This window comes from Cupriavidus sp. WKF15 (assembly GCF_029278605.1).
GTDB lineage: Bacteria > Pseudomonadota > Gammaproteobacteria > Burkholderiales > Burkholderiaceae > Cupriavidus.
The window spans coordinates 1188140-1244270 of sequence record NZ_CP119573.1; the positions used below are offsets into that span (position 1 = coordinate 1188140).

Annotated in this window: 55 protein-coding genes and 3 pseudogenes (1 of these 58 only partly in view); 22 read left to right on the top strand and 36 right to left on the bottom strand. The window is 59.4% G+C overall.

Annotated elements, in window-relative coordinates; genetic code table 11:
• Positions 1–78: 78 nt before the first annotated feature.
• Positions 79–612, bottom strand: a complete 534-nt coding sequence (locus tag CupriaWKF_RS22765; RefSeq protein ID WP_276103001.1) for a hypothetical protein — start codon at positions 610–612, stop codon at positions 79–81.
• Positions 613–860: 248 nt separating this feature from the next.
• Here CupriaWKF_RS22765 and CupriaWKF_RS22770 point away from each other — a divergent pair, with 248 nt between their 5' ends.
• From CupriaWKF_RS22770 to CupriaWKF_RS22800, 7 genes and pseudogenes are all read left to right on the top strand, one after another.
• Positions 861–1130, top strand: a complete 270-nt coding sequence (locus CupriaWKF_RS22770) for a hypothetical protein (protein WP_276103002.1) — start codon at positions 861–863, stop codon at positions 1128–1130.
• A gap of 942 nt (positions 1131–2072) precedes the next feature.
• Positions 2073–3203: a DUF4346 domain-containing protein gene (locus tag CupriaWKF_RS22775; protein WP_276103003.1), complete on the top strand. Its 1131-nt coding sequence runs from the start codon at positions 2073–2075 to the stop codon at positions 3201–3203.
• Between the two features lie 240 nt (positions 3204–3443).
• The gene (locus tag CupriaWKF_RS22780; RefSeq protein WP_276103004.1) at positions 3444–3992 is read left to right on the top strand and encodes a cation diffusion facilitator family transporter; all 549 of its coding nucleotides are present in this window, start codon (positions 3444–3446) and stop codon (positions 3990–3992) included.
• A 45-nt stretch (positions 3993–4037) separates the two neighbouring features.
• Positions 4038–4447 (top strand): annotated as a pseudogene (locus tag CupriaWKF_RS22785) (efflux RND transporter permease subunit); the annotation flags it as partial.
• 2306 nt (positions 4448–6753) lie between these two features.
• Positions 6754–7200 carry a hypothetical protein gene (locus tag CupriaWKF_RS22790; RefSeq protein WP_276103005.1) on the top strand — a complete coding sequence of 149 codons (447 nt, stop codon included), beginning with the start codon at positions 6754–6756 and terminating at the stop codon, positions 7198–7200.
• A gap of 585 nt (positions 7201–7785) precedes the next feature.
• Positions 7786–8652: a CHAD domain-containing protein gene (locus CupriaWKF_RS22795; RefSeq protein WP_276103006.1), complete on the top strand. Its 867-nt coding sequence runs from the start codon at positions 7786–7788 to the stop codon at positions 8650–8652.
• A 131-nt stretch (positions 8653–8783) separates the two neighbouring features.
• A complete protein-coding gene (locus tag CupriaWKF_RS22800; protein WP_276103007.1) occupies positions 8784–8978 on the top strand; it encodes a DUF3562 domain-containing protein in 195 nt (64 codons plus the stop codon).
• 34 nt (positions 8979–9012) lie between these two features.
• On the opposite strand, the gene CupriaWKF_RS22805 is transcribed toward CupriaWKF_RS22800, so the two are convergent.
• Positions 9013–10140 carry a diguanylate cyclase gene (locus CupriaWKF_RS22805; protein ID WP_346348626.1) on the bottom strand — a complete coding sequence of 376 codons (1128 nt, stop codon included), beginning with the start codon at positions 10138–10140 and terminating at the stop codon, positions 9013–9015.
• Between the two features lie 19 nt (positions 10141–10159).
• Here CupriaWKF_RS22805 and CupriaWKF_RS22810 point away from each other — a divergent pair, with 19 nt between their 5' ends.
• From CupriaWKF_RS22810 to CupriaWKF_RS22820, 3 genes are all read left to right on the top strand, one after another.
• Complete coding sequence (locus CupriaWKF_RS22810) at positions 10160–10537, top strand: transposase (RefSeq protein ID WP_276103008.1); 378 nt, start codon at positions 10160–10162, stop codon at positions 10535–10537.
• Positions 10534–10869, top strand: coding sequence for an IS66 family insertion sequence element accessory protein TnpB (gene tnpB, locus CupriaWKF_RS22815; protein WP_276103009.1), 336 nt, complete (start codon positions 10534–10536; stop codon positions 10867–10869). Before CupriaWKF_RS22810 ends, tnpB begins: the two co-directional genes overlap by 4 nt.
• An 82-nt stretch (positions 10870–10951) precedes the next feature.
• Entirely contained in the window at positions 10952–12508 is a 1557-nt protein-coding gene (locus tag CupriaWKF_RS22820; RefSeq protein ID WP_276103010.1) for an IS66 family transposase, read from the top strand.
• A gap of 27 nt (positions 12509–12535) precedes the next feature.
• Here CupriaWKF_RS22820 and CupriaWKF_RS22825 read toward each other — a convergent pair whose 3' ends face one another.
• The 7 genes and pseudogenes from CupriaWKF_RS22825 to CupriaWKF_RS22855 all read right to left on the bottom strand — a co-directional run bounded on the left by CupriaWKF_RS22825 (position 12536) and on the right by CupriaWKF_RS22855 (position 21994).
• Entirely contained in the window at positions 12536–13282 is a 747-nt protein-coding gene (locus tag CupriaWKF_RS22825) for an EAL domain-containing protein (protein WP_276103011.1), read from the bottom strand.
• A gap of 106 nt (positions 13283–13388) precedes the next feature.
• Complete coding sequence (locus CupriaWKF_RS22830; protein WP_276103012.1) at positions 13389–14999, bottom strand: methyl-accepting chemotaxis protein; 1611 nt, start codon at positions 14997–14999, stop codon at positions 13389–13391.
• Positions 15000–15340: 341 nt separating this feature from the next.
• A complete protein-coding gene (locus tag CupriaWKF_RS22835) occupies positions 15341–17017 on the bottom strand; it encodes an NRAMP family divalent metal transporter (RefSeq protein ID WP_276103171.1) in 1677 nt (558 codons plus the stop codon).
• Between the two features lie 833 nt (positions 17018–17850).
• Complete coding sequence (locus tag CupriaWKF_RS22840) at positions 17851–18078, bottom strand: hypothetical protein (RefSeq protein WP_276103013.1); 228 nt, start codon at positions 18076–18078, stop codon at positions 17851–17853.
• Positions 18079–18489: 411 nt separating this feature from the next.
• Positions 18490–18899, bottom strand: a pseudogene (locus tag CupriaWKF_RS22845) (radical SAM protein); the annotation flags it as partial.
• Between the two features lie 76 nt (positions 18900–18975).
• Positions 18976–21453, bottom strand: a complete 2478-nt coding sequence (locus CupriaWKF_RS22850; protein WP_276103014.1) for an arsenate reductase (azurin) large subunit — start codon at positions 21451–21453, stop codon at positions 18976–18978.
• Positions 21454–21469: 16 nt separating this feature from the next.
• Entirely contained in the window at positions 21470–21994 is a 525-nt protein-coding gene (locus CupriaWKF_RS22855; protein ID WP_276103015.1) for an arsenate reductase (azurin) small subunit, read from the bottom strand.
• Between the two features lie 227 nt (positions 21995–22221).
• On the opposite strand from CupriaWKF_RS22855, the gene CupriaWKF_RS22860 reads away from it, so the two are divergent.
• From CupriaWKF_RS22860 to CupriaWKF_RS22875, 4 genes are read left to right on the top strand one after another with little or no spacing between them, the layout of a single operon-like run.
• The gene (locus tag CupriaWKF_RS22860; RefSeq protein WP_276103016.1) at positions 22222–23046 is read left to right on the top strand and encodes a PhnD/SsuA/transferrin family substrate-binding protein; all 825 of its coding nucleotides are present in this window, start codon (positions 22222–22224) and stop codon (positions 23044–23046) included.
• 10 nt (positions 23047–23056) lie between these two features.
• The gene (locus tag CupriaWKF_RS22865; RefSeq protein ID WP_276103017.1) at positions 23057–24514 is read left to right on the top strand and encodes a HAMP domain-containing sensor histidine kinase; all 1458 of its coding nucleotides are present in this window, start codon (positions 23057–23059) and stop codon (positions 24512–24514) included.
• Between the two features lie 15 nt (positions 24515–24529).
• Entirely contained in the window at positions 24530–25867 is a 1338-nt protein-coding gene (locus tag CupriaWKF_RS22870) for a sigma-54 dependent transcriptional regulator (protein ID WP_276103018.1), read from the top strand.
• A 38-nt stretch (positions 25868–25905) separates the two neighbouring features.
• Positions 25906–26214, top strand: coding sequence for an acylphosphatase (locus tag CupriaWKF_RS22875; protein ID WP_276103019.1), 309 nt, complete (start codon positions 25906–25908; stop codon positions 26212–26214).
• A 6-nt stretch (positions 26215–26220) separates the two neighbouring features.
• On the opposite strand, the gene CupriaWKF_RS22880 is transcribed toward CupriaWKF_RS22875, so the two are convergent.
• The 6 genes from CupriaWKF_RS22880 to CupriaWKF_RS22905 form a co-directional block, all read right to left on the bottom strand.
• Positions 26221–26925, bottom strand: a complete 705-nt coding sequence (locus CupriaWKF_RS22880) for an MIP/aquaporin family protein (RefSeq protein WP_276103020.1) — start codon at positions 26923–26925, stop codon at positions 26221–26223.
• On the bottom strand, positions 26922–27425 hold the full coding sequence (locus CupriaWKF_RS22885) for an arsenate reductase ArsC (RefSeq protein WP_276103021.1): 504 nt from the start codon (positions 27423–27425) through the stop codon (positions 26922–26924). Before CupriaWKF_RS22885 ends, CupriaWKF_RS22880 begins: the two co-directional genes overlap by 4 nt.
• A gap of 34 nt (positions 27426–27459) precedes the next feature.
• Positions 27460–27978: an arsenate reductase ArsC gene (locus CupriaWKF_RS22890; RefSeq protein ID WP_276103022.1), complete on the bottom strand. Its 519-nt coding sequence runs from the start codon at positions 27976–27978 to the stop codon at positions 27460–27462.
• Complete coding sequence (locus CupriaWKF_RS22895; RefSeq protein ID WP_276103172.1) at positions 27975–28427, bottom strand: ArsI/CadI family heavy metal resistance metalloenzyme; 453 nt, start codon at positions 28425–28427, stop codon at positions 27975–27977. The genes CupriaWKF_RS22890 and CupriaWKF_RS22895 overlap by 4 nt, the downstream gene beginning before the upstream one ends.
• On the bottom strand, positions 28427–28762 hold the full coding sequence (locus tag CupriaWKF_RS22900; protein WP_276103023.1) for a metalloregulator ArsR/SmtB family transcription factor: 336 nt from the start codon (positions 28760–28762) through the stop codon (positions 28427–28429). The genes CupriaWKF_RS22895 and CupriaWKF_RS22900 overlap by 1 nt, the downstream gene beginning before the upstream one ends.
• Before the next feature lie 425 nt (positions 28763–29187).
• Positions 29188–29562, bottom strand: a complete 375-nt coding sequence (locus tag CupriaWKF_RS22905; RefSeq protein ID WP_276103024.1) for a PHA-granule associated protein 4 — start codon at positions 29560–29562, stop codon at positions 29188–29190.
• A 1021-nt stretch (positions 29563–30583) separates the two neighbouring features.
• On the opposite strand from CupriaWKF_RS22905, the gene CupriaWKF_RS22915 reads away from it, so the two are divergent.
• Together CupriaWKF_RS22915 and phbB are read left to right on the top strand one after the other, a co-directional pair.
• Positions 30584–31153: a phasin family protein gene (locus CupriaWKF_RS22915; protein ID WP_276103025.1), complete on the top strand. Its 570-nt coding sequence runs from the start codon at positions 30584–30586 to the stop codon at positions 31151–31153.
• Between the two features lie 131 nt (positions 31154–31284).
• A complete protein-coding gene (gene phbB / locus CupriaWKF_RS22920) occupies positions 31285–32028 on the top strand; it encodes an acetoacetyl-CoA reductase (RefSeq protein WP_276101047.1) in 744 nt (247 codons plus the stop codon).
• A gap of 562 nt (positions 32029–32590) precedes the next feature.
• On the opposite strand, the gene CupriaWKF_RS22925 is transcribed toward phbB, so the two are convergent.
• The 8 genes from CupriaWKF_RS22925 to CupriaWKF_RS22960 form a co-directional block, all read right to left on the bottom strand.
• Positions 32591–33082 (bottom strand): hypothetical protein, encoded by a 492-nt coding sequence (locus CupriaWKF_RS22925; RefSeq protein WP_276103026.1) that lies wholly within the window; start codon positions 33080–33082, stop codon positions 32591–32593.
• A 739-nt stretch (positions 33083–33821) separates the two neighbouring features.
• Positions 33822–34889, bottom strand: coding sequence for a hypothetical protein (locus CupriaWKF_RS22930; protein ID WP_276103027.1), 1068 nt, complete (start codon positions 34887–34889; stop codon positions 33822–33824).
• Positions 34890–35110: 221 nt separating this feature from the next.
• Entirely contained in the window at positions 35111–35923 is an 813-nt protein-coding gene (locus CupriaWKF_RS22935) for a hypothetical protein (RefSeq protein WP_276103028.1), read from the bottom strand.
• Between the two features lie 989 nt (positions 35924–36912).
• Positions 36913–37158 carry an AbrB/MazE/SpoVT family DNA-binding domain-containing protein gene (locus tag CupriaWKF_RS22940; protein ID WP_276103029.1) on the bottom strand — a complete coding sequence of 82 codons (246 nt, stop codon included), beginning with the start codon at positions 37156–37158 and terminating at the stop codon, positions 36913–36915.
• A 1059-nt stretch (positions 37159–38217) separates the two neighbouring features.
• Positions 38218–38577, bottom strand: a complete 360-nt coding sequence (locus CupriaWKF_RS22945) for a hypothetical protein (RefSeq protein WP_276103030.1) — start codon at positions 38575–38577, stop codon at positions 38218–38220.
• 250 nt (positions 38578–38827) lie between these two features.
• Positions 38828–39145 carry a hypothetical protein gene (locus tag CupriaWKF_RS22950; RefSeq protein ID WP_276103031.1) on the bottom strand — a complete coding sequence of 106 codons (318 nt, stop codon included), beginning with the start codon at positions 39143–39145 and terminating at the stop codon, positions 38828–38830.
• Between the two features lie 492 nt (positions 39146–39637).
• Positions 39638–40183, bottom strand: coding sequence for an HAD domain-containing protein (locus CupriaWKF_RS22955; RefSeq protein ID WP_276103032.1), 546 nt, complete (start codon positions 40181–40183; stop codon positions 39638–39640).
• Positions 40176–40664 (bottom strand): hypothetical protein, encoded by a 489-nt coding sequence (locus CupriaWKF_RS22960; RefSeq protein WP_276103033.1) that lies wholly within the window; start codon positions 40662–40664, stop codon positions 40176–40178. Before CupriaWKF_RS22960 ends, CupriaWKF_RS22955 begins: the two co-directional genes overlap by 8 nt.
• A gap of 288 nt (positions 40665–40952) precedes the next feature.
• Between CupriaWKF_RS22960 and CupriaWKF_RS22965 the strand changes: the two genes are divergently transcribed.
• The 3 genes and pseudogenes from CupriaWKF_RS22965 (at position 40953) to CupriaWKF_RS22975 (ending at position 43154) form a co-directional block, all read left to right on the top strand.
• Positions 40953–41204 carry a helix-turn-helix transcriptional regulator gene (locus tag CupriaWKF_RS22965; RefSeq protein WP_276103035.1) on the top strand — a complete coding sequence of 84 codons (252 nt, stop codon included), beginning with the start codon at positions 40953–40955 and terminating at the stop codon, positions 41202–41204.
• Positions 41205–41654: 450 nt separating this feature from the next.
• A pseudogene (locus CupriaWKF_RS22970) lies at positions 41655–42641 on the top strand (RtcB family protein); the annotation flags it as partial.
• A gap of 117 nt (positions 42642–42758) precedes the next feature.
• Positions 42759–43154, top strand: coding sequence for a hypothetical protein (locus CupriaWKF_RS22975; protein ID WP_276103036.1), 396 nt, complete (start codon positions 42759–42761; stop codon positions 43152–43154).
• 57 nt (positions 43155–43211) lie between these two features.
• Here the strand turns inward: CupriaWKF_RS22975 and fliR are convergent, their stop codons facing one another.
• From fliR to fliL, 7 genes are all read right to left on the bottom strand, one after another.
• Entirely contained in the window at positions 43212–43997 is a 786-nt protein-coding gene (gene fliR, locus CupriaWKF_RS22980) for a flagellar biosynthetic protein FliR (protein WP_276103037.1), read from the bottom strand.
• Between the two features lie 54 nt (positions 43998–44051).
• On the bottom strand, positions 44052–44321 hold the full coding sequence (fliQ, locus tag CupriaWKF_RS22985; RefSeq protein ID WP_276103039.1) for a flagellar biosynthesis protein FliQ: 270 nt from the start codon (positions 44319–44321) through the stop codon (positions 44052–44054).
• A 22-nt stretch (positions 44322–44343) separates the two neighbouring features.
• Complete coding sequence (fliP, locus tag CupriaWKF_RS22990) at positions 44344–45141, bottom strand: flagellar type III secretion system pore protein FliP (protein WP_276103040.1); 798 nt, start codon at positions 45139–45141, stop codon at positions 44344–44346.
• Positions 45138–45587 carry a flagellar biosynthetic protein FliO gene (gene fliO, locus CupriaWKF_RS22995; RefSeq protein ID WP_276103041.1) on the bottom strand — a complete coding sequence of 150 codons (450 nt, stop codon included), beginning with the start codon at positions 45585–45587 and terminating at the stop codon, positions 45138–45140. The genes fliP and fliO overlap by 4 nt, the downstream gene beginning before the upstream one ends.
• Entirely contained in the window at positions 45584–46012 is a 429-nt protein-coding gene (gene fliN, locus CupriaWKF_RS23000) for a flagellar motor switch protein FliN (protein ID WP_276103042.1), read from the bottom strand. Before fliN ends, fliO begins: the two co-directional genes overlap by 4 nt.
• Entirely contained in the window at positions 46005–47018 is a 1014-nt protein-coding gene (gene fliM, locus CupriaWKF_RS23005) for a flagellar motor switch protein FliM (protein ID WP_276103043.1), read from the bottom strand. The genes fliN and fliM overlap by 8 nt, the downstream gene beginning before the upstream one ends.
• A gap of 155 nt (positions 47019–47173) precedes the next feature.
• Positions 47174–47668, bottom strand: a complete 495-nt coding sequence (gene fliL / locus CupriaWKF_RS23010; protein WP_276103044.1) for a flagellar basal body-associated protein FliL — start codon at positions 47666–47668, stop codon at positions 47174–47176.
• Positions 47669–48119: 451 nt separating this feature from the next.
• Between fliL and acnB the strand changes: the two genes are divergently transcribed.
• On the top strand, positions 48120–50711 hold the full coding sequence (gene acnB / locus CupriaWKF_RS23015) for a bifunctional aconitate hydratase 2/2-methylisocitrate dehydratase (protein ID WP_276103045.1): 2592 nt from the start codon (positions 48120–48122) through the stop codon (positions 50709–50711).
• Positions 50712–51290: 579 nt separating this feature from the next.
• On the opposite strand, the gene CupriaWKF_RS23020 is transcribed toward acnB, so the two are convergent.
• On the bottom strand, positions 51291–52085 hold the full coding sequence (locus CupriaWKF_RS23020) for an SDR family oxidoreductase (RefSeq protein WP_276103046.1): 795 nt from the start codon (positions 52083–52085) through the stop codon (positions 51291–51293).
• Positions 52086–52429: 344 nt separating this feature from the next.
• Between CupriaWKF_RS23020 and CupriaWKF_RS23025 the strand changes: the two genes are divergently transcribed.
• Positions 52430–52651: a hypothetical protein gene (locus CupriaWKF_RS23025; protein WP_042875902.1), complete on the top strand. Its 222-nt coding sequence runs from the start codon at positions 52430–52432 to the stop codon at positions 52649–52651.
• A 144-nt stretch (positions 52652–52795) separates the two neighbouring features.
• Here the strand turns inward: CupriaWKF_RS23025 and CupriaWKF_RS23030 are convergent, their stop codons facing one another.
• From CupriaWKF_RS23030 to CupriaWKF_RS23040, 3 genes are all read right to left on the bottom strand, one after another.
• On the bottom strand, positions 52796–54001 hold the full coding sequence (locus CupriaWKF_RS23030) for a hypothetical protein (protein WP_276103047.1): 1206 nt from the start codon (positions 53999–54001) through the stop codon (positions 52796–52798).
• Between the two features lie 217 nt (positions 54002–54218).
• Positions 54219–54461, bottom strand: a complete 243-nt coding sequence (locus CupriaWKF_RS23035; protein ID WP_276103048.1) for a hypothetical protein — start codon at positions 54459–54461, stop codon at positions 54219–54221.
• Positions 54462–54582: 121 nt separating this feature from the next.
• The gene (locus CupriaWKF_RS23040) at positions 54583–54714 is read right to left on the bottom strand and encodes a hypothetical protein (RefSeq protein ID WP_276103365.1); all 132 of its coding nucleotides are present in this window, start codon (positions 54712–54714) and stop codon (positions 54583–54585) included.
• Between CupriaWKF_RS23040 and CupriaWKF_RS23045 the strand changes: the two genes are divergently transcribed.
• Positions 54713–55867 (top strand): MBL fold metallo-hydrolase, encoded by a 1155-nt coding sequence (locus CupriaWKF_RS23045; RefSeq protein ID WP_276103174.1) that lies wholly within the window; start codon positions 54713–54715, stop codon positions 55865–55867. The two genes, CupriaWKF_RS23040 and CupriaWKF_RS23045, sit on opposite strands and share 2 nt — an antisense overlap.
• Here CupriaWKF_RS23045 and CupriaWKF_RS23050 read toward each other — a convergent pair.
• Both CupriaWKF_RS23050 and CupriaWKF_RS23055 read right to left on the bottom strand, forming a co-directional pair.
• Positions 55806–56006, bottom strand: coding sequence for a DUF2905 domain-containing protein (locus CupriaWKF_RS23050; RefSeq protein ID WP_276103175.1), 201 nt, complete (start codon positions 56004–56006; stop codon positions 55806–55808). The two genes, CupriaWKF_RS23045 and CupriaWKF_RS23050, sit on opposite strands and share 62 nt — an antisense overlap.
• Before the next feature lie 115 nt (positions 56007–56121).
• On the bottom strand, positions 56122–56131 hold the 3' portion of the coding sequence (locus CupriaWKF_RS23055) for a DUF1772 domain-containing protein (protein ID WP_276103049.1). The gene runs 440 nt beyond the window's last position; only the last 10 of its 450 coding nucleotides appear in the window; its start codon lies beyond the right edge, outside the window — the gene reads right to left on this strand; its stop codon occupies positions 56122–56124.

Below are 56131 nucleotides of genomic sequence, written 5' to 3' on the forward strand. Positions count from 1 at the left end.
CAACCTGAGCGGATGCGTTTCTTGCGCGTTCGGCCACAGAGGTTGGGCCAGTTGGCGGGGGTACGCGCTGGGCGCCGCTTACGCTGTATCGTGCCTTCGTCCGTGTGGCATCTTTTCACTCACAAGCTGCTCCATCTCACCTTGCAGCGAATCGTGCGCACGAGCTGCAAGCCATGCGGCGAGCCCGTACTTCGCGAGCTTTCCGCTGAAGATGGCAGCGAAGACCGCAAGCCGTGAAAACTTTGCCAGCGCAACAACGACGAGCGCAGGCGTTTGCGGAAGGGGGGAGGCGGCGATGGCCAGTAGCGCGACCAGACCGTAGTCCTCTGCAAGTCGTGCAATCCTGGCCCACTTTGCAGAGCGTGTGAGTTCAGGGAAATACTCGAGTAACTGCACCCAGCCGAGATGGTGGAATGCAACATAGAGGACGAGCGCAGCCGTGCCGCTCCCCACAGCGGCACAGAGCGCTATAGTTCTCCATCGCCGCGCGTTAAGCAGCACGGAAGCGGACAAGAGCGGCACCACAGGTACGGACATGCTCAAGGTGGCAAGAAATGCCAGTCCACCGACCAGGACGGGGTAGGCCCTTCGGTCCGCTCGCTTGCTCAACATGTCGAGGACACCGGGGAAGACTAGGCGACTGAGCCTTTTTGGCTGCGCAGTACACGCAGGAAGCCCGCCCCCATTACCGTGGGGCGATGGGCTGGGCTGATGGTGTCTGGCTTCTGCATCCATGGAAGACAGCTGAGCTGGCAATCAGTGCGCAATGGCGCTCACTTCGGAAGGAATGTTCCAAAGGCTGAAATGGGGGTTCCGGCAGAGGGTACCATAGAAGGAGAAGATGTCGTCTAGCAGCCGTGGTGCCGCTGATGCTGGTACACATATCGCGCGGGGTCTTGTTTAAAGACGGCGCGCGAAGCCTGAGATTCGAAGAAGTATGTCCGACCTTCAAAGTTCGCCGTGATGGCATGAGCGACCTCAACCTTCCTTCCTGTGACGGGGTCGCGGGCGGTGGAGCTGTACTCCTGCGTTGTATGGCGTTGCGCGCGCTCTTGACTGTTTCGGCGACTCATGAATTGCTGCCACGCTATCAGGGCGACGACGGCCAGCCCGCAAAGCAGGAGCCATGAGAGATTCTGTGAGAGCCAGTTCATCGTAAGGCCTCCTCGTCAATGTTTGTCTTGGGGTTCGCATTCGCCCGCATTCGCATAGCGCGCCAACTGTCATCAAAGGCGAAGACTGCCCCACATCACATTGACCAGACAGGAGAGTAGATGTAGTCCAACCAGTGTGGTGAGCGGAGTCCGCCGAAGCCGGTAAGGCGAATGCATGCCAGGGGCGAGTCCCACGGCGTCGGCGGCCTGATGACCAGAGAGCCAAATCTTCAGAAATGCCGAGTTGGCCACCGCACTCAACGGAATGCTGCCCTCGCTGTAGCGGCAAAGACGGGAGCATGGGCCCCGCCCCTCTGGAGGGAGCGGGGGCGATAGGCGGCCTGCAAGGCACAACTTGCACTTTCCAGTATGGGCATCCAAGGCCATTGGCTCTTGATGCCAATCAAGGAAGCGACGTGGTCTCTGCAACGTAGGCTGCCCCCGTAAGTCCCGTAGGGCGACTCCCGCACCGAATCCGCGCTGAACGGACCGCGTGGCGAACTCGAGTCTGGGCTAACTGCAGGATGATTTCGCTCGTAAGGACAGTTGCCCGACATCAACGCTTGCCCCCATTTTTTGCCTAGATTCCAAGCAAGCCAGAAAGGGGCCGGCTGGTTGCGCGAGCCGGCCTCTCCTCGACAGTTGTGCACGGTCCTGTTTCAGGACAATCCTGAACTCGTTCAGCATATAAGGAGAGAAACGATGAAGAGGAAAATCCTAATGCTGGTACTTTCAGCACAGCCGCTTACTACCATTCCCGCGCTTCGCTGCAGACGAAATCTGCTAGCAAGAGCGCTCAAACTGCGCACGAGCTTGTCAACGTCGCCTCGTTCGACAAGCCCACGCTCAACAGGTGCCAGGTGTGGCGCTACCCAAGAATCGGAGCAGGGCTGTCTTTTTACCGATTGACACGCCAAGATGGACGTAATCAAAGTCGTTGAGAGTCAGCTGGAGGCCGCGATTGCCGCCAAGAAGTGCCATGCGTGCGGTTGCTTGGCGTCGACACTTAAGGCGATGGGCGGTGCCACGGAGGTTCTTCCCGAGCTTGGACCGATGCTGGCTGCAGCAGAGCGCGTCCTTCTTACGCAGAAGTACGAGTGCCTGGGGTGCCAAGTGTGCTTCCCAGCAATCGCAGCGAACGCGCTCGCCGAAGCATATCCGGAAATCCTCTCTCAAGCCGCACTTTGTCCCACCGAAGCGCCCGAGGAGCGCCACGGCTGGCCACCTCTCCCTGGGGACTACACCGTGCTGCGCTATGGAGCCTCCGTCGCTGTTTGCACCCTCAACAGTGATGCCCTGGCGAAGGAACTCGCCGACCAAGCTCCGGATGGCTTGGCCATTGTCGGCACAATGCATACGGAGAACTTGGGGGTCGAGCGCGTCATTCGAAATGTGCTCGCCAATCCGAACATCCGCTGGTTGATTTTGTGTGGGGAGGACACGAGGCAGCTTGTTGGGCACCTTCCCGGCCAGTCGATGGAATCCCTGTGCACCAACGGAACAGACGACAGCCAGCGCATCATTGGCGCCAAGGGGAAGCGCCCCTACTTGAAAAACGTTTCCCGAGAGCACATAGAGGCTTTCAACCGACAGGTTGGACTTGTCTCAATGATTGGCACCGAAGATGTCGGCCTTATCAGTCAGGCAATTGTTGACCGGCACAGGCAAGGGGTGCCGCCGTTCGGGGAGCATGTTGCTGATATTGCCGTCGAAACCGTCGTCTCTCGGGAGCCTCAGTTTTACAAGTCAGACCCTGCTGGCTTTCTCGTGGTCTATCCAGACCACCGAGCAAAGAAGTTGGTGGCGGAGCATTACACCAATGCTGGTCAGCTTGACGTCGTCGTCGAAGGGGCAACGCCAACTGCTGTCTACTCGGAAATTGTGAAGCGTGGACTGGTGAGCCAGCTCGACCACGCTGCCTACCTGGGTCGCGAACTTGCAAACGCCGCGCACAGCCTCCTGACTGGCCAACAGTACGTTCAGGACCGGGCGCCCGGCAAGCCCATGCCCCTTTCCGATGCTGCATTCTCGATACGAGGGAAGCCCTAACTTTCGACGGCCGGACAACGGTTACTCGGCGTTAATGCGAAGCCCTCACAAGTCCATGGCCAAATGGTCATCGCAGCCACATCGAGTTCTTGATGGGTCCCCGCCAGCGTGCGAGTGAGCGAGTGAACGCGCCAAGGAATTCTGGCGTTACGATTAGACCTTGCATCACGGGCACGGAGGGGGAAAATGGGGTGCGATTGCGGTCACTCACCGGCACGGACAGACGAAGAGCGGAAGACCGTGCGCATCGCGCTGGCACTGAATCTTGCGATGTTCGTCATTGGCACGACTGCGGGCCTTTGGGCCCAATCGAGTGGGCTGCTGGCTGACGCGCTTGACATGCTATCCGACGCAGCGGCCTACGCGATGGCACTGATAGCGGTAGCGCGAGGGCCGGCTTTCAAGCACCGCTCCGCACGATTGAGCGGTATCCTGCTGTTCGTGCTCGGCCTCGGCATTTTTGTCGACGTAGCAAGGCGGGCACTAGGAGGTACGGAACCGGTCGGCGGCGTCATGATGGTGTTCGCGTTGCTGTCGTTGGCAGTCAACGCTACTGTACTACGCATGCTCGCGCGCTTCCGAACTGGGGAGGTCCATCTTCGCGCCACCTACCTTTTCACTCGAGCCGACGTTGTTGCGAACCTCGGCGTTTTTGTGTCCGGCGCAATTGTTGCGATAACGGGGCTTCGCTGGGCCGACCTCGTTACAGGTTTTCTCATCGGAGCCTATGTTGTGCGCGAGGCGACGGAGATTTTGCGGGACTCCCGAAAAAGAGGAAGTCCTGCCTGAATAGCGGACCCACATGCTCAGGCGGCGCCCGCTCATTCCATCTCGGTGGTCGGCGGCTTGCCAGTCTTTGCGACTGGTGGTCTTCTGTCGTTGGGCTCGATGGTCGGATTCATCTCTCACTACAAGCAACTGGTTCATGTGGAGGGACATTCCCGGGGGCTGGAGACGGCAACGCTAGGCGCAGAGGAGCGATTGGCGCCAATCCTGAGACGGCGATGGTCACTGGCCTCGGCTTGTTACCGTTAGCCCTTCAAAGTGGGGAACCCGGAAATGAAGTGGAGGGACCGATGGCCGTAGTCATTCTCGGCGGCCTTGTCACCTCAACGGTGCTGAACCTTCTTGTGCTGCCGACGCTAGCGCTTCGCTTCGGGCAATTCGACCGCTCCCGCTGCATTTTTGACCGGCGACTCTTATCGAATAGCAGTTGCTATTTCGGACACAGTGAGCATGATTGAATTGCGCAGCGTGATGCCGAACAGGGTAACGAGCAGCGGGCCACGCCGGCTGCGTAGGGCAATATAAACCAACAGGCAGATGACGACCCGCTTATCGGCGAGGCGGTATGCCAGATGTCCGCGACGCCTGCTATGCCGTCGATTGGGTCACCGATGGGGAACAAGCCGGTCTCGCGGCCTCGACCGAACAGTATTCGGCGGTGCTCCCGGACCTGGGCCTCCCTGGGCAGGACGGCTTGGCGGTGTTGCGGCATCTGCGGCAACGTGCCAACTCGGTAAGGCCGTCGCAACGAAGCTCGAGTGTACGAGCTTTGCGGAGAGCGCAGGTTAGCTGAAAGGCCAGCTTGGCTTCTCCGCAATTGTCACGTTCGGGGAAGTGCAATGAAACCGTCTCGGTGAAGGCTGGACCGAAGGGAACCGCGAAGCGGCCGAATCGTAGGCGGCGCTGACCAGTGCGACAAGTCGCCCGAGGGGCGTCACTATACACCAGAGCAAAGTGGTCAGAAGTAGGCGCCGGCGTTCGACTGCCGGTTGCAAGCGAACTTGCAAATCCTCTGCCTTCCAAGGAGAGCAAATAGAGTTTGAGCTGGAAGCCAGATGGCGAAGCAGTGCCCCAACGGTTTAGTCATAGGCGGACCCGGCCAACTCTCTTCCATTCCAATCGTTCAAAAAGAAGGCCGTCACAGTGACGTCATTTGGATGCCGACATAATCGCTCATCAGGCAACTCTGCAGTTTCGAATGATATGCACGTAACGATTCGCACATTCACTATCCCAGGAAAGCGTAGCCGAGAGCCTCTGCACCAGGCGGCGGTGTACGCCACGATAGGACAGGACGTCGCTCCCCTAATGAGAAGTGATTGGAGTCAGGGAGAGTCCGAGGTATTTAAAGCAGCGCTGAATTGGGCTTTAAGGAATTCTTATATCGTATCGAATCATAGTTCGGACTCATTCTATGAAATCGCTGCCGGCGGCTAGTTGAGCGGCTGCCATGGCACCGCTGCTCCGCAGGGCGGCCCGCGTTCCTTATCCGTGGACAGCGCGAAGGTTTTGTCGTTTTTGTTGCGGCCGGGGGTGTGAGCAGTCGTTTGGGGCAGCTGCGAAGGCCACTTGAGTGCCAGAGAGAGCCTCTTCCCGAGTAGCATCCAGGAGGTTGGAGGAGTGAGTTTGAGTTGCAGACTCGGCATCGGCATTTCGAAGCCGGGCGATTGCGCGCTTCGCTGCGAACAACGGCAGGTAAGTATGAACGCGGGCATCCGCACTTAGCTCTGCGAAAGCGGCGAGGTAGGATTCCCTGGCAGCCTCCGGAGGGAAACCCGTGTCGGCCGCGATTCTCGCGACCACATGGTCTTGGTCCTCTGTTCTCATCGCTCCCCTCTATTATCTTCTTGCGCGCATGACTGCAGCTGTGCCGATTCGTGTGCGTGATGGTCGATTCCCTGTGACGCCTGCGGTAACCCTGTGTCGAGGACCGAGCCGCGCATTGCAGTTCGGAACGGACAACTACTCTAGTTAACTTCGGGAGCAAATGTGGGAGCTTGTGAGAAAAACAGGGAAAAAGTTAGGACTTTTCAGTTGGTGGTTACTTAGTACCGAATACCTTAAGGTCCTTCCGTGCAAGCTGCAGAGGCTGCGAGGCTGAGCGCGAGGTCGCACGAGCCTTTGCGGTGGTTGAGCTACCGCAGGCAGGATTTAACCCGGAGCGTTGACGAGGTCCGCCGTTTTGCTTTTCCCGAGGTGCGGTCATGGCTCGTTGGCGAATCCCGCGCTGAATCCCGTCAGGCCCGCTACCAGAGGGTTCGGCCCGTTCGGCTGGCGGCGTTGAAAGACTCCCGACTGGTTCTCAGCGCACTGGTGCTCGCATTTGGGGAGGTTGGCCCCGTAACCGGTTGCACGCTCGACTCGCTCGGGCCAATCGGGCGGAAGTAGGGGGAGGCCAGTCGCCCCGTGAGGGCGGACATACGGCCACCTGTGGCGTGATTTCTGTGCATGCTCTGCTCCTTGCCGCCCTGTTTCCTTCTTTGCAGAGCAGCCCAATGCCAACGAGTTCTGGCAGGACAAAACTACGAGCGGGGCTGGCCGAATGGCCGGATGGCACCGCTGCCTTACCTTCCAGGCGAGACAGCGGTCGGAGAACGACTGATGACTTGCCTAAATGCGATACAAGGTTCGTCTAGAACAACTGTCCACGTGACTTCCTTCCTTGGGGTTCCAAAGCCAAGCTGGGCCTGGTCGGACCACCGAAGTTGATTCGTAAATACTATATATACTGTATGAAGAGGAATGCATAGGAACGGAGGACTTGATGTCAGTCGAATCACGGAAGAAGGCAACCGCGACGGTCGGACCGGAGGCAAAGGGCGAGAAAGGGACGGACGGCAAGCTGCGCTCCGGCAAGGCAGGAAAGAAGGCGGCCCCGGCCACGAAGGTCGCGGCTGACGTGGCAGCAGTGACTGATGGAGAGGCTTCCAGCTCGAGAAAGGCAAAGAAGCCGAGCAATGGCGCGGCACCACGGACAGACAAACCGCCCAAGAAGCCAAAGGTTATCCGAGACAGCTTCACTATGCCGGAATACGACTATGGAAAGCTGGCTGACCTGAAGCGAAAATGCTTGGCGGGCGGCGTCCAGGTGAAGAAGAGTGAGCTGCTAAGGGCCGGGCTCCTGGCTCTCGAAGCCCTCCCGGAAAAGAGGCTACTCAGCGTTGTTGCGCAAGTCGAGGCAGTCAAGACGGGACGCCCTGCAAAATCCTAAACTAACGCGCCGGTCCTCCTTCACAGAAGGCACGGCCAAAACAAAAGAGCCATCCAATCTGGATGGCTCCAACAACCCCCGCGACAATAATCCGTCCACCTAAGTTTGCCCCTGGGGCCGAACGCTCTCCGGCATCCGTGCCCTCCACTGAGGTACCTCTGGTCGATGTGCATCAAGTTGGCACATGTCCCGCCCCAACGGTCCATATGCAACGCATTGTCAATAATTCTGTAGCTGCGTCTTGATTCGGGCCAAATCATGGGGTCCTTTTATTGCAACAATAAGACAATCGTGCCACTCATTGTTCGCTCGAATCAACACGAACGGTCGTCGAGAATCACTTGCTCGGTTTGTGTCTCATGCGCCTCATTTGCTTTCTTTGGGAAGCTGGGCCCACGATGCCGCCATGACGACTCCGTCGGCGAGAGAAATCCTGCGGTGCCACGCGGGCATTCCCCCGGAGATGCGAACGGTACATCACCCGAATTCCGCGTTCTTTCCCCGAGTACCCCTTTCGGGTGACTAGACTAGAGATTTGGCCGGGCGCTGACCTGCGCCTTGGTTGAGTCCTCTTCGGGGAAGCCGATGGTTTGTTCCCCAACGTGCTCCAAGTGGCACCCGGAAGCCCATGCGCTCACTGTCCTTCCACGGCTAGTATTTTCGGATGTAGCGACATTAAAGCTTTGTTCCTCAGACTATCTTGAGAGCAATGACCCCGAGGTTGGCCATCAGTTACGGGTCGCCATACGCCGGCTCCGAGCGCTCCTGTGGGCCTATCAGGCCTTACTGCCAGAGGGACTCGCCACGCATTGGCGGCAAAAGCTTGGCGACATGGCATCCCAAATTGGCCCCCCACGGAACTGGGATGTCATCATTGACGACTTACTGCGCGCCGGTGTTCCGCCGAGCCATCCGTCTGCGCTGATATTCCTTGAGGCCTTGGAGGGCATCAGGCACGGGGCTCGCGAGGAAAGCCGTATGGCCATCAGTTCTCCGACGCATGGCGAGCTGATTTCCGCTTTCAGCGTCGCAATTGACCATGTCGCTGGCGCCCAACTCGAAGAGTCCAAATCTATTGAGGAACTCGCTCGGACCCGTGTCAAAGCCGCATCCCGTCAGTTGGATAAGCAACTGACCCGTGCCAGGGACGGCAGCCTGGCGGAACTCCATCGGACTCGCATCCAGATTAAGCGGCTGCGCTATTTGCTTGAGTACTTCTCGCCAGTCCTCAAAAAGGCGGACCGTAAGCGCATTGCGAGTCTCGCGCAACTCCAGGGCGCGCTTGGCGAGTTGAACGACATCGTAGTCGGCTCAACGTACATTTCCGAACTGCCCGCACAAGCAGAGTACGCGCCAGCCCATGAGCTGTTCATGCATTGGCTGCAGAAGGAAAAGAAGGTAAGGCGTCGAAAAGCAGTACGCGCTTTGCGGGAACTGTCGCGACAACGCTGAGCTGAACCCTGGCAGTAGCAGTTCCTCGCACGATTGACCAGTTGGCGGCTGAGCAGGAGCAGGCTGGACACACGAAGCAAGGGAGACGGGAAAGCGCCCCTTGCAGGAATTGCGACGAAGTGTGAGGCGCCATGAGGCACCAAAACCTAGATGAGCGAATTGCAGAACTGGCGAAAGAGTTGGACCTGCCAGTGGAAAATGTCAAAGAGGCCTATCTTGAGACCCTGCGTGATTTGACTGCCGGCGCACGCGTCCATGACTACCTGCATGTCTTTGTTGTAAAGCGCGTCATGGCGCTGCTCCGCAGCGCAAGACCCAATGACTAGCAGAGGCGCCCGGATTTGAAGGCTCACCTTGCAATTAAGGCAGGCAGCCAGCGCTCTGATACCGGCCCTGCCTCGGGGAGACACAGCACTGCATGTCATCGCTGCAGACATAAAAACTATCGCCTGACCTCTTCGCTTCACGCTTCGCAGCGGCCGCCAAGCTGGCGATAGCCGCGCTGTCCAAACTGGTGTCCGGACCAACAGGTACCACACCCACCGCAATCGTCACGAAGCCGTAAAAGCGCAGGTTGCCGTGGCGGTCCTCGCTCTGGATGCCACCGGTATCGATATCCTCTGGCGTATACAGCCGAACCGCGCCGGCGTTGAAACGCTCCATAGCCACCCGGATGCGTGCCTCCCAGTCCTCGCTCTGAAAAAGGATGAGAAAGTCATCGCCGCCTACGTGCCCAAGAAAATCTTTGCACTGGTCACAGGCTTCGCTCAGAACCGCAGCCGCAAGCTTCAGCATTTCATCCCCCAGCCAGTAACCGTACCGGTCATTGAATGGTTTGAAGCTGTTGAGGTCGCAATAGCAAGCGTGGAAGCATGCACCGCTCTCGACCAAACGTCTGATGTGGGCGTCGATTGGCATGTTTCCCGGTAAGAATGTCAATGGGTTAGCGTAGCGGGCCGCCTCAATGCGCACTTCCGTGACGGCGCGCACCAGGTCTGCCCCCGTCGCCAGGCCGACGTACTGACCGTGCTCCACAATGACCAGGCCATCGGACAGATAGCCCTGGTCCTGACTGCTCAACAGTTCGGCCAATTGCTCCGCAGTCGCGCTCTTCTCCACCAGCATCGGCGAGGTGTTGGCAAACTCTATGCAGCGCTTCCTGCCGAAGAGCTCCCGGTGATATGGGAGCGCGTAGGCATCAACAAAGGTTCGCCGATTGATGAGCCCGACGGGCTTTCCTTCTTTAACTACGGCGACAGCGTGCAGGCTCGGGTGTTGTGTCAGGATGTTCAGGACATCATTGTTGCGGGTTATCGGCGACACGCTCGGCGCGCTTATCAAAAGCCGGCTCGCGGAAAATACACGAGGGGCCAACTTCAAGGTCTCGGGGAATACCGCTATCGAATTTGCATGAATAGCAGCCAGAGCGTAAGGGCCCGGTGAACCCGTCTTGAAGGGAAGCAGGAGAGCAAGGAGCATCGTGTCCATCTAAATTCTTGGTGGACACGTGAACACTATCGAAGAGAGCGTACCAGCGCGACGCCGACGTCAGCATAGCGCCGAGTTCAAGGCCAAAGCCGTCCAGGACTGCATGCATCCTGGTGTTTCGATTGCGGCAGTAGCGCTGCACCATCGCGTGAACGCGAATCTGCTGCGGCGCTGGGTCGCTGAGCACCAAGCGTTGGAAGCCGCGGGCGAAGCCCGCGCATTGATGACAGTACCCCAAGCCGAGTTCATCCCGCTGCAGATCGGCGATCCCACGCCGACGCCGGCGATACCGGATATACAGATCGAAGTGCGACGCGGTGCAGCGACGATCAACATTCGTTGGCCGGGATCGGCCGCAGCAGAGTGTGGCGAATGGCTTCAGGGGTGGTTGCGTTGATCCGCGTCGAGGCAATCTGGCTAGCCACCGAGCCGCTGGACATGCGAGCGGGAACAGATACGGTCTTGGCTCGGGTGGTGAAGGTATTTGGAGCCGCCCGGCCACATCATGCTTATCTCTTCACGAACAAGCGTGCCACGCGGATCAAGGTGCTGGTGTACGACGGCATTGGCATCTGGTTGGCGACGCGGCGGCTCAATAAGGGTCGCTTCGTCTGGACCGACGGTATGACAGCCATCACGACGCCGCTGTGTCGGGAGCAACTGGATGCGTTGGTGCTGGGCCTGCCTTGGCAGCGCTTGGGCCGCGATGAGGCGATCACCGTGCTTTAGTCGTGGCTTGGCACAGGAGCCGAGCGTCCATTGGGGGCTGTGCCAATGGTTGGAGTGACCGGGAACTGGCAAGATTCGGAACATGAATCCCGCCGAGAACCTGGACGACCTGAGCCCACAGCAATTGCGCGAGTTGGCTGCGACGCTGCGGGCGCAGATCCAGGAGCATGACGCCGTCATTGCGCGGCACGCGCAGGAGTTGCGCTACCGGCAAACCAAGATCGATCAGCTCACTCACGAGCTAGCCATCCACAAGCGTTGGAAGTTCGGCAAACGCAGCGAGCAACTGACATCGGCCCAGGCAAGCTTGCTGGAGGAAGCCCTCGATGCAGACCTTGAGGCAATCGAAGCCGAGTTGGAAGCGCTGATGCCGCCGTCCAAGTCGGAGCCCAGGGACAAGCCGAAACGCCAGGCGCTTCCGCCTCAATTGCCTCGCACCGAGATCCGTCACGAGCCAGAGTCCGAGACCTGCACGTGCGGCTGCGCGCTCAAGCGCATTGGCGAAGACGTCAGTGAGAAGCTGGATTACACCCCTGGCGTGTTCACGGTCGAACGTCATATCCGGGGCAAGTGGGTATGCGGGCAATGTGAGACTCTCACTCAGGCACCGGTTCCTCCCCACGTCATCGACAAGGGCATCCCCACCGCCGGGCTGCTGGCGCATACGCTGGTGTCCAAGTTTGGCGACCATCTTCCTCTGTATCGGCAAGAACGCATCTACGCGCGGGCCGGCCTGGCAATCCCGCAATCGACGCTGGGTGCGTGGGTCGGTATCTGCGGTGTGCGACTGCAACCGCTGGTGGATGCCCTGCAGGCTGAGGTATTGACCCAGAGCGTACTGCACGCCGACGAGACACCAGTGCAGATGCTCTCGCCAGGCGACGGCAAGACGCATCGCGCCTACCTGTGGGCCTACGCACCGAGCCAGCTCTCATCGTTGCGTGCAGTGATCTATCAGTTTGCACCTAGCCGCAGCGGCGAACATGCTCGCGCATTCTTGCAGGACTGGCAGGGCAAGCTGGTATGCGACGACTTCTCTGGCTACAAGGCCAGCTTCGGCGGTGGCATCGTCGAGATTGGGTGCATGGCTCACGCGCGTCGTAAGTACTTTGAGCTGCACGACAAGCACAAGAGCGAGTTGGCTGGCCAGGCGCTACGCTTCATTGCCGGGCTCTACGAGATCGAGCGAGAGGTGCGGGACGCAGAACCAGAACTACGCTTGGAAGCGCGACAGCAGCGGGCCAGACCAATCCTGGACGCACTGCATCTCTGGCTTGAAGAACAAAGGCGGCGGGTGCCAGACGGTTCGGCCATTGCGCGAGCTATCGACTACAGCCTCAAACGCTGGGTGGCACTCGTGCGCTACGTTGAGGATCCAGCCGTGCCTATCGATAACAACCATATCGAAGGGCAAATACGGCCTATCGCTCTTGGAAGATCGAACTGGCTGTTCGCAGGTTCGCTGCGCGCTGGCCAGCGCGCCGCCGCAGTCATGAGTCTGATCCAGTCGGCGAAGCTCAATGGGCATGACCCCTACGCCTACTTGAAAGACGTGCTTACGCGACTGCCAACCCAGAAGACCGCTGACATCGCGGAGCTCCTGCCACATCGCTGGACTGCCTCCGTCCTCCCTGAGTAGCCACGTCAAGACGGGTTCACCGGGCGCTTACGCCAGAGCGCTCTCTTCAAGTCGTACGCTGGGTGTCGACACTGGCTTACCAAGGATATATCCCTGCGCACAAGAGATGCCGATGTCTCGACATACCATCAGGTCTTCTACGGTCTCGAGACCTTCCGCTATCAGCGTCGCATTGCCGGCGTTGGCAAGCCCCTGCATGTACCGAAGGACTTCAAGCCGAAACGCGGATTTCGCTACGCCGTCAACCACGGAGCGGTCTATCTTGACGTAGTCGGGCTGCAAGGCAATCCACAAACTCAGATTGGCATTACCCTGGCCAAAATCATCCAGCGCAAACTGGGCACCCGCCTCTCGAATGGCGCGAAGGGACGATTCCAGGCACGCCAGGGGCTCCGGGCTCGCCTGCTCAGTAAGTTCGATGACTATCCGTTCAGGAGGAAATCGCACCGACCCCAGAAAATCCCGGACATCGTCCTCGTTACTGGCAACTTCCCTGATGGCGGCCGCACTGAAATTGATAAACAGCTTTCCCGGCAGCCTGGCTTGCGCGAAGGCTCTGACGCAGACCCGAGCCGCGAATCGCTCCAGCTGCACCATACACTCCTCGCGTTGCGCCTGCAGGAAGAGCGCCTGAGGACTCTCCAGCACCGACCCCACGGGACCGCGAATCAGGCCCTCGTAACCCAGAATTTCGCCAGACGTAAGGTACCCGATAGGTTGGAACACTGCGCTTAGCAGTTGTTTCTCAATGCATTCTGCAATAGTCGTTACCACGTCAGGAACCTAATAGGTCTATGAACCTTTCATCCACGCGGACACCGGATACAGTCCGCTCGTGCTGTCGGGCTCTTGGCTGCTTCTTCAGATTTATCAGAATGGCTTACTTCGAGGTCGAGGGGAGGTTTGCGGGTCCGAACTTGAATGCCTCGACATCTGTAGCGAGAGCTTCGGCTTGCTGATGGAGCAAGCTCGCGGCGGCGGCAACTTGCTCGACCAACGCGGAATTCTGCTGCGTTGATTCATCCATTGCCCGCACGGGCGCGCCTAGCGTGCCAATCTTGATAGCCTGTTTCTGGCTGGAAGCCTCCATCGCCATCGCAAACTCAGCTGTGCGTTCAATTGCCCTGCGGACATCGCCCATCGACGTTCTGACATCACCTGCCAAGGCTGTTCCATCATTTACGTCAGACACGGTCTTTGAGATGACCCCACCAATCTCCTTGGCGGCTGCCGCGCACCGCTGAGCCAGTGTTCGTACTTCCTCCGCAACGACCGCGAATCCTCGGCCGTGGTTACCAGCCCTGGCGGCTTCCACGGAGGCGTTCAGTGCCAGTATGTTGGTCTGGAACGCAATTGACTCGATGAGTTGCACAATTTCTGTAACTGAGCGGGAATGCTCGTGAAGGTTATTCATCTTCCCTGCAAGACGCTCCGTGACCATGCTTCCGTCCGAAGCCGCCTTCAGTGTCACGGTGGCCAGCGCGCTGCACTCAGTGGCTTCGTCCTGGGCGCGATTGACGTCGGCAAGCAACTCTTGCATTGCCGACGCTGTCCGCTCAAGCAACACGGCCTGCTGCTCGGTACGTAGTGACAGGTCTTGATTGCCCATCGATATCTCTTTGGTCGCGACGGAGACCGATGCCGCCGAATCCTTGATGCCGGCAAGGGTGGCTTTGAGCTCTGACTGCATCTTGGACAGGTTTGCCAGCATGCTAGAGGTATCTCCTTCGCGTACCACAATTGGCAACCTGAGGTCACCAGCGGCGATGCGCTCGGCGACGCGTGTCGCATCCGCCGGTTCTCCACCAAGCTCCCTCCTTACCTGGCGAGCGAGCACATAGGCCATTGCCATCGATGCAAACAGGCTCACAGCAAGTAGTCCGCCCATGATTATCTGGGCCGTCCTTTGTGACGCCGACGCTGACGCCAGCGTAGCTTTCGCCTGTGTCAACTGTTTGTCTTTAAGGTGACGGACAGTCTGCGCAAGCTCATGCAACTCGTCCACAAGGAAATGTCCATCCACAGATACCGTGGGCTCGAACTGGATTGCATCGAGTGGTTGCCGCTGCATCAGCTCGATATAGGCAATAGCCATCTCTCTTGCCTTCTTGTTCTGGCTGTGGGCCTGGGCAACGAGGCTGTTCTTGGCGAGGCGCGGGTCGGCCAGCAGCGCATCGAGCGCTTTCATCCCATTTAGCATCTCCTGCTTCGCGACTTCCCGCTCCTCTCCGCTCGTGGCAGCAGTCAATGAAAGCTGCGCACGAGCAGTTTCGGCGATAGCAGACTGCGCTTGTTCGGCAATTAAGGCGCCGCCCAAATCGTCATCGTAGAGATGGGCTGTGGTATTGCTGACGAGTACCAGACTTCCTATCCCAGTCACACCAACGGCTGCGCCGAATACGTAGACAAAAGTGAGGGCGAGGCATATCCGCGTGATGAGCGGCAGTGAGCTGAAACGCCGAACGACCGGAGGTTGGGTGGGGAGGGACATACTTGGACAACTATTGATGGCAATCCGACCCTTAACGCCAGACCTTGCACAACCTGTAGGTTTTGTCACAAAAGTTTCACGAAACAGCGCCGCCGGGTGTTAGCCACGGCCCTAGCCGGACGGGGTGAACGCTGGCAGGAATGGGGACGGCAGGCTGGCGACACATGCAGACGTTAGAGAGGGGTCAACCTTCATGACGTCCGAGGCCGGTCCTGTCGCGGCAGTCGGAGGGAAAGGTGAAATGAGGAACGGGCGAACGAAACCTCAGCTACGCATCTTCCGTGTGCCAATCGCCGGCCACTAGCCGAATGACAGGCACAGTGCTGGCTGGCGCTTGAGGCCTAGTATCTGTAGGTCATCACCAGATTGATGATGCGGACCAGCACCAGTCCTGCAGCCACGGTTAGGTATGCACACAATACATACATCCACACGCGGTTCAATAGCGTAAGCCTTGGTGGGGGTAGCTGGGTCAGCGACGGCATGGTCCAGCACAGCCGGTCAGGGTCCGTCGGCAAGACCGACGACTCGTCGGGAATATCGCCGTGCCGCTCATATAGGGACACCGCGACGGACACCAGCAGGGCAAACAGGGTCCCGCTCGTCAGGACCGCCATAATCTCTCGCGCTCCCATCGTCGGAAATAGGACGGAGGCTGTTAGGATGATGGATAGCATCACTAGCGTCGCAATAACTGCCCCAGTGAACAGATTCATCCAGCGCCCGTTCACCCAGGGCCCAAGCACTGCTTTGTCATTGCACAGCAGGAGCAAGAACACAGTGGCGCTAGGTAGCAGCACGCCTGCCAACGATTGCACCGCATTGGTCAGCAGACCAAGGGGTACGCCAGGCGTCAGCACGAGGCAGGCGGCGAGCATCGTAAGCCCGAAATAGACGGCATAAAAGCCTTTGGCCTCGGCGGGCTTGCGGTGCAGCGAATGTCGCGCGGCGAATGCATCGCCAAGCGCGTAGGCAGTCGAAAGCGATACCGCGCAAGCGCCGATGATGCTCGCATCCAGCAAGGCAATCGCGAACAGGACCCCGGTCATACGGCCGGCATGCTTCTCGAGGCCAACTGCGGTGCCGAGCGCGTCCGTGTAGTGGCCGAACTGCGCCGTACCCCGAAATGCCTCGGCGCTGAACGCCATCATAGCGATGGCCCCTGCCACGACGATGGCGATGCCTAGCCACAAGTCGGTCTTCTCGTAGCGGATGAATCGTGGCGTAATCCGCTTGTCGATGATGTAGCTCTGCTGAAAGAACAGTTGCCATGGCGCAACGGTCGTCCCAACGATGGCGATGATGAGCAGCATGACCTCGCTTAACGGGGCATGCCCCGGCATTGTAGGAACCAGGACGTCCCGGGCGACCTGACCCAGCGGCGGGTGCACCAGGACAAAAACAGGAATGAGGGTGAGGCTACCGGCAACCAACGCGATGGCGAACCGTTCGAAGCGCCTGAAGTCCCCGGTCGAAGCCGCTAGCATGACCAACAACGCCGAAGCACACACGCCCCAGTGGCGGGGAATGCCGAGATACTCCAGAGCGAGGCTGATACCTATAAACTCAGTCACCAGCGTGAGCGCATTGACCAGGCACAGGTCAATGACACTGAAGCTTCCCCAGAGCTTGCCGAAGCGTTCGAAGATAAGGCGTGCATGCCCCACTCGGGCAACGGCTCCCAGCCTGACCACCATCTCCTGATTGACATACAGCACGGGTATCAACAACAGCAGTGTCCACAACAGGGTCGTGCCGTAGTTTTGCCCGGCCTGCGTATAGGTGCCAAAGGCGCCGGCATCGTTGTCGCCCACCATGACAATCAACCCCGGTCCGACAATGGCGAGTAAGGTGCGAAGCCTGGCCCGCCATCCCAGTCGCAGTCCCGTGTCGTGCTGGGAAATCGTGCCAAGCGCCCCGCGTATGTCGCCTGCGTGTGCGTCATCAAGGACCGTCTCGCGCGGTGAGGCATCCAACCCATGCGGTGGGGCGTCCATCCCGGTAGTGACCTTGGCCATTTCTTGCTCCTCGAGGTTTTGATTTGTGCTCAGTTGCTTGGTGCGGCGCAACTTGACTGGCTGCGCTTACCGGAGCGTGCGGAACACCTTGATGGCGGCTTCGGCGAATTCCCGGTTGGTCCGGGGCCGTTGCCTCGCCACACCCCAAGAAGTCTGGTTACGCTCGAATGAGGCGCTGGGGACGCTCGCATGGCGGCGGGAGGGTGACACCAGCCGGTCAATGAGCTCCGACACCCGACGGGAGAACGAGTGAATCATGCACATGCTCTGCTCCCCGCCACCCTGCAGCAATTCGCGCGGGCAGCACTACGCCAGATGGGGGTTCTGGCGGGACACAACAAAGGAGCGGTTGGCCGAATGGCCGAATGACACCGCTGCCTTACCGGTCAGGCAAGGCAGCGGTCGGGGTAACGACTAATGTCTTGCCTGGAAACGTCGTCGACTACAACTGTCCACGTGGACTTCCTCTCTTCGTTTGCAAGACATGTCCGGTCCGCTCTAAGCGAAACCGGCCCAACACGGATATTTGACGCCCTTGGCCTGTCAAAATTCCCCATGAAAGCGCATCCCAATGAATTTTTCCGGCCTGCGGTCGCGAACGTGCTGGGCATCCGGACGAGCCGAAGCTCGACATCGCTTGTAGGTCTTTGACAATCTACATACCGTATATACGGTATGAGCGATAGTGACAATGAATGGAAGGCTCGAGGCGAAGCGCGACACGAAAAAAGAGCCGCTTCCGCGCCCCTATCGGATTGTGACTACGGTCACAGCCAGAACAGTCGCGCGCCAACACTAGCGCTGACCCGCTCACAAGGCCAGGCGGTGAGCGCTCATCTTCGGCCATCGACTGCAGGCGGAAACACGCGCCAGCACCCGTCATCGTGCCGAAAGAAGAACAACGCGCGCAAACCGGACGGTTGCGTGGTCTCGACGCATACGTAACGTCGCCGACCCGAGAGGGTGCGACTGAATTCAAGTACATGGACCGACGTCGTGGGGCCAGGCGCGAGCCATTTATCGACCTGAAAACGCAGCGACTGCTCATTTGTGCTTTTCATGCCCCCTCCCACACCCTGATTCTTGTTTGCCGCATAACTCAGAAGACCCAACAATTGTCAGAATTTCCCTTGGAGGAACCGCTGCGCTGCAATAAGTTTCATGCCGCACCTGGCATCGCAGCGGAATCTTGAGAAAGCACTTTAAGTCTAGGCCACAAGCTGGTGCATCTACGTATCGTTTCGCGAAATAGCAACAGCGGGAAGGCAGGTTATGGGTGCCTGCATGCGCCTCTTGGGTGTAAATGCTGATGCATTGCAGAATGTCCGATTCGCCACAAAACCGCGTTGGTAGCAATCGAGAAACGGCCGAGCTTTGCAGGAGGTTGACCTCGCGCTTAGCGGCTCTGGAACGACTTCCATGCCGATTCTTCGCTGCCTTCTTTGGTCATCCTCTGCAGCGGTAAGTACGACACTCGTCGTCAGCGATAGGTCGACGTCGCCGCCGCCGGGCGTTCTCAGTTTCGCCAACAATTCGACCTGGTATTCAAGGTCCTTTCGCAGCACCCCACCTGTCAGGCGTATCTTTTCGACGCCGAGGCCGACGAACACACGTGCAATACGCTCGATTTAGAAGTGAGCAACTCTGCTCGGGGCAGGAATGGGTAGTCCTTGCCGAAAACTTCTTTCGGCATGCAGTAGATGCAGCGGACGTTACAGCGGTCTGTCACCGATATGCGTAAGTCTCGCAACGGCCGCAGCCGCGTGTTCTGAACCGGCCATGCGACAGCCGTGACATCTGCGGTTCGGAAGTCGCTTTCTGTCGAGTGGAAGGCAGTGACATTCACCAGAGGAATCACGCACCCCAGGGTGAATGATTTCATCGCGCCGCCTATCCAGCTCGTGTTCAGCTGCAGACAGAAATGGGAAGGGGCCAGCAACGCGCCGGCCCTCCGCCGCCTACGTGTAGCGGCGGCTCTTGAAGCTTACCGTCTGCTTGTAGTCCTCCATCGAACCCACGCGACGGACGTTCGCCCACGTGCCCTTGTAGTAAGGAACAATGTTCCGGTCCGTCCATGTCGTCGTGACGTTATCCTGGATGCCGTTCACATGACCAAACACCATGAATGTCTGGTCATGCTTGATTTCGGCGGCTGGATAAGCCATGGCATAAGTAGACCCGAAGTCGTTGAAGACCTCGACGATGTCTCCCGCAGCAATCCCAAGCTGCTGTGCATCTTCAGGGTTCATCTCGATATAGGCCATCGGGTCTCGCGTGCGGACGAAGTCGTTGTACTGGTCGTGATAGACCGTTTGCCAGACTTCGTTTGTCCGACCGTTGTTAATCCAGAACCGGTACTTCGCTTTCAGGTCGGCTATGACCTTCGGTAGCCCTGGCCACGGCGACTGCTTGAACTGCGCTTTGCCGTCGGGTGTATCGAACTTGCCGTCCATATACATCATTTCTGTGCCGACAAGCTTTCCGCCTTCCCACGCCTTCGCCGGCAACTGCACCCCGTTGTTGGCCATGACGCGCAACCGTTCATAGGTCACCAGGTTGCCAGTATCTCCGCCCTGGCTGTCAATCTTCCCAGCGCCCGGCTGTCCAGCTTTGCGGAAGCCATCGTTGAATGCATCCTCCTCAGTCTTCCAGTCAAAGCCTTCAAACCGGGCGGCCATCTTCGCGTTGCCATCCTTGCGGTACATGTCGCGCAGCGTGTTGGCGATGCGAGCCGCGATAAGGCAGTCGGGTAGAGCCGTTCCGGGCGGGTCCATGAACCGTTCGGAAAGCCGCATACGCCGCTCGCCGTTCATGGAAGTCAGATTCATTTCGCCAGGATGCGCCGCAGGCAACATCAGATGTGCAGCCTCTTCGAGCTTGGTCGGGTAGAGGTTGATGCTGGCGACAAACAGCCCACCTTTGCCAGTCGCATCATAAATAACGTCGACCATCTGCTCGGTGGTCGCGCCACGGGCGCGCTGCATCGCATCCTTGACCATCTGCGACCTTCGCAGGACCACTTCGCGCAACTGCTGAGCGTTGTTGCTCGTCTGGAAGTTATTGCATCCCCACCACGTCATCATCCGGCCCTTACCGTGGATGAGTTCCTGGTCAATGTATATCTTCTTGTCACCGGGGTATGGAGGCCGGGTGTAGCCTTCCTGGTGACCGCCCATCCGGACGACGCCTGTTCCTCGCCGTCCGACATTGTGGGTCGCGAGCACAAGGTCCACGAGCGAGGACTGAATCAGATAATTGTCGTTGCCCCAGATGATGCCCTTTTCATAGGCGTGCATCGTCCTCGGCATTTGGCCTGATGCCTTCGGCTTGTATGACCATTCGGCCGCCGTTCGAATCTTCTCCACGGGTACGCCGGTGATTTTGCTGCAATCCTCCAAGGACAGCTTGTTGGCTTGTACCGCCGCATCGAACCCGCTCGTGTGTGCAGCAATGAACTCGCGGTCAATCCAACCCTGCTGGACGACATGGTTGAAGAGGCCATTGAACAAGGCGATGTCCGTACCCGGCTGAATGTCCAGGTGCAGCACGTTGTCCTTTCCTGCCACCTGCTCGGCAACGGCAATGGTCGGGGTCCGTCTCGGGTCGACGAAAACGATTCTGGTCTTCTGAGGCGATTCTCCCGGGAAGAACTTCCTCTTCTTGTCCGCAGTCGTGCCATTGAGACTTGGTACCCAGTGATTCAGGAAGTAGTTCGTCTGAGTTTCGTACGAGTTGGCGCCGATGGCCCAAATGACGTCGGCGAGCTCGGCGTCCTCGTAGGAGTTGTTCAGTTCCCCAATCCCCATCTCACGAGTAGCGTGACATTCGGAGTTGTATGCCGGCCGGTTGTGGATGCGGACCATCGGGGTCTGCAGTGCCGTGAACATCAGCTTGCCGGTGCCCCATGTGTTTTCGAATCCACCACCGGCTCCGCCATGGTCAAAGGCAGAGAAGACGATGCCGCTCGGGCCATCCTTGTCGAGCACCTTCTTCATCAGGCCGGCATAAAGCGCCAACGCCTGGTCCCAGGTGGTATCGACCCATTGGTCGCTGAGATAGACGCGCGGATTCTTCAGGCGCTCCTTAGTGAGCCCGTCGGGGGTGTACATATATGTCGCCATCTTGCCGCCACGGGTCGAACTGAGTCCGCTGTTCACGACGCAACTCTTGTCCGGAACAATCATGATGGTGTGGCGAGAGCCGTCGCGGTCGGTGACGACATTTTCCATGGCGGGCGTCATGACGATGGATAGCGGCGGCAGCTGCTTGCGGAAATCAAGGCTGAGCGCATTCTGGTTCGGTGCCCGACCGCCTTCCTGGTCCTCTGGCCACTTGTACACGTGATACCCGCACCCGACGATGCAGAAGTGGCAGGTCATGTTTGTCCGCTTGGCCGTGACCGGCGGTAGCACGATGCGGTCCTTCTCGGTAGCCATTTTCAGCTCCTCGAGGTTAAAGGATGTTGGCCTGGCGGCCGTATATCAGGCCCTCCACGCCGACAGCCGATACCGTCCCGGTCTTGTCGTCATAAAGCAGTCTCACCCGGGGCAGGTTTTCAGTGGCCTGGCCGACAACCATTTGTCCGGCCTTTTCCGCATCAAAGATGCTGAAGTGGCAAGGGCACTTGAATGTCTTGGTGGCAGGTTCATATGCCACAGGACAACCCATGTGCGTGCACATCGCGCTGTAAGCGACGATGTCACCTTCCGGGCCGACACCACCTGGGACGCGATTGCCGAGCTTGACAGCAATGCAGGGCGACGCGGCGTCCGGATAGGTGAAGGAGACTGGGGTGTTGAGCGTCATCCGTCCGAGTTGAGCCAGATTCTTTCTCGGATACGGGAGCTTGGTCTTGCTTGTGTCGACCGGTGTGGCGGCTTCCGCTGCGGTCGGCACAAATGCACACGCAGCGGAGGCGGCAACGGAGGTGCCTCCCAACTTCAGGAACGTCCGGCGGTCGATTTTGAGTTCGGGCATGTTCCCTCCTTGCTTGAATCTTGCTTGCCTAGTCGCTAGCATCGATTTCGTGGCAAGACGTGTGCCACCCGGCTCGATGGCGGTCAGCTGGCTTGTGCGCAAGGAAATATGGATGCGGAGGCGCTGAGCGCCGTTACCGTCCGGTAACGGTTCGGGAGGGGGAGTGAGCCGTTATGTCACCAATTCCTAACACCGGTCGACGGCGACTTCTCCGTTCCGCGCTGAGCTTGCCGCTCCTCTCGGCCTTTGGGTTCGCCTCCGGCGAGGAACGCCCATCGATTACGTTCGGCACCACGGCCGTCTTCCTGGATAACGAAATCAGTCTGCTGGCACGTTGGGCCAACGAACTCGGAAGCGTTTGCGGTGCCAATGTGAGGTTTGTGCAGCGCAATAACTACCGTGAAATCCACGATTTGCTGGCTACGAATCGTCTGGATGTCGCGTGGGTCTGTGGCTATCCGTACGTCACGCACCCGCAGACCATGCGGCTGCTGGCGATACCAGACTACCAGGGGCAGCCGCTTTATCGCTCCTATCTGATTGTTCCCAAGGGCGACACCCAAACCACGCACATCTCGCAGCTCCGGAACCGGGTGTTTGCGTTCAGTGACCCGCAGTCGAACTCAGGCTTCCTGGTACCTACCACCGAGTTGATTCGGGCGGGCCTGCGGCCACGCGCCTTCTTCAGGAAGTCCTTCTTTACGTACGCGCACCGGAAGGTCGTCGATGCGGTGAGTTCTGGACTTGCGGATGCCGGCGAGATAGATGGCTACGTCTATGACACCATCGAAAGGCGATACCCGGACCGTACTCGAGACGTGAAGGTAGCGTGGCGCTCGCCGCAGTACGGCTTCCCGCCGATTGTGGCGCGCACCGACCTCGACGAAGACATGTTTCGCCGCATTCAGCGGGCGCTTGTCGACATGAAGGAGCGAGCGGAAGGGCGCGAAATTCTTCAGCAATTGAACCTCGACGGCTTCGTCGAAGGTGCCGACAGCGTGTTCGACGGCATTCGCGCGCTCGTCCGAATTTTGGACGCCGGGCCACGGTAGGCGCCCACAGATGCTTTCTAACCTCAGTTACCGCTACAAGATTCCACTTGCGCTGAGTGCGGTCATCCTCCTGACCGAACTCCTCGTGACGGCTGCGCTTGTTAGTCTCGCACTATCCGACGCGCGGAAGGACCTGGAAAACGGAGCCCAGAATCTTTGTCGGGTACTGACACTCTCGGTACGTGACCCGATGGTCAAGGATGACGTATGGCGAGCTTTCGAAGTCATCCGCACACCGGTTGCAGTGAGGGAGCCGACGAACCCGCTAAAGGAAATCGCGCTTTTTGACGCTCAAGGGCACGTGTATGCATCGACTGCTCCCCGGAAGGCACCCATTCAGACAGACGTCGCCCGACTACCTGCCGAATACGGCGACGTTCTTTCACACTTGCGTACCGTCGGCGACCGCTTCTACTTCAATTTTCCGGGGCTATTAGCAACCCATGACGTGACGGCGGGCATGCCAGTGAATTCGGATGACGGGGGGCGTCTGGGATATGTTGTGCTGGTCTACGACGCCGATATCCTCTATGGCCGCATTCGCTCAACGCTAGTCAAACTAGGGGTGGCTACCGTTCCGGCCTTGCTGCTCCTCATACCGTTGGGTTGGTTGTGGGGTGACCGGATGGCGAAACCTCTTCTGCGGCTCGCTTCGGCAATGGCTCGGATTGGGAAGGAGCCGGCGGAGAAGGTTGGCGCCGAGATGACCGTGCAAGGTAAAGATGAGATAGGCCAACTGGGTCAACAATTCCAGACCATGCTTGGGGAATTGGCTCAGAAGCAGGCGTTGGAGCGTGAGGTCGTTGTCTCAGAAAGGCTCGCGGCGGTCGGAAGGGTCGCTGCGGGTATTGCCCATGAAATCAATAACCCGCTGGGCGGAATGCTCAACGCCATCGACACGCTCAACACGCACGGTTCACCTGACGCACAGACCAAGAGAACCCTTGGACTCCTTGAGCGAGGGTTGGGTCAAATTCGGTCGACCGTTGCCGCCTTGCTCGTGGAAGCACGGCTCGATTCCCCGGCAATGAGTCCGTCGGACTGGCAGGACCTGAGACTGTTGATAGCGCCGCAGCTACATGCGAAGCAGGCAGCTTTCAACTGGCAAGTGCAGCAAGCCGAGGTCATTTCGCTCCCCGCCCATCTGGTTCGACAACTCGTTCTCAATCTGCTGCTGAATGCTGCGACAGCCGTAGAGCATGGGGGTCGGGTCGACGTCCGGGTCTCGGCACACCCAGCGGAGCTTCAGATAAAGGTATCAAACACCGGGCAGTATATCTCCGGCGTTGCCATGGAGCACTTGTTTGAGCCGTTCAGTTCCGCCTGGGAAGCAGGAGAGCGGCGTTCGTATGGGTTAGGTCTCTGGGTCAGCTACCAAATTGCCACTCACCTCGGTGGCACCATCGCAGTTGAGAGTGAGCCGGGCCGGACGTTCTTTGTAGTGATTCTGCCGATTGCCGCTCAGTAAGAGCAGGAGTTCATCATGTCAACTACGCTAATCTGCGTCGTAGAAGACGACCCAATCATGGGAGAGTCCTTGGCGGACAGGTTCCGTCTGGAAGGGTTCGATGTGGACTGGCACACCAACGGTGAATCGGCCTTGGGTGCCTTGCAGACGCGCCCGTATCAGGCAGTCATCAGTGACATTCGTCTGCCAGACATTTCGGGAGAAAACCTGTTCGCACGCTCGATGGCCAGACGTACATCTCAGCCGCCGTTTGTCTTTATTACTGCCTACGCGTCCGTTGAAACGGCGGTTGCCCTGCTGAAGGACGGTGCTGCTGACTACATCACGAAGCCGTTCGACATCGGCGCGCTGGTCGAGAAAGTCCGGCAGTTGACAGGAACTGCAATCCCGGACCAGGCGATGCCGGCACAGAGCGACCTGGGCGTCTCCGAGGCGATGAGGCGCCTGGCAGACCTCGTCCCAAGAGTTGCGGGCCGCGCGAAGTCGATTTTGCTTACGGGAGAGTCCGGTGTCGGCAAAGAAGTGCTGGCACGATTCATTCATCGACATGCACCCGGCGATGCGACCCCCTTTGTTGCCGTCAATTGTGGCGCCGTGCCAGAGACGCTTCTGGAGTCCGAATTCTTTGGCCATGAACGAGGTGCCTTCACTGGCGCGGAGCGCCAGAAGAAGGGCTACTTCGAACAGGCTCAAGGGGGGACGCTCTTCCTCGACGAGATTGGCGACTTGCCACTTTCAATGCAGGTGAAGTTGCTGCGCGCGTTACAGGAACCGCGCATCAAAAGAGTCGGCGGCGAGAAAGAGGTCGAAACCAATTTCCGGCTGATTTGCGCCACCAATCGAGACCTCGCCGAGCTGGTCAGTGTGGGGAAGTTTCGCGAGGACCTGTTTTACCGAATCAACATCCTGCAGCTTCGGGTTCCGGCGCTGCGCGACCGCCCCGACGATGTTCTCTGGCTTGCCCATCGGTTTGTGCGAGACATCGCCACCCGGCTCGGTGAACCGACCAAGCTATTTCACCCGTCGGCGGAGGCGCGGCTTGCAACGTATGGATGGCCCGGGAATGTGCGAGAGTTGCAGAACCGCCTTGAACGCGCGTGCATCGTCTGCCCGCAGAACATGCTCTTTTCGTCCGATATATTCGAAGAGGATGGAGCTCAGCCTGCGACAGTAGTGGACGTCGACACGCCACTGGATGGCTACATGGCGGCATGTGAAAGTGCATTCATTCGTACTGCTCTGCTGCAGCACCAGGGGCATATATCTGAAACGGCACGTGCCCTGGGCATTTCCAGAAAGAGCCTCTGGGAGAAGATGCGCAGACATGCGATTGCAGCAGGGGCCATGCACTGAGTCGGCAGGCGGTGGCTGCTCACTGCAGAAGAACTTTCATGCAAGCAGATAGAAACGACGGCCTGCTTGAGACGCGCCTGGTACGTATCCGTGGTCGTGTCCAGGGTATCGGCTATCGCGAGGCGTGCGTGCATCGTGCCCGGGAGCTTGGGGTGACAGGGTGGGTCCGCAACCGTATGGATGAATCGGTTGAGGCGATGTTGCAGGGCTCACCAGAGCAGCTTGCCGACATGTGCGCTTGGCTGAGCGAGGGCATGTCGGCAGCGCTTGTGGAAGAGCTAGAAATTACCGAAGTTGAGCCACCCTTTGCGCGCTTTGACCGCTTCGAGCGCTTACCCACCCTGTAAAGCCAGTCATTGTGCACCCTGTTCGTTGACAGCTTCAGTCATGCTTCGCGGCGCGCTATGCAGTCGCTCGAACCAAAGGAACAGGAGAATGGCCAGGGCGCCTCCGACCAGTTCACTAACGATGAAACCCGGGGCATCGACCGGTCGGATTCCTGCGAACGTGTCGGTGAGCGAGCGAGCGATAGTGACCGTGGGGTTCGCGAAGGAGGTCGAGGCCGTGAACCAGTAGGCCGCCGTGATATAGCCGCCGACCGCAACTGGAACAAACTCCATCCGCCGCTTCGCCACGTTCAGAATGACCGTGAGCAAGCCGAACGACGCAACCACCTCGCTCCACCATTGCGATGGGCCGGTACGCACATGCGCCGACACCTCTAGCAAGGGCAGGTCGAACATGCCGTGAGCAGCCAGCACTCCGGCAATTGCGCCGAGACCTTGCGCAATGATATAGGCGCCAGCGTGGTTCCAGCGCAGCTTGCCGAGGCAGACCTCGGCAAGCGTCACGAGGGGATTGAAGTGTGCGCCCGAGATGTTGATAAAGGTGGCGATGAGCGCCACAAGGCCGGCACCGGTCGCCAGCGTATTGGCGAGCAGTGCAATTCCGACATTGCCGCCGGCGAGCTTCTCGCCCATGATGCCGGAACCAACAACGGTTGCGAGGAGGAGTGCGGAGCCCAGGAACTCGGCAACTACGGCATGCCGCAATCTCATGGCTTTACGTTCCCGATGTCAGTCACTTTTTGCTTCACTGCAAGGCGGTCGAGCGACGCGAGTGGCAAGTTCATGAACAGGTCAAGCCGCTTGCGGAGTGTCGCTGCCGCATCCTTGAACGCACGCTTCTTTGTGTCCTCCGAGCCCTCGACGGCGGCCGGGTCTGGAACACCCCAGTGCGCGGTGATGGGTTGTTGCCCTGGCCAGACTGGGCACTGCTCCCCAGCGGCCTGGTCACACACGGTGAATACGAAGTCCATCACCGGCGCATCCGGCGTGGCGAACTCACTCCACGACTTGCTTCGTAGTCCCCCGGTGGGAAGTCCCATCTGTGTCAGGAGTTGCAGTGTCAGCGGATGGATTTCTCCCTTCGGGTGACTGCCAGCCGAGTAAGCTTTGAATCGCCCGCCCCCGAGGGCGTTCAACTGAACCTCAGCTAGCACGCTGCGTGCTGAATTGCCGGTGCAAAGAAACAGGACGTTGTAAACCTTGTCGCTCATGTCGAACCTCGCTTGGGTAGGCTGGTCACGGTTCTCAGGTCGCGCCGATGGCAGTGACATCGATGTCGCCAACCCTGTGCAGCTCAGCGCGAATGGCAGTCTCATCGAGGTCCGCGAGTGGCACCTTCAGGAATGCCTCGACTCGGTACTTAATTTGTTGGGAGACCTGCTCGAACGCTGCGCGCTTCGTTTCATCCGAGCCCTCTATGGCTGCAGGGTCATAAAATCCCCAGTGGGCGGACGATGGGTGTCCCGGCCAGAAGGGGCAGACTTCGCCGGCCGCCTGGTCGCAAACCGTGATGATGAAATCCATGTGCGGGGCATCCGCCTTGGCGAACTCATCCCATGACTTGCTGCGCAGGTTTGACAAGTCGTAGCCCGTCTTCTTGACCTGCTCGATTGCGAACGGATTCACCGTACCGGACGGCTGGCTGCCTGCGCTGAACGTCTTGAAGCGGCCATGGCCCATCGTCGCCAAGAGCGCTTCGGACATGATGCTGCGCGAGGTATTGCCTGTGCAGAGAAAGAGAACGTTATAGGTGTCTTTGCTCATTTGTTGCGGCTGCGGAAGGTGATGGTGGCTGGCGTCGGGGCACAGCAAGCCGATGCCGATTCCTCGGGGCGCGATTCGCCGAAGGTGGGGATGGAGTCAAGCGTGTGATATGACTCCCACGCGATGCCTTGAGGGTCTACCGTCCAATACTTGTCCGACTTGGCATAGCAGCAGTTGGTGCCAATCTGCGCTTCCATCGGAAGCTCTACGCTGGCAAGTCGCGTCTGCATCTCGTTGAGTTCCTCTTCGGACTCGACCTGGACACCAAGGTGGTCCAGGCCAGCCTTGCGCCCACGCATGGAAATAGCGAAGTTGACGCGCGGGTCATCGAGCATCCATTTCGCGTAGTCATCCTTGGTGACAGTCGGCTCGCTAGCGAAGAGCGCTGAGTAGAAACGGATGCTCTCAGTCAGGTTATCGACGGACACATGAACATGTAGTCGTTTCATCATTTGTCTCCGCAGGTAGTGCAATCGCTCGCCGGCACGACCGCGCAGGATTCCCCTTGGCAGCAGTTCTCGGTGAGAAATCCAATGAGTTCATTCATGGTGGCGTAGCTGGCCGAATAGATTACGAACCGGCCCTCTTGCCGCGACGTAACCAGGCCAGCATGTCCCAACTCCTTCAGGTGGAAGGAGAGTGTGGAGGCTGGGGTGTTCGTTGCCTCGGCGATGTTGCCGGCGGTCATGCCCTCCGGTCCAGCCTGTACCAAGAGGCGGTAGACCCCTAACCGAGAGCTGGATGCGAGTGCAGTAAGGGCCGCAATGGCGTTTTTCGTTTCCATATTTGCATAGTAATCGAAATATCGAATAGACGCAACGAGAAGCTCTCCGGCAGTGCGTTGTCCTGGGGCTCGAAATTCAGAGCAGCTCTTGGCCTGCCGTTGACGTCCATGAACAAGGCTTGCTGGCCGGCGTGTAGCCTGCCCATCTTTCCCGAGCCGGTTCTTCTGTTCGCCGGCTCAACTTGACCGTCCAAGGTTCAAACGCCGGCGTGTTGCCGGCAGGGTGTCCGCCTAGGCGCAGTTTCGTCCTGGCTGCGCCCCGAGATGAAGGCTAAAGAGTGGTCAACACCTACCCCTATGGCGGGATGGTTCGGCAGCGCCGGGTTTACCTTTCGACCAGAGGGCTGATTAGGGGGGAGAGTCCCTAGGTGGACTGAGCGGCCAAGTCGAGCACCGCCGAATCCATGGAGCTGAATGCGTCGAGATTACTCGGCCCAAACGGTATCGGCATCCCTCAATAGATGTCCGGCCAGAATGTAGTCGCCAAGCTTCATGGCCTTCGCTTCCAAGGCTGCCAATTCGTTAGCTGACAACTCGGTCAGCGCAAACTGGCAATAAAGATTGCGTTGACGAAACGTTAGCTTTGGGCGCTTCAAACCGGCAGCAAGTGCGGCTGGCGACTTGACGACAATACTCTCGTGGCCGCGATACTGGACACGTGCCCCAGACTTCTCGCCCAGATGACTGAGTTCAGAAGCGTCTTGCCAGCCAGTCTCGTAGTCGAGTTCGACGAGTCCAACTCCCACCGCTTCGAGGAGTCTGAGGGCTTCCCCTTTGGTCCCTGCACGTGCCGTCGTCATTTCTTCCCCCGTTCAAATCTCCCGGCGTACGACCGCCCGTTCGCTTCTTTCGTCTCATTGAGTTCAAATCAAGGACTTTCCCAATGACTGCGACATCCCTCCAGCGTCGGCCTCGGGTCGCCTTTGCATGCAACCCAAGGGAGGCAGCCACAGGGAGTAGTTCAGTCTCCCTTCGATTTGAGGTGGCGATGTCTCTTAATTCTGACGTAAGAAAATTCTAAGTCAATACAGACTGGCGCAGTGCTCGACAAGGAACTCATGCATGTACGAGGAAAACAACGGTGAGCAGAACTTCACCTGAAGACGCCGCTAGCGCTAGCCAGAATTAGTCGCCAAATAAAATCCCGACCGGTCGGTCTAGATTTTATTTGCGTCACATTTGAGATACATCAAATTGTGATATTACGCGCCATCATGCTGTGGATTAAGAGCGGGCCCATGCGTGGGTTTACCATGCCTTCCGGTTGTATTGAACATTATGTTTCGGGCAGCTAAGATGTTTTTCCGAGCGCCGAGACAGGCGCTCACCAGCCAGACCTTCCGTGTAGTCGCCTAGCCGCATATCACGGACGGTAGTGATGTCCCGTAGCACTATTAAACCAATAGCTTGGGAGGCTGCTGTGCTGAGTCATCATGAGTTCGCCACTCTCGTACTGGTAAACGACAGCTCTGACCCTGCTGAGTTGGACAGGGCGGATGTGGAGGCATTGCTCGCGCGTGAGTTCGTCACGCTCGAGTCGGTAGGGCAAAAATGTAGCCGACCTCGGGTCACATACCGAGGCTCCGCTTATCTCAAAGCGATGGGCCGGGTTCGAGCATAGGAATTCCGGCGCGCGCGGTCTGTCGATGAGCGACGCGCTCTGCCCCATAGAGACTCGCTGGCATCGATGCCTCCTTGGGCCTTCACACCGAAGTCCGCTGCCAGGGAGCAGCGCTGACGCTGCAATTGTCATTCACCCGATTCCCACCAAGGCCTTGCCAACGAATAGCTCAAGGGCGGGTCTCACTCAGGAGATGCAAGATGGCTCAGTGGACAGCAGAACAATGCACGAAAGCGCAGTTGGCGGGCCTTGAAGTCCTCGTCGGACTCACCAACAAGGCCCTTGAGGGCTTTGAAAAGGTGATGGAGTTGAACCTGCAAACAATGAAGACGAGCCTGGCGCAGACCCGGGAGGGCGTCATGAAAGCCCTCTCAGTCCAGAATCCGCAAGAACTCGTCGAATTGCAAATCGAATTATTTCAGCCAGCAACCGACAAGGCATTGGCGTATCGCCGTCAGCTGTTTGACATTCTGGCCGCCACACGGGCTGACTTCGACAAGGTGGTCGAAGTTCAATACAGGGCAGGCAAGCAGGGGCTGCAGGACTTCCTCGAAAAGGTGGAGAACAGCGCCCCATCAGGGTCAACGGCTCCGCTGGCCGCTTGGCAGGAGGCCCTAAAGGCGACCACTATGTTCTATGAGTCGGTACAGTCGACCGCAAGGCAGACCGTGGAGGTAGCCGAGAACAGTCTCAACACGGCTGCGGCGGCAGCTTCAAAAGGCGCGCGACATCGCGTAGCGCAGGCGTCTGCGTCAGCTGCGGCGAAGTAGTTCCGCTTTGGCCCCCAGTTGGCACATTCACGGCTGGGGGGCGCCAAATTCTCGGAGATGCTGGGTCTCAGTGAGCAGCGCTGGGCCGTGGCTCATCCGTGCGGTTATACCAAACACAGAGGATTGGACACATGACGAAGAAGCTTGCCGTAGTCACAGGCGGGATGGGCGGTATCGGTGAGGCTATCAGCGTCCGGCTGCATCACGCAGGTTATACGGTGGCTGTCACGCATTCCCCGGCTAATAGCGGCGTCGCGAGCTGGCTGGGAAAGATGGAGGAAAGCGGGCGTAGGTTCCACGCCTATCCTGTCGACGTCGCTGACTATGACTCGTGCCAAGAATGCATTGCCAAGGTTCGGGCGGAGCTGGGCGCTGTCGACATTCTGGTGAACAATGCTGGCATCACGCGGGATGCCAGCTTCAAGAAGCTGGACAAAATCAACTGGGATGCGGTCATGCGCACCAACCTCGACTCGGTGTTTAACATGACCAAGCCTGTGTGCGACGAGATGGTGAAGCGCGGCTGGGGACGCATCATCAACGTGTCGTCCATCATTGGTTCCAAGGGCGGCTTCGGCCAATCCAACTACGCGGCTGCCAAAGCGGGCATGCACGGCTTCACGAAGTCGCTGGCGCTCGAGGTGGCCAAGAGCGGCGTGACGGTCAATACGGTATCGCCTGGCTTTATTGCCACCAAAATGGTGACCGCTGTGCCACAAGAAATACTCGATACAAAAGTCATCCCTCAAATCCCAGTAGGTCGCCTGGGGAGGCCTGAGGAGGTTGCTGCGTTGATTGCGTATTTGTGCTCGGAGGAGGCCGCCTTCGTCACCGGGGCGAACATTGCCATCAACGGTGGGCAGCACATGCAGTGAGGTCTGATGTGCCGTCCAGCGCCCCACACAGGCCGGAGGGCTGGACATATAGTCTGCATTGACAGGAAGGAAGCGGTGCAGCCTTCCTGCGGGCAGCTAGGCGTGGTGGATATTCGTGCCGCTGTTGGCAACATAGGCTCGCGCGGCCTCCTGAGCGACTGCAATGTCAACTGGAGCGGACCCGACAGCAATGGTAGTCACCACCCTATTGCTTACCCTATCGATGACCGATACCGTGTTGGAACGGGCATTGACGACATAAGCGTAGGCCGATTGTGCGGCAGCCTGCTGAGCGACCGCGACCAGCCAGAACAGACACAGAGCAGCCAAGAGGCGACGTGCGTGTCTGCGTTTTGAATGTTACAACAGCTTTCGGCTTGCAGTCCCCAAGTGGGTGCCGACCAGTGCCCAGGTGAACGTGAGGCGCTGAGACTTTTCACTGTTGTTCATATTGACCTCGCTTGAAATAGACGAGCCGGGGTTTCTGACCTAAATGGCGCCAAGTTTCGCGGACACAATGGCGTGCAAGTGTGCTGTGGAAAGGCGCCATGGGCTGTCTTGTTTAGCACAAAATCTCGAATTTATCGATACGTACTGTCACGTTGCCATTGGCATCAACTGTGATGTGAAACAGGCTACGGTAGTGCAAATCCGGCACTCCCTTGTCCACCGCAATCACAGTGCCGTTGAACACCGCTGTGTAGTCCAATGCGCCGGATGGGAGAAGGTTTTCAGTGGCTTGTCCGCCCTCGTTATCAATATAACGCGCCCCAGTGTTGTTTCCTATCCCGATGCCGCGAACGCGAATGAGCGTCGAGACGTGCAAGCCTCCTGAATTATCTGCAACCGTCTTCACCTCAACGAGAATCTGTCCGGAAAAGGCGTACGTTTCGTTATTGCAATTGTTCAATCCTTCAGTGGAAAAAGGTTGCCAGGGGCTGGAGTAAGAGTTTAATGTACCTGCCTTTGCAATGGGGGAAAAGAGGAAGGAAGCAGCTGCTGTCAAGATAAGCGCAAGAACACCCTTCGTCATGCTTGATGTTAAGGTTTCCATTTTTTTCTTCCCTGTTTTTTCGAAAACTTTAGGTCGCTATGCCGATTGACACTTGTGGGCGACCATGCACCGTGGTATCCGTTAAGCGATGGCTTGGCGCCGACCGAGTGGCCGACACTAGCGCCGCGCAGGAGGCCGCTATCAGCTTTGTGCAACTATTCTGGTATTCAACCCATCTAGTCTCCTATCAAAAGTGGCTCCGCTATTGGGGCTATGACTTCATTTCGAGAACGGATTGCAACCCAGGCACCCACCGTCCGCTGGCAGGACATTGACTTGTACCGTCGAAGGGAGGCTGCTTACGTTATTGTCCCTGACCACAAGGGAAAATACGTACAACCCGGGCACGGACGGCGTGAAGCTTGGGCTGACTGTCATCACACCCGTCAGTGTCACGGTGGCTGGGCCAGAGAGTTGTGACCACGCGTACGTCAACGGCTTCTGCGGGGAAGCTGGGGCATAGCTCCTTCTTCCGTCGAGTACGAAGAGGTCGCCGACTTCACCTCCCCGGTTTGAACCTGCATTCGCTATCGGCACCGAGATGCCTTCCAGTACGATAGTGCCGGCGAGGGTTGTTGCACTCGTCAGCGCACCTATCACGAGAGCCAGCGCGCCAAGCCATGAAGGTTGAAGTCGATGCACAGTTATTCTTCCTCTCGGAAGGCGGGTAAAGGTTCAGTTGCCTTCAAGCGGGCCCGGCCAGGAGCCAGGCCCAAGTCCGTTCTACCTCTTGCTGCTCTCAGTCCCTGTTTCTGTAGTTGAGCGTTGCCGGGTTGCTCTTTCTAAAGATTAAGTACCACGGATTCAGGAGGGCGCCACCAGCGGTGTTGGCCGGCACGATGACATCGCAAGCCTTTGTCTTGATGTTGCAACGCCGCAGCTGTCCTGCCGTCAAAGGGTTCTGGCCATTACTTGAGATGGGAATGAACAGATTGCCTCCGGGCCCAAAAAGGATTGCATCCGCGAAGGCTCTAGGTTGGGGTGGTGTCCACAATTCGAGCTTGTCACGCTGGGCGCCAGTCTTGCCATCAAGTTGGAGGATTTTATCGGTGTCGTTCGCATCCGCTCGTAAGCTGGTGACCCACAGATTGCCTGAGCTATCAAAGACTAACCCGTTAGGTCGATGTAGGTTCGGAACAGTTGCAGTGGATGCGAATACATCGACAAGAGTCTTCGTGCTGGCATTGAAACGCAAGATGTAGCCGACCACGGGGTCAAAGTGTGGGTCTGATGGGTCGAGGCAACCAGTGACTGAAACATACAAAAGGCCGTCGGGACCGAAAACTGCGCCTCGCGGATGGAACTGGGGGGTAAACTTGTGCTGGTCAAAATTACCCAAAAATGCGCCCGCCGCGTCATATTCCTTGATGTTGCCTTGATTGGCACAATTGCCGTTCGTGTAACCTTCATCGGCCACGTAGAAGCTTTGGTTCGGCCCTCCTCGCACAATGCCCTGTGGAAAGAATGGCGCATTGCGGTCGCTCGAGGCGACTAGCTTGCTAATATAAGTGCCGAGTGCACCATCAAAGCGCAAAACTTCGCCGGGAATGGGGAGATTGACATTCTGGTTGACGACGACTAGTTGGCCATCGGTAAAAATTAGGCCAATCGGCCCGTGTAATCCACCACTCTTGGAAGAGACGAAAGCACCGAGATACGCCCCGCTGTCGGAATCGAATGCCTTGACGGTATCGTCTCCTAAGTCGCCAATAAACAGTTCATCTGCCCTCGAAGACTGAGCGACCGAAAGTCCTATTAGCCCTATCGATGCAGACAGTAGAAGGGAACGCAAAAGGTGTCGTTTCATGTTCTTCTCCTTGTTGGAACAACGACAAGAGTAGGCGCCAAACGGGACGCCCTCAGGGCCTCCTGATGAATCCTGACGGAAGCCAATGTTGTGGTCGTAACGGGGCTACGTCGCCGCTATAGGTCACGTCTCATGAGACCTCACCTACTCGGCGTACGAAAAACCCCTCGTTTAAAGAGACGTATGGGGTGCTGAAGCAAACGACGGCCTAAAGGGTCAATTCATCCGCCGCCCATCGTAATGAAGAGCGTGACGTCCTTCGTGAAGCTCACCGCCTTGTGGCCTAACACGCCTTTAGGGATATTGAACGTACCGCCATAGCGAATCGTATGCGGACCAGGGGGGAGCTGAAGCATGAAGAAGTAACCGTCCCCCACCGCCGTGCCGGTTCCGCCATTCCCATTCGGGTTGAAAACCCACGGCGTCGGTGCAGTAAACGTGAACTGGCCGGTCGTCGTCCGATACGCCGTCACATTGGGGACTTGGGTGCCGTCGATGAAGACGAACAAGTCCTCGATGTAGTTAGCGAACTGCTGGGCAGTCGCCAGTTGGCCCGACGCTGTGGTTTGATAAAACGGCGTAGTCGGGTCGTCCAACGACGACGCCTCGATATCGAGCGTAGTCAGAAAGATGGCTTTGCCCGCCGGTATGACAATAGCCGACTGGTCGCAAGTTTCTACGGCATCCGGCGAGGACCAGTACCAGACGTTCCCGGTTTGTGCGGCCGAGATAGGGCGTTCCCAGGAGTTGCACTTGAAAAACGGGTGTGGCGGGTTATCGAGCGGCAACGCCAAAGACCATTGCCAAAAAGCCGTCTCCCACTCTGGGTAGGTCTTTCCCAAAAATGTCGCATTGGCCGGAATGATGACCGGTTGAGTCACGTTAGATGCAGGCGACAAGGCAGGCGTGGCCGACGTGACCATTACTGTGCCGCCATCATCACCCCCACCACAACTCGCCAGTGATGTCGCGACTGCTGTGACGACTGCCGATGCCAACAACGCCTTCTTGCTGAGTAGCGCCAAGCTTTTCATGGCGGACCTCCACTGATGACCCCAGCCGAGATGCCGCGTCGCGCAGAATAGCTCTTCAAGTCGGACCCCTCTTGGGCCCCTCGGTCTTTGAACGGTACTAGCCGGCGACGTTCTGTTTCATTTTTGGTTCGTTCTTCTTCACCACATAGATACAGAAAGTCGCAAATGTGACAGTCATCTGATTGTCGACTTACTGTTAATTTCGCGCTCCTCCCAGCAGGGCTTATGGAAATACGCCTCTGGTCGAAAGAAGACCCACTACACACGGTGAGTGGTTGGGACAAGACTGCCTGGCAATGAATTTCAGGCTTGTTGTCCACCTAACGGTGCCGAGTTGGTCAGCTCAATCTCTGCAGCAAAAGTCATACCGGTAAAGACTAAGCTGTTGATTTAATGCACATCATGGTGCGGCGCGACAAGCGTTTTCGGCTGAATATGTTGCACTTTGTATCAGTCCTGATACCAACCGCAACTGGCTCGGGTAATTGTTCTCGCTAAGTAGCATTGGGCGCTAATCTAGTTGTGAATATTTGCGGACAAGCTCACTGCTCAACTGTTGGATGGGTCTCATCGGGGGCTGTTGAGCGCGCGGCGCTGGAAGCCTCGCCCACACACCTTGGGCAAGCAAACCGTGAGAGTGCGCAGGGAGCCACCATGAAGCGTGTGATTTTTGGACGGAACATCCTCCATGGCGGTCAGTCTTTGGACAGAACACCGGCCACTGACCGTGAGACGACGTAATTTTGGACAACGGCTTTGTATGCGGGGCAGGTACGAGGCCTTGCTGAGGGCCAGCTCCGACAGTGACAAATGGGGTCGTGCTCACTCCGATAAAAAGGACTGCGATTGGAATTTGTATGCAGCGCCAGGAGGCGCGCGAATTTCGACATCCCCGGTCGCCGGCTGGCGGTCCTTGGCTACAAGTGGTTACTCTGAAGTCAAGTGAAGCTTCGGGAAGAATATGGCAGGCCGTCCATCAGTCCGATACGTTAGTAACGTGCGCCTCGCCGGAGCTCCTCTGTGACAGCTTGGGTCATCGGCATCACCTCGCGCATCGTCTCAAGTTCTCGTGCGAAAGCGCGCCGGTCCCATTTGACTTTGCGAATGCAAATGCCGCCGTCTACAGTCAGGTTGGCCTGTACATAGTCACCCTCATCGACGCCGATTTGGCGCGCAAAATCGGCAGGGATGCGCAGCGCCAGACTCCGGCCCCATCTTACGAATGTCAGAATCATGACGGCCCCTCCTTCGATATACATGGAGTCCCATCGGCGTTACCCCGTACGACCTTGTCGCCGCTATCGCCTATGTGAAATGCGAGCCCGCACCTGCCGGGACCTGCGTGGTTGTTACGAGAGAGGTCGTCCAAATGTGGCGTTTTTGGACAATGACGCCCCTACCAACCATGAACCGCTTTGTTTTTGGACATTGACGTGGTGATGTGGTCTGTTTTTGGACATCGTACAGCCCTGTGACCGATGCGGCGCGATGGACTAGTTATGCCCTCAGAGATTCGAGATAGGCCTTGTAGTCGAACGTGCTTCTGTCGAATCCCTTCAACTCACTCCACTTCCTACGCTTGCCCATCGGCTGAACAGGGGGAGCCCCCGCCTCTTGAAGGACACGCTCTAGGTCGTCGGATTCAGCGAGTTCGGCGAGCTCAACAATCGTGTACCGTTTCTGGTCGCATGACATACGTTTTCATATCCAGCGCCGGTCCTCTTGCCAGCATAGCTTGCGGTGGGAAGTTCGGCACAAGATTGCTGCGTGCTCGGCTCCTAGAAGGCTGGGCCAGCCAAGCGGAGCCATACGGTGAGCCGATGTCAGCTAGTCCATCGGCTCGGTGTTTTCCTGCTGCCAATGGACGACGTCGGCACGTCGCCAACGCAGAGGGTAGTTTGGGCCGAGATGGGCTGGCATTGGTAGCATCCACGGGCGGGTGGATAAGCGTCGGCGGATGGTGGCAGGAGTGACGCCTAGCATAGCAGCAAGGTCGTCGATGTCGAGGAATTCAGGATGTGTTTGCATCCCAAATATAGGACCGATTTTTATCCGCTAGGCGGTATCGGCATGCCGTGCGTCTCGGTCACCCTGCGGCGACTGCAACGAGAGTGACGACAGCGACTACCACCGCGAAGGCTCCAACGACCCAGACGAGCCGTATCGCAATTCTGTCAACATTTTCCTGCGATTCCGCGAATCGCATAAGTTTGTCTCTCGCCTTGACGAGAAGTCGCTTCAGCATGGTCTGCATTGGCAATGCGCCAGACCTGTCAGCATGCCATGCGCGCGCCTTACAATTCCTTGGGAGCGTCGGCGCCAGCGCTAGGGTCAGCGGAGAACCGCGCGAGATAGTCGTGGGTGACATCCCGGACGGTCGTGACCCCGTTCAGCGTCCGCCAGTTGTTCCACGCATAGTCGCTGTTGACATTGCCTCCAGGCCGCCCGTGCAGATGGTAACGGCGTCCCGAACGTGTCACACCGACGCGCCGCTCGGCGTCGAACGAGAGGATGCTCGAGCTGACCCGACCCTCGCGGTGAGGAAGTGCAAGTCCGACGAAGTGCTGGTTATCGCCGTTCACCTCCATCACCGACCAGGAGACGAGCACGACGTCGTCATCAGTGGGTTCGTCGTGGTAATCCCAGGTTGGCATAGCAGTACTCCGCAGTGAGGTGTGATTCCGGCTTCCTCGGCAGAGACTGACCGGTGGCATTGAGCGAGTTAGTGCTGAGATGCAACAGGGGTGCATCACACGAGTGCCGTGTTGAGGAAATCGATGTGGGCCGTTCTATGATGTCGTCAGCCATGTGTCGCGGCTCAAAAGACGGCATTTCAGAGGCGCTGCCAATGTGGTTAGCACGCGAAGCTGCCGCGATAGAAGGTCTGGACCACTTGCGCCGGCGCTAGCGCCGCAGCCAGCGGAAAATCGCGCGACCGAGCTCTTTCGTCGCGACCCGAACAACCAACGGTAGCGAGACGGCGTAATAGGTGTCAGCTGAGCTAACGCGCGGAGTTATTCGACCTGGCAATCCAATGGCAGCACGCGCGGTACGACGTAACCAAGCTCTCCGAGCTGCGCGGCAGAACAGACGTTCAGCCTCCTCGGCCGTTGCACTGACTACAGTGAATTCGTTGCCGTCAATGAAGCCGGTCAATTCGAACCCGTCAGCGCGCTTAGTGCGCCAACCTGTGTAGCCCCACGCGAAAATCTCGGTCGCCATTCTGCTCTCCTGGCATCATTGCTTGCAGCCGGCTCACATCAGAGTCGAGTCGGTCGGAGTGGCTCCGTCTCCCATCGCCTCGTCTGTGACGTCTCGGAAGTCGATTACGCCATTGACCTGGCACCATGAAATCCAGACGTACTCGCGGACTTCGTCATTCCAGCATCCTGGTGGGCCTTCGAGAAAGTAAGTGCGCCCTGAGCGCGTTACGCCGACGCGATTGGGTACGTCAAGCTCAACAATGACGGAACTGACGCGACATGTACCTCGTTCTGGGCGGGCCCCTACGAAATGGCGTGAGCCGTCACTAGTTTCCATAATTCGCCAGCCAGTCAAGCGAACTTCGGGTACGTCTTCTATCGACCTCGCGCGCCAAATGCTCATGATATTTCCGCTCGGTTCTGTACTGGCCACCGTGTAGCGAAAGGGGTGAACACGGAGAGCTTCGTAGACAGCATGTCAAGCAATGTAGAGTCGCCGCTCGCCTGCAGCTCATCCGTAGTCCCACTCTACGTAGAAGAGCAGCCGCAGCCTGCGCGCCAGCAACTTCTGCACAACGCTGTCTTCAAGGCCGACACCAGGCTGACAATGGACGAGCTGTTCGGGATAGGGTTCGAAACCGTCACGTCTGTCATCAATCGCGACCCAAGCCGTCAGCTGATGTTTCACGACATAACGACGAATCTGCTCGCCGCGCGAGAGGTCGGAGAACCCGGGCTCGTCGCCGACGTCGAGTTGAGTTGCTCCAATCACCCGCGCGCGCAAAGCGGGCGGTAGCGCGTCGCGTGCTCTCTCAAATCCAAGCACATGTACCCAATCGCTACTGATAACAATTTTTACATTGGGATACGGTTGCAGTGCTTGCTCGAGAATGCCCGCGAACTCAAAGAGGGTAACGCCTGGCTCGCTCGGCACTACGTGCCCTTCCGACACGTAGGCGTCGCAGCGATGCAAGCAATTGTCGTAGTCGACAAACAGCACATCCGGGGGCCGGAGCCGTCGAACTCTCGATTTGGAGTTCCCCTTCGTATCACTCATGGCGCTTTCGCTGTTCAGCTAACCAACACTGAACTTGCCGTAGCGTTGCGTCAGCAAATCCAATCGCCTCATTTACCTCAGCCGACGCTGCGCTCGCCGGTGCTTCGGAATCGGCGCAATAGTTCAACAAGCTCAATGCCGCCGACCGTTCATCTCGATTCCAGTCAAGCCAATTTCCTAGAAATGCGACCAGCAGACCAGTATCCACTTTGGTTTTGGGAATCCGGAACGACAGTGCGGACGCAACTGCAGCCGCGCAATGAAACACCACTGCTTTTGCGGCCTTCATTCGGACGGCATCTTCAAGTCCTAATGCTACCTCGTCATACGCCTTAAGCGCCGTATCCAGGTGACGACCAGCCTGAAGGAGGTCGAGCCCTTGACTGTGCTCAGCCCGTATGCGCTGAAACTCCTGTTCGGCCTGGATGATGTCGAAGCTTCCGTCCACCCCTTGGAGGTCAAGGCAATTCAGTAGAGCCATGTTTTCTGCGAAGTTGTAAATGGTGTGGAGACGGCGTCCAAATCGAAAACCTCTGACCAGACAAAACGTCATCGCTCGCCTTGAGCGATTGACGACTGAGCCGACTTGATAGCGAAAAGCCTTTACAAATCAGCGGGCTTATTGCTGTCAAAGGAATCCGGACTGACATACAGCACCTTCCGAACACCTACGGCTCTCGGAGCATTGTAGATGTATAGACAGTAGATGTATACACAGTAGATGTTTGCACATGTAGATTTTTAAGCCGAGTTTAGCCACTCTGCGCGGATGTCAAAAAGTGCAGAAAAGAGCTACGGCCGGCTAAGAGTCGCCGCAAATTTGCGAGCAGCTCGGCTTGCTGCCGGCCTATCTCAGGAGGACCTTGCAATCAAGGCTGGCTTCCATAGGTCCTACGTCAGTCAGGTGGAGCGAGGCATCACCAACATTACGATTGACAACGCCTGCAGGTTGGCGGATTTCTTGGGTGTCGACCTTGCAATGCTCTTTAGCGCCGAAGGTCTGACGAAACCCCCCAAATAGGCTGCGAAGCCCTGTTTTCAAATCGCCGTTGTGCTTGGGGGCTTCGCGAGGACGCCGGTCTCTCGCAATATGGTCTCGCGCAACTACTTTTCCCGGGCACACTTTGAAAAGCTTGCTGGCAGGCTGATGTCTCGTCGAGGGCGTTGTTCGAGCAAATCAAGAGCGGGTGAGTGCTGGGCGGGACGCGCCGCGACACCGTTGTGTCCCCTTTGCCCAGGAGGTGCGCCGACATTCCCAAAAGCATTCCCAAGGATTAGGTCGTGAGGCAGACCACCTTCGAGCGTTGCGCATAAACCGCGAAGCATACCGAGCAATAAAAAGTGATAATTATCACAATTGGTGATATATTATTGCTTTTAATTTGAGAAATGCCCCTCGACAAGCACGCATCCTCCCTTCAATGCGAAGCAATATGGCGGGAGATTGGTAACAGAGGTATGTAGTAAGAGTGGTTGCGGCATGATGGCCGTGCGCACGTCGCTGCGGGCGTCCGACCTGCCCGACAACCTGGGTCCGTTGCGCAGCGCGATCGAGCACGCCGTGCCGCATGGCCGTACCGGACAGGGTGGCCGGCGCGACGAAGGGGCCTGGGGCAACGTTCCGGCACAGGTGGACAACGTCTGGACGGACCTGGCGGCCGATTTCCGCCGCATCACCGACAAGTATCCGCAACTCGCACGCACCAACAACCGCATCCACCTGGGCACGCTCGGCACCGGCAACCACTTCATCGAAGTCTGTCTCGACGAGGCCGATGCCGTCTGGTTCATGCTGCATTCGGGCTCGCGCGGCGTGGGCAATGCCATCGGCACCACATTTATCGCGCTGGCGCAGCAGGACATGCGCCGTCACCTGGCCAATCTGCCCGATCGCGACCTGGCCTACCTGGTGGAGGGCTCCGAACACTATGACGACTACGTGTTCGCAGTGGCGTGGGCGCAGCAGTTTGCGCGGCGCAACCGCGAGCTGATGATGGCGAATGTGCTGGCCGCCGCGCGCCGCGTGATCGGCAAGCCGTTCAGCACGGAAGCCGAGGCGGTGAACTGCCACCACAACTACGTGCAGAGGGAGCGCCACTTCGGGCAGGACGTGCTGGTCACGCGCAAGGGCGCGGTGAGCGCACGCGCCGGCGAGCTGGGCATCATCCCGGGGTCGATGGGCGCGCGTTCGTTCATCGTGCGCGGCAAGGGCAACCCCGAGTCGTTCTGTTCATGCAGCCACGGTGCGGGCCGTGCCATGAGCCGTACCGAGGCCAAGCGCCGCTTCAGCGTGGCCGACCAGGTGCGCGCAACCGAAGGCGTGGAATGTCGCAAGGACGCCGCCGTGATCGACGAGATCCCGATGGCCTACAAGGACATCGATGCGGTGATGGCGGCCCAGTCCGACCTCGTGGAAATCGTGCACACGCTGCGGCAGGTCGTGTGCGTGAAAGGGTAAGGCGGGGGCGCGGCCCGGATCGGGTCATCACGGGCAAGAATCTGTTCGGCAGCGCACGGAACGCTATGCGGGATGGCGGCAGATTGGCAGTCGGATACAGGCCAACCGGGGATCCTGATGCGCGCCTTCCTCACCCTGCCCATCATGTTTGCATCGCTGCTGATGGCCGGATGCAACACACCTCCCATCCCCCCGGGAAAGCCGGTCGATATTCCCACCGCCCTGCAACAGGTGACAGACAACCTGTGCGCGTTCAGGAAAGACCTCGAGGCGCGGGGGCAGGGCCGGGGAGTCGCCATCGATTCGGTCACGGTGGAGCTCGATCTGACTGTCGACGGTTCAAGGACGCCCCAGATCGCAGTGGCTCCAGACGTCCAGTTCATGCCGACCGTGGCCTACGGACACACCATCACGGAGGCGAAGGGCAGCCGGCTGACAATGACGCTGAAGAACGTTGGCGCTGCCGGTTCATCGGGAGGCATGGATTGCGCTTCCCTCAAGCCTGCAAACTAGCAAGGAAAGACACGTCTGCGGGTGTGGTAGCGGCAAGGGCGCGCAGTTCGCGCGGCTTCAGCGCGCGAACTGCGCCAGCACCGTGCCGATCGCCGCCAGGCCCGACTCCAGCATGTGCTGCATGTAGCTGCCCATCTGCGGCATCACCAGCGACAGCACCAGCAGGCCGCCGGAAAGCGTGACCGGAAAACCCACCGCGAAGACCGACAGTTGCGGCGAAGCGCGGTTGAGAATGCCCATGGCCAGGTTCAGGGTCAGCAGCGCGGCAATCATCGGCAGCGCCAGCAGCAGCCCGGACGAGAACACCATGCCGCCGGCGCGCGCCACGGCGTGCCAGCCTTCGGCAGCCACCGGCGTGGCGCCGATGGGCAGGCCCTGGAAGCTGTCGACCAGCGTGCCCAGCATCAGCAGGTGCCCGTCCAGCGCCAGGAACAGCAGCATGGCGATGATGTTCAGGAAGCGCGACAGCACCATGGTCTGCCCGCCCGCGGAACGGTCGAAGAGGGACGCGAAGCCCAAGCCCATCTGGAGCCCGATGATTTCACCAGCCTGCTGCACCACGGCGAACACGAGCCGCATGGTAAAACCCGTGGCCAGGCCGATGCCGACCTCGTTGAGGATGATGATCAGCCCTTCCCACGAATAGACCGGCACCACCGGCAGGTTGGGCAGGGTGGGCGAGACCACCATCGCGATGAGCGCGGCGAGCCCGATCTTGACGCGGCGCGGGATGGTCGATTCCCCGAACAGCGGTGCGGTGCCGATCAGCGCCAGCAGCCGGAACAGCGGCCAGAGGAAGGCCGCGATCCAGCCATAGAGCTGCGCGTTGGTGACTTCGATCACGGCAGGGCGCTGGTTGCGGCGAAAACGAGGGGAAGGCGGTAGGCGGTTGCGGCGTCAGTGCGCCAGGGCGGGAATGCCCTGGAGTATTTCGCGCATGTAGTCGACCATGGTGTTGACCATCCACGGGCCGGCCAGCACTAGCGTGATGAACAGCGCGACCAGCTTCGGGATGAAGGTCAGGGTCATTTCGTTGATCTGCGTGGCGGCCTGGAACAGGCTCACCACCAGGCCGGCGGCAAGGGCCACCAGCAGCGGCGGCGCCGCCAGCATCAGCGTCATCTTCATCGCGTGGGTCGCGATGGTCATTACGGTTTCCGGAGTCATGGCCAGGGTCGGTCTGTGCGGGTCAGTTCATGAAGCTCTGCGCCAGTGAGCCCAGCAGCAGCTGCCAGCCATCCACCAGCACGAACAGCATCAGCTTGAACGGCAGCGAGAGGGTGGCCGGCGGCACCATCATCATGCCCATGGCCATCAGCACGCTGGCGACGACCAGGTCGATGATCAGAAACGGGATGAAGATGGTAAAGCCGATCTGGAACGCGGTCTTGAGCTCGCTGGTGACGAAGGCCGGCACCAGGATGCTCATCGGCACCTCTTCGGGGCCCTGCATCTCCGGTGCCTTGGCCATCTGCGCGAACATGGCCAGGTCCTTCTCGCGGGTCTGCTTGAGCATGAAGCCCTTGAGCGGCTCGGCCGCCTTCGCCATCGCGGTTTCGAGGCTGATCTTGTTTTCGGACAGGGGCTTGTAGGCGTCGTTGTAGACCCGGTCCAGTACCGGCCCCATCACGAAGAAGGTCAGGAACAGCGACAGGCCGACCAGCACCTGGTTGGGCGGCGACGAGGCCGTGCCGAGCGCATTGCGCAGCAGGCCCAGCACGATGATGATGCGGGTGAAGCCCGTCATCATCAGCATGGCCGCCGGCAGGAAGCTGAGCGAGGTCAGCAGGACCAGGGTCTGGATCGACAGCGACCAGATCTGGCCGCCGCCGGGGCCGGGCTTGCTCGTCACGCCGGGCAGTGCCTGTGCGAGCACGGGGGCAGGGATGACGGCCAGCGCCAGCGCGGCCAGCAGCAGGGCGCCGCCCGCGGCCACCGCGTGAGGATGCGTCTTGCGCCGCGACGTGGCGGCGCGCTGGATGTTCATGACTTGAAGTTTTCCTGCATCGAGCGCAGCAGCTTTTCGGCAAAGCTGCCGCCGGAATTCTGGCCACCGGGCCCGGACGGGGCCGATGGCGCGGCCTGTCCCGCCGGCATGCTGTGCAAGGTGCGGATCTCGCCCGCGCTGACGCCGAGCACCAGCCAGGTGTCGCCGACTTCGACCAGCACCAGCCGCTGGCGGGCGCCGAGCATGGTGCTGCCGATCACCTTCATCATGCCCTGCGGCCCGTGGCGGACCAGGCCCGCACGGCGTGCCGCCCAGGCCAGCCCGAGGATCAGCGCGATGATGCCGAACAATCCGAGCCCGGCCTGCGCGAGGCTGGCCGCGCTGCTGACGGCGGCGCCGCCGCCTTCGGCAGCACGCGCCAGGCACGGCGCGCCGATCGCCGCGAACGGCAGGACGGCACGCCGCAGGCGGGCGGCGGCGTTCATTTGTTGAGTTTGCGGATGCGTTCGGACGGCGTGATGATGTCCGTCAGGCGGATGCCGAACTTGTCGTTCACCACCACCACCTCGCCCTGCGCGATCAGGTAGCCGTTGACCAGCACGTCCATTGGCTCGCCGGCCAGCCCGTCCAGTTCCACCACCGATCCCTGCGCCAGCTGCAGCAGGTTCTTGATGGGCACCTTGGTGCGGCCCAGCTCGACCGTGAGCTGTACCGGGATATCGAGGATCATCTCGATATCGTTGTGGAAGCCGCTCGGTGCTTCCTTGGCCAGCGGCGGGAAGACGGTGGCGGCGGCCGGGGTGGCGGCCGGTGCCGGGGCTTCGGCCGCAGTGGCGCTGGTCTGTTCAGCCAGTGCGCTGGCCCAGTCGTCCATCGGATCGACCGGCTTGTCCTCGATGCCGTCAGTCATGATCGGTTTCCTTGTTGGAATCGCTGTCTTGGTGATTGATCATTCGCTCTACCCGCAGCGCGTACTGGCCATTCATCGTGCCAAAGCCGCATTGCATGACGGGCACGCCGTTCACCTTGCCGAACACGTGCTCCGGCAGCTCGATCGGCAGCACGTCGCCGGCGCGCAGCGCCAGCACTTCCGCCACGGTGCTCTGCACTTGCGTGAACTCGGCCACGACTTCCACATCCGCGGCGCGCAGCTGTTGCGACAGCTTCGCGAGCCAGCTCTTGTCGACCTCCTTCTCGTCCTGCAGCGGATTCATCAGCAGGTCCTTGAGCGGCTCGATCATGGCGTAGGGCAGGCAGACATGGAGCTGCCCGCCCACGGCGCCGAGTTCGATGTGGAAGGCGGTGGTGATCACGGCCTCATTGGCCGTGGCGACGTTTGCAAACTTGGTGTGCATCTCCGAGCGGATGTACTCGGTCTCGATCGGATGCACGGTGCGCCAGGCATTGCCGTAGCTGCTCAGCGTCATCTCCAGCATGCGCTGGATGATGCGCTGCTCGGTCTGGGTGAAGTCGCGGCCTTCCACGCGGGTGTGGAAGCGGCCGTCGCCGCCGAACAGGTTGTCGACCACCAGGAACACCAGGTTCGGGTCGTACACGAACAGGGCCGTGCCGCGCAGCGGCTTCAGGTGGACCAGGTTCAGGTTGGTCGGCATCGGCAGGTTGCGCGCGAAATCGCCGAACTTCTCGATGCGCACGCTGCCCACGGTAATGTCGGCGCCGCGGCGGATGAAGTTGAACAGCGCCGTGCGCAGCGAACGTGCAAAGCGCTCGTTGATGATCTCGAGCGTGTGCAGGCGTCCGCGGATGACGCGTTCCTGCGTGGCCAGGTTGTACGGGCGAACCCCATCCTCGTCGACCGCGGCGGGCTCGCTCGCCTTGGGCGTGTCGGCTTCGCCGGAAACGCCCTTGAGCAGCTCGTCTACCTCGTCCTGCGAGAGGAACTTGTCATAGGCCATTTGATGTCCTGCCCCTTATGCTGCGGTGTAAGTCGAACTGTCCATGTCCGCGTCAGCGCGCACGGCGGCCTGCCGGCGTGCAGGTGCGCGGATGGCGGCGCTGGAATCCGGATGGCAGTCTCATATCGGGTTGGCTGTCGGGGCAGGGCAAGTGCTTACTGCACCACGAAAGAGGTGAACAACACGTCCAGCACGCGTTGCGGCGGCAGCCCGGCCGCGAACGGCTGGTTGATCGCATTGCGGATGTCGTCGGCCAGCTTGCGCTTGCCATCCACGGTGGAGAGCTCTGCCGGTTGCCGTGCCGACAACAGCAACAGGATGCGGCTGCGGGCCTCGGGCAGGTACTGCGTCATGCGCGCCTGCGTCTCGGCGTCGGCAACCTTCAGCGACAGGCCGGTATGCAGGAAGCGGTCGCCATCTTCGCCCTTGAGGTTGACGGTGAAAGCGTCCAGCGGCACGAAGATGGGCGGCGGGATCACGGGCGCGGCCGGTGCGGCGGGTGCCGCCGGTTGCCGGTTGCCCAGGATGCTGCCCAGCACGAAGCCTCCGGCGCCCAGAACCAGGACCAGCACGCCGCCGCCGATCAGCAGCATGCGGCCGCGCTTGCTTGCGTTGCCGCCAATCTGGGAAGGAGAAGCCGTGTTCGCCATGAGAAGCCTGTGTCGGAATGCCTGCCATTCTTGCGGAATCGCAGGCCAGCAAAGGGCCGAAAAAAAGGGGGAAACCCTTTCAGCTTGGCCGTTTGAGCAGAAAGGGAGCAGGCATGGCTGCGCCAGCGGGCGTGTGGTGCGCGCCTGCTGCATGGTTAACGCGCCGTGGTCGCCGAACTTGAGTTACCGGCACAAGGAATCCGGTGCTGCCGTCGTCCCTGATGGGATCGCGGCGGCGCTCGCATGCCTGGCATCGCTGCCAATCCCTACTACACTAGTCGGGTAGTCGATCATGCGGGTCGGTGTGATTCATTGTTGCTAAGTGCTTGTTGTAAAAGCAATTTTGTATTTTTACTCTTATATAAGATATAAGACATTTGACCGAGCCGGTGCTTCGGACTACAATCGCGACGTCACGGAATTTCTACAACCAATTACTCAGCAGGTTCCCATGCTTGAAAACTATCGCGCCCATGTCGCCGAACGCGCCGCGCTTGGCATCCCCCCGCTGCCCCTGACTGCAAAGCAGACGGCCGAGCTGATCGAGCTGCTGAAGAACCCGCCCGCCGGTGAAGAGCAGACCCTGGTTGAACTGATTACCAACCGCGTGCCGGCCGGCGTGGATGACGCCGCCAAGGTCAAGGCCTCGTACCTGGCCGCCGTCGCGCTGGGCAAGGAAAAGTGCGTGCTGATCAGCCGCGCCAAGGCCACCGAGCTGCTGGGCACCATGCTGGGCGGCTACAACATCTCGCCGCTGATCGAGCTGCTGGACGACGCCGAAGTCGGCACCGTCGCCGCTGACGCGCTGAAGAAGACCCTGCTGATGTTCGACGCCTTCCATGACGTGAAGGAAAAGGCGGACAAAGGCAACGCCAACGCCAAGGCCGTGCTGCAGAGCTGGGCCGACGCCGAGTGGTTCACGAGCCGTCCGGAAGTCCCGCAAAGCCTGACCATCACCGTGTTCAAGGTGCCGGGCGAAACCAACACCGACGACCTGTCGCCGGCCCCGGACGCCACCACGCGCCCGGATATCCCGATGCACGCGCTGGCCATGCTGAAGAACAAGCGCGAAGGCGCGGCGTTCCAGCCGGAAGAAGACGGCAAGCGCGGCCCGGTCAAGTTCATCGAATCGCTGAAGGACAAGGGCAACCTGGTCGCCTACGTGGGCGACGTGGTCGGTACCGGCTCTTCGCGCAAGTCGGCCACCAACTCGGTGCTGTGGTTCACCGGTGAAGACATCCCCTTCATCCCGAACAAGCGTTTCGGTGGCGTGTGCCTGGGCAGCAAGATTGCCCCGATCTTCTACAACACCATGGAGGACGCCGGCGCGCTGCCGATCGAGCTGGACGTGTCGAAGATGGAAATGGGCGACGTGGTCGAGCTGCGCCCGTACGAAGGCAAGGCCCTGAAGAACGGCGCCGTAATCGCCGAGTTCAAGGTCAAGTCCGACGTGCTGTTCGACGAAGTCCGCGCCGGCGGCCGCATTCCGCTGATCGTCGGCCGTGGCCTGACCGCCAAGGCGCGCGAAGCGCTGGGCCTGGCCCCGTCGACGCTGTTCCGCCTGCCGCAGAACCCGGCTGATACCGGCAAGGGCTACACGCTGGCCCAGAAGATGGTCGGCCGTGCCTGCGGCCTGCCGGAAGGCAAGGGCATCCGCCCGGGCACCTATTGCGAACCGAAGATGACCTCGGTGGGCTCGCAGGACACCACCGGCCCGATGACGCGCGACGAGCTGAAGGACCTGGCCTGCCTGGGCTTCTCGGCCGACCTGGTGATGCAGTCGTTCTGCCACACCGCCGCCTATCCGAAGCCGGTCGACGTGAAGACCCACCACACGCTGCCCGAGTTCATCAGCACCCGTGGCGGCATCTCGCTGCGCCCGGGTGACGGCGTGATCCACTCGTGGCTGAACCGCATGCTGCTGCCCGACACCGTCGGCACCGGCGGCGACTCGCACACCCGCTTCCCGATCGGCATCAGCTTCCCGGCCGGTTCGGGCCTGGTCGCCTTTGCCGCCGCCACCGGCGTGATGCCGCTGGACATGCCGGAATCGGTACTGGTCCGCTTCAAGGGCAAGATGCAGCCGGGCGTGACCCTGCGTGACCTGGTCAACGCGATTCCGCTGTACGCGATCAAGCAAGGCCTGCTGACCGTGGCCAAGCAAGGCAAGAAGAACATCTTCTCGGGCCGCGTGCTGGAAATCGAAGGCCTGCCCGACCTGAAGGTCGAGCAAGCGTTCGAACTGTCGGATGCCTCCGCCGAGCGTTCGGCCGCCGGTTGCACGGTGCGCCTGAACAAGGAACCGATCATCGAATACATCAACAGCAACATCACGCTGCTGAAGTGGATGATCGCCCAGGGCTACCAGGATCCGCGCAGCCTGCAGCGCCGCATCGAGGCCATGCAAGCCTGGCTGGCCAAGCCGGAACTGCTGGCGCCGGACGCCGACGCCGAGTACGCCGCCGTGATCGAGATCGACCTGGCCGACGTGCACGAGCCGATCGTGGCCTGCCCGAACGACCCGGACGACGTGAAGACGCTGTCGGAAGTTGCTGGCGCCAAGATCGACGAAGTGTTCATCGGTTCGTGCATGACCAACATCGGCCACTTCCGCGCAGCCTCCAAGCTGCTGGAAGGCAAGCGCGACATCCCGGTCAAGCTGTGGGTCGCTCCGCCGACCAAGATGGACCAGAAGCAGCTGACCGAGGAAGGCCACTACGGCGTGTTCGGCACGGCCGGCGCGCGTACCGAAATGCCGGGCTGCTCGCTGTGCATGGGTAACCAGGCACAGGTGCGCGAAGGCGCGACGGTGATGTCGACCTCGACCCGCAACTTCCCGAACCGCCTGGGCAAGAACACCAACGTGTACCTGGGCTCGGCCGAACTGGCCGCGATCTGCTCGCGCCTGGGCCGCATCCCGAGCAAGGACGAGTACATGGCCGATATTGGCGTCATCAACCAGAATGGCGACAAGATTTACAAGTACATGAACTTCGATCAGATCGAGGACTTCAAGGAAGTTGCCGATGGCGTGACCCTGTAAGGTTCGCGGCGGCGGCGGTCTAGTAGTAGACCGCCGCAATGGGCCAGACCAAAAAGCCCCGATGTCATCACGTCGGGGCTTTTCTCATTGGTGCGGCAATCCGTGCACAGGCCCGATTGTTTTGCGATTCCGCGATGCCGGATCCGAGGGACGCCTGGACTCAACGGCTGAGGGCCGTCCCAGAGTCCCGTCATGGCGCGAATGTCCTAATGTGACGACGCACCGGTTCTACCTCCCAAGTCGTTTATATCGGGCGAGTTATCCGCCTGGAACGGTCCGAGCACAGGCCGCTCGTTTCCGGGGTGGGCGCTACCTTGTAGCACGAGCCCACCAGCAGGATGAACGGGTTGCCGTTCCCGGCTAGGGATGGCAATGACAAGGTCCGACAAGAGCTGGCCCGCGGGCGATAGACTCACTGCTTCCCGAGTTTGACGAGCAAGGCGCGGGCCTCCCGCAAGTCAACGGTGTCGAAGCCCTCGCTAACCAGCCGTAGGTCTCGTACAACACCATTTTTGTATACCCCGATTGGTGTATTCGAGTCCGTTGCCAGGAAGGGAGGTTGCTTGGCTGGTGCAGCGCTCAATAGGCTCTTGTGAATCCCCCATCATGCAGCAGGTTCACGCCGGTGATGTGGTCGGAGAAGGGGGATAACAGGACTTCGACCGCCAGAGCCACCTCATCCGGGCTTCCATACTTGCGCAAGGGAATGTTCGACGTTTCCGTGGCCACTCGCTCATCGAAGGTCATGCCGGCCCGGGTGGCGCGCTGGCCGATCGACGCCACATAGTCCGGGGTAAGCGTGCCGCCGAGAGAGAGGGTATTGACGTGAATCCCTCTCTCGCCCAACGCGAATGCCAGCGTCTTGGCCTGAGCCAGCCATGCACAGCGCAGGACGTTGCTGGTCGCGTAGTTTCCAAGCGCTTGCACCGAGGTGATGGCGGAAATGATGACAATTTTCGCCCGGCGTCCCTGGGAGGGTTCCGGCTGCATGATGGAGATCGCGCTCTTGAGAAGTTCAAGGGGGCCGATAAAGTGGCTCTGAAACAGCTGGCGCCACGTGTCCGGTGGAGGCTGGCATTCCTCGGTGGGCCGCATCTGGGGTGGCATCAGTACCACGCCGTCCAGGACGGTCCCTTTCGCTGCAAGCTCACGCGAAAACGATAGGACAGAGGCATCGCTGGACATGTCGACAGAGATCCAGCGGAATGACTGCTCGCCAGGCCCTTTGAGCCTTGCGCAGGCGGCTTGCAGCTTGGCAATGTCGCGCGCGGCGAGAATCAGCGAATTCCCTGCTTGCGCCAGTCTTGCGCAGACGGCGCTCCCGATGCCACCGGTAGCCCCAGTGACCAGGATGACTCTGCTTGTCTCGGACATGTCGCTCTCCCGCAGTAGCTTGTATCCTGCCATGCCGACAGCAGCAATCCGGACAGGGCGATGGCCGGCATTCCGAGCCTGGAGGGAACGCCCCGCCTATGTCTGATATTTATAGTGCACGAGAGGTGCCGCCGGCGAACGGCCGGCCTCGCTTCGCGTCCGCGGGCTGTCGCCAAGAATCTCGGCCAACAAGATTCCATGTTTTGTGCGAGGGCGTACATACTCAATGAACGTCCAGGAAAGACGCTAACTTCGATAGGCGGTGAGTGCTGGGCTGGTTTCGGCAGTGGCCGTGTTAAAGCCGCAAAATGCTTCGAATCTGTCCAACCTGCCAGGAGGCACAGATGAAACAGGTATCACTGACCATTCCGGAAATTGGGTTGATTGCCGGAACACGGGCGGCGGGCGCTGCGGGCCTCGCACTGTTGCTCAGCGACAGAATGAATCCGGAACAACGCCGTGCCATCGGCTGGACGCTGCTCGCTGTAGGGGTTATCACCACAGTGCCGTTGGTCGCCCAAGTGTTTGGCAAACGTCAGCCATACAAAAGCCCCGACGAGAAGTGAAGTAATGGTGCGAGGGCCAGAGCCAAAAAATTGACCGGCCGGTCCTGGCGGAACGCAGACGGAGGGCCGTCGTGAAAATCAACGCGTTGCCAGGCCGCAGCGTCCTGCCATCAGGCGTGGAGTTGCAAACAGGGAAACTGTGAACTAGGCAGCGAGCTCAATGGCTCTTGTTTCAAGCAGATCGATGAGTATGCGCTCAACACGACTTCCACCGACGCTTACGCGTTGACCTGCAGATATCGTCTTCAAGGTATCGGCTGCCTCGGCGTACTGCCCTCTGGCGAACTGGCTGACAGCATCAAACAGCCTGAGAGAGAGCCGCGTCTGGTCGCTGGGTTCCTTCTCCGCGATAGCCGCCTTGCTTTGCTCAAGCGCAGCAATATCGCCCGCCGATGCCTGAATTCCAGCAAGATGCAGCGCGATAAACGGATGCGACAGCATCGGGTTGAAGCGCTCGGACAGGGCGGAAACCGCGGCTGAAATCGGACGTGTAGTTCCTGTGCGCAGGTATTCGCGAAACAAAAATCCGCCACAATCGGCCAGAGTCAGCACCGGACCACAGCGAGTTGTCTCTGGTGCAGAGTAACGCTCGTAGCGCTGCCATGCCTGCCCGGTTAGCCCCAGTTGCCACTCCGCCAGGGCCAGGTGCCACTGCACGTGACCAAACATAGCGCCGCCCTCCGCCGATGGGCGATGTTCATCCAGCCAGTTGTTCAGCAATTTCAATGACTCTCCTGGCTTACCCTGGTCGTGCAGTACATGCGCATAGCTATGGATAACATAGACAGCCTGTGGACGCTGCCGCAGTGCTCGCTCGACCAGTGCACGACCGCGGGTGCGATCACCCGCCTCGCTGGCCGCGAACCCCAGGCGAGCGAGCCAGGCCCAATCATCATGCAAACTGGGATCGACCGACTCCATGATATTGAGAACGCGCTCAAGCTTGCGCGCACCGCCATAGAAAATCAGATAACCACAAAGTTGCGAGATGACTAGCAGGTCACTGGGATTGGCGGCGATGTAGGCCTCGGTGGCCGCAAGATTGGTGTAAGGGTCTTCAAGCAGGGCAAACAGCGCGGAGATATGCGCACGCTCCCAGGGCAGCGCAGCTTGTGCTGCCAGTAGCGCACGCTCTTTGAAGCGATCGGCGTCTGCTGCGCCGGAGTCTTTAGCAAGCATGTGGCGCGCAGCCAGTGCCAGGGCGAGATTGCTGTCCAGCGCCAAAGCCTGATCGAGGGCTTCCGCGGCGCCCGCCTCGGAACCGAGGATGCGATCCACTGCGAGTTGATACTGTTCTGCAGCTTCTGGACGGCCAGTAGTAATAGGTCTGCCCCTACGTGCATCAATCATATTGGCTCCTTGCATTGCAAATTGCTGATGCGAACCGCTCCGATGTGTTTTCAGCGTAGTCCAACCGCCGCTCGAATGGCTGCGACGAGCCGCCGGCGGGCTTCTTCGATGCCGCAAGGGGTCTAACCGGGAAACCAGGAGCAATCAAAAAGCAAGATCCAAACGAAAAAAGGCCGGTCAATAACGACCGGCCTTTCTTCATTCGGGCGCTAGCTTTCTATTTCTGCTTGCCCGCGTGCGCGTGCTGCCCCGATTTGCCGTGCTGATGTGCTCGATCTGCCGAACGGGCCTGGCCCTTGTCGCGGTCTGCGGCATCGGGGCCATTGGTGTTGGCCATACCCTGATTGCTGATATGCGTGGCCGAACTGCCGCCTGCATTGCCGCCCTTGGCATAGGCTGATACCGATGCCGCGCACAACAGGCTCATTGTCGCCGCCACCATCCATTGCACTCGGGTCATGTATTTCCTCCTCGAACTGTTTTGGGTTCCGCCGATTGTACGGAGGTGCAGATGAGAACGCATTGTTCAGTGCAACAAATCGTAATGCCACCAAAGTCTCCGGTAGAGATGATCCTGTGGGTCAGTCGTCGCGCGTGCAATTCACGCGCTCGACACGGACCTTGGCGGGGCTGGAATTGGCGCATAGGATGTCGATGTTGAGTTCGAACAGCGCCCGCCCGGCCGGGCATTGCCCTGGCATCGTGGACATCATGCGTCACTTGCTCGAAGCCCGCCTCGTCAATGATGACTTTGGCGATCCCGGACTGTTCGTGGACTTCCTGGACGAACGGCGCGCGATGCTGTTCGACCTGGGTGACATCACCGGGCTGATGCCGCGCGAGCTGATGCGGCTGTCACATGTGTTCGTCACGCATGCGCACATGGATCATTTTTCCGGCTTCGATCACCTGCTGCGTGTGCTGCTCGGGCGCAAGGACCGTATCGTGCTGTACGGCGGGCCGGGATTCCTCGCGCAGGTCGAGCACAAGCTGCACGGCTATACGTGGAATGTGGTTCATCGCTACGCGGTCGATCTGACGATTGAAGCGGCCGAATTCGGCTTGGACTGGCAGCGGCGCAGCGCCTGCTTTTCCAGCCGGCACGGTTTCGCGAAACAGGGTGAGGTGCTGACGGGAAGTACTGGCGACGTCGTCCACGAGGAGTCGACCTTCCGGGTGCGCGCCTGCTTCGTTGATCATGGAACGCCTTGCCTGGCCTACCTGGTGGAAGAAAAGGCACGGCCCGGTATCAACAAGGAGCGGTTGGTCGCGTCAGGCCTGACGACAGGAGCCTGGCTGCGCGAACTGAAGCACGCCGTCCTCACTGGTGCGCCCGACGATGCGCCGATTCTTGTGCAATGGCGCGACCGCGGGGGCGATCACGTGACAACGCGACAGGTTGGCGAGCTGAGCCGGCTGATCCTTGACGTCGAACCTGGCCGGCGTATCGGCTACGTGACCGACCTGTGTTATTCGGACGCGAACGTGCAAGCCTTGTCGCAGCTCATGCAGGGAGTCGACGAACTGTTCATCGAGAGCGTGTTCCTGGACCAGGACAGCGCTCACGGATTGCGCAAGAACCATTTGACCGCGGCCCAGGCCGGCCGGATCGCGCGCTGCACAGGTGCCCACGCGGTGACCCCCTTTCATTTCTCGCCACGCTATGAGGGCCGCGCCGCGGAGCTGGCAGCCGAAGTACGGGCTGCGTGGGCCGGGGATGTGCTTCGGACCGCGCCTGCCGAACCGAACGACATAATGGCCATCGGCACACCGGGGCGTCTCAAGGGCGCCACAAGGCTCGCCGCTACCGGCGAAGCATCCAGATCAGGAACGACAGCAACAGCGAAATCACGATGCAAGTGGTGATTGGGAAGTAGAAGCTGAAGCCGTCGCGGACGATATGGATATCTCCGGGCAGACGACCGAAGGGCAGTCTGGACAGCCATGGCCAGGCGACTCCCGCGACAATCAGCAGGCAACCGAGAGTGATCAGTATGCGTTGCATGCCCAGTTGGCAGAGGTGAGATCCTTTTGAGCGTAATGTCGTGCCCTTGAGCGATTGGATCGGGACGACAGAGAAAGATTCTCGCCAGAGGGCGAGGGCAGACAGCCGTTTCAGTTCATGTGACT

Coding starts and splice junctions, on each gene's coding strand:
- CupriaWKF_RS22765 (WP_276103001.1), bottom strand. CDS start 612: ATGTTGAGCAAGCGAGCGGACCGAAGGGCCTACCCCGTCCTGGTCGGT.
- CupriaWKF_RS22775 (WP_276103003.1), top strand. CDS start 2,073: ATGGACGTAATCAAAGTCGTTGAGAGTCAGCTGGAGGCCGCGATTGCC.
- CupriaWKF_RS22790 (WP_276103005.1), top strand. CDS start 6,754: ATGTCAGTCGAATCACGGAAGAAGGCAACCGCGACGGTCGGACCGGAG.
- CupriaWKF_RS22795 (WP_276103006.1), top strand. CDS start 7,786: ATGGTTTGTTCCCCAACGTGCTCCAAGTGGCACCCGGAAGCCCATGCG.
- CupriaWKF_RS22800 (WP_276103007.1), top strand. CDS start 8,784: ATGAGGCACCAAAACCTAGATGAGCGAATTGCAGAACTGGCGAAAGAG.
- CupriaWKF_RS22805 (WP_346348626.1), bottom strand. CDS start 10,140: ATGGACACGATGCTCCTTGCTCTCCTGCTTCCCTTCAAGACGGGTTCA.
- CupriaWKF_RS22820 (WP_276103010.1), top strand. CDS start 10,952: ATGAATCCCGCCGAGAACCTGGACGACCTGAGCCCACAGCAATTGCGC.
- CupriaWKF_RS22830 (WP_276103012.1), bottom strand. CDS start 14,999: ATGTCCCTCCCCACCCAACCTCCGGTCGTTCGGCGTTTCAGCTCACTG.
- CupriaWKF_RS22835 (WP_276103171.1), bottom strand. CDS start 17,017: ATGGCCAAGGTCACTACCGGGATGGACGCCCCACCGCATGGGTTGGAT.
- CupriaWKF_RS22840 (WP_276103013.1), bottom strand. CDS start 18,078: ATGAAAAGCACAAATGAGCAGTCGCTGCGTTTTCAGGTCGATAAATGG.
- CupriaWKF_RS22850 (WP_276103014.1), bottom strand. CDS start 21,453: ATGGCTACCGAGAAGGACCGCATCGTGCTACCGCCGGTCACGGCCAAG.
- CupriaWKF_RS22855 (WP_276103015.1), bottom strand. CDS start 21,994: ATGCCCGAACTCAAAATCGACCGCCGGACGTTCCTGAAGTTGGGAGGC.
- CupriaWKF_RS22865 (WP_276103017.1), top strand. CDS start 23,057: ATGCTTTCTAACCTCAGTTACCGCTACAAGATTCCACTTGCGCTGAGT.
- CupriaWKF_RS22870 (WP_276103018.1), top strand. CDS start 24,530: ATGTCAACTACGCTAATCTGCGTCGTAGAAGACGACCCAATCATGGGA.
- CupriaWKF_RS22875 (WP_276103019.1), top strand. CDS start 25,906: ATGCAAGCAGATAGAAACGACGGCCTGCTTGAGACGCGCCTGGTACGT.
- CupriaWKF_RS22880 (WP_276103020.1), bottom strand. CDS start 26,925: ATGAGATTGCGGCATGCCGTAGTTGCCGAGTTCCTGGGCTCCGCACTC.
- CupriaWKF_RS22885 (WP_276103021.1), bottom strand. CDS start 27,425: ATGAGCGACAAGGTTTACAACGTCCTGTTTCTTTGCACCGGCAATTCA.
- CupriaWKF_RS22890 (WP_276103022.1), bottom strand. CDS start 27,978: ATGAGCAAAGACACCTATAACGTTCTCTTTCTCTGCACAGGCAATACC.
- CupriaWKF_RS22895 (WP_276103172.1), bottom strand. CDS start 28,427: ATGAAACGACTACATGTTCATGTGTCCGTCGATAACCTGACTGAGAGC.
- CupriaWKF_RS22900 (WP_276103023.1), bottom strand. CDS start 28,762: ATGGAAACGAAAAACGCCATTGCGGCCCTTACTGCACTCGCATCCAGC.
- CupriaWKF_RS22905 (WP_276103024.1), bottom strand. CDS start 29,562: ATGACGACGGCACGTGCAGGGACCAAAGGGGAAGCCCTCAGACTCCTC.
- CupriaWKF_RS22915 (WP_276103025.1), top strand. CDS start 30,584: ATGGCTCAGTGGACAGCAGAACAATGCACGAAAGCGCAGTTGGCGGGC.
- phbB (WP_276101047.1), top strand. CDS start 31,285: ATGACGAAGAAGCTTGCCGTAGTCACAGGCGGGATGGGCGGTATCGGT.
- CupriaWKF_RS22925 (WP_276103026.1), bottom strand. CDS start 33,082: ATGGAAACCTTAACATCAAGCATGACGAAGGGTGTTCTTGCGCTTATC.
- CupriaWKF_RS22930 (WP_276103027.1), bottom strand. CDS start 34,889: ATGAAACGACACCTTTTGCGTTCCCTTCTACTGTCTGCATCGATAGGG.
- CupriaWKF_RS22935 (WP_276103028.1), bottom strand. CDS start 35,923: ATGAAAAGCTTGGCGCTACTCAGCAAGAAGGCGTTGTTGGCATCGGCA.
- CupriaWKF_RS22940 (WP_276103029.1), bottom strand. CDS start 37,158: ATGATTCTGACATTCGTAAGATGGGGCCGGAGTCTGGCGCTGCGCATC.
- CupriaWKF_RS22945 (WP_276103030.1), bottom strand. CDS start 38,577: ATGCCAACCTGGGATTACCACGACGAACCCACTGATGACGACGTCGTG.
- CupriaWKF_RS22950 (WP_276103031.1), bottom strand. CDS start 39,145: ATGGCGACCGAGATTTTCGCGTGGGGCTACACAGGTTGGCGCACTAAG.
- CupriaWKF_RS22955 (WP_276103032.1), bottom strand. CDS start 40,183: ATGAGTGATACGAAGGGGAACTCCAAATCGAGAGTTCGACGGCTCCGG.
- CupriaWKF_RS22960 (WP_276103033.1), bottom strand. CDS start 40,664: ATGGCTCTACTGAATTGCCTTGACCTCCAAGGGGTGGACGGAAGCTTC.
- CupriaWKF_RS22965 (WP_276103035.1), top strand. CDS start 40,953: ATGTCAAAAAGTGCAGAAAAGAGCTACGGCCGGCTAAGAGTCGCCGCA.
- CupriaWKF_RS22975 (WP_276103036.1), top strand. CDS start 42,759: ATGCGCGCCTTCCTCACCCTGCCCATCATGTTTGCATCGCTGCTGATG.
- fliQ (WP_276103039.1), bottom strand. CDS start 44,321: ATGACTCCGGAAACCGTAATGACCATCGCGACCCACGCGATGAAGATG.
- fliP (WP_276103040.1), bottom strand. CDS start 45,141: ATGAACATCCAGCGCGCCGCCACGTCGCGGCGCAAGACGCATCCTCAC.
- fliO (WP_276103041.1), bottom strand. CDS start 45,587: ATGAACGCCGCCGCCCGCCTGCGGCGTGCCGTCCTGCCGTTCGCGGCG.
- fliN (WP_276103042.1), bottom strand. CDS start 46,012: ATGACTGACGGCATCGAGGACAAGCCGGTCGATCCGATGGACGACTGG.
- fliM (WP_276103043.1), bottom strand. CDS start 47,018: ATGGCCTATGACAAGTTCCTCTCGCAGGACGAGGTAGACGAGCTGCTC.
- fliL (WP_276103044.1), bottom strand. CDS start 47,668: ATGGCGAACACGGCTTCTCCTTCCCAGATTGGCGGCAACGCAAGCAAG.
- acnB (WP_276103045.1), top strand. CDS start 48,120: ATGCTTGAAAACTATCGCGCCCATGTCGCCGAACGCGCCGCGCTTGGC.
- CupriaWKF_RS23020 (WP_276103046.1), bottom strand. CDS start 52,085: ATGTCCGAGACAAGCAGAGTCATCCTGGTCACTGGGGCTACCGGTGGC.
- CupriaWKF_RS23025 (WP_042875902.1), top strand. CDS start 52,430: ATGAAACAGGTATCACTGACCATTCCGGAAATTGGGTTGATTGCCGGA.
- CupriaWKF_RS23030 (WP_276103047.1), bottom strand. CDS start 54,001: ATGATTGATGCACGTAGGGGCAGACCTATTACTACTGGCCGTCCAGAA.
- CupriaWKF_RS23035 (WP_276103048.1), bottom strand. CDS start 54,461: ATGACCCGAGTGCAATGGATGGTGGCGGCGACAATGAGCCTGTTGTGC.
- CupriaWKF_RS23045 (WP_276103174.1), top strand. CDS start 54,713: ATGCGTCACTTGCTCGAAGCCCGCCTCGTCAATGATGACTTTGGCGAT.
- CupriaWKF_RS23040 (WP_276103365.1), bottom strand. CDS start 54,714: ATGATGTCCACGATGCCAGGGCAATGCCCGGCCGGGCGGGCGCTGTTC.
- CupriaWKF_RS23050 (WP_276103175.1), bottom strand. CDS start 56,006: ATGCAACGCATACTGATCACTCTCGGTTGCCTGCTGATTGTCGCGGGA.